Consider the following 57,671-nt stretch of genomic DNA (forward strand, 5'->3'; position numbering starts at 1 on the left):
CCTCTGTATTACGAAACTCCTCTGAGTTACGAACAAAGCTCCTCTGTATTACGAAACTCCTCTGTATTACGAAGGAAACTCCTCTGTATTACGAAACTCCTCTGAGTTACGAACAAAGCTCCTCTGTATTACGAAACTCCTCTGTATTACGAAGGAAACTCCTCTGTATTACGAAAATAAAGCCGGACAATTGTCTGGTTTAAAAATTTTCTTAGGAAATTTTACGCCTCTCCGTTACGAACAAAACTCCTCTGTATTACGAAACCCCTCTGCGTTACGAAAATAACGCCTCTGCGTTACGGACGTTTGTCCTCTCAATTACGAAACACCTCTCGGTTACGAATGAAACTCCTCTGTATTACGAAAACTGTATCGTAATAGGGTCAAAACCATAGATTTGGATTCAAAACCTCCTCTGTATTACGCTTAAACCTCCTCTGCATTACGATTGACCATCAATCGATGCAAATGATATTGTCGAATCTGGGCGACGATGGTCTGCCTGCCTCTAGTTAAATCGATTTACCCGAGCTTACCCGACAATTGTCCGCTTAGCCAGCGGATCGGTACGTCATCATTTTGGGAACGCCAACCCAAACGATCGCGAGAAGCTCTATTATTGCTAAACCGGCTGATGCCATCCTCTGGGGGCGCAGCGTGTTCCATAACGGTTCCGATGAAATACAAGATGGTGAAATAAGATGAAGTTTAGAAATTGTTATACGTAAAGAAAAAACCCCCGCATAAGGCGGGGGCGAGAGCGTAAAGTCGCCAAACTTTACGCTGGGCTGAACCGGCCAAGGTTCAGCATCATGAACATGAACATTCCGAAGTACATACGATCACTTTCAATCTGCGCCAACAGATGGAAAGCGAGCGGATTGTCTTAAGTCTCGATCGCAATGAATCGGGACTTACAAACGCTCCCGCAAGCCGCAGTCCTTTTTTCGCGAAAAAAACGCGAATATAAAGGTCTACTTTCGTTTTGCATTTTTTGTGTCTGCCCTATATTATAACGCCCCGTTCCCAAGGAGTAAATACATATAGCTGGTCAGATTAAACATCCATGAATTAGGAAGGAGGATAGGATGCAGGATGAGTAAGCAGACCCAGCCCAAGAACTCCCATACATACAGCTATATGACACTCCAAAATAACAATCCAGGGGCTACATTCCCGGTTGCGGTCGATTATTCCTTCCTGCAGGAGTTATTCGGTATCGAGCGGTCTTATGGCACCGATCAAGCGATGTTGTTCCGTCGCAACAGCCATCCGCTTCGCAAGTTCCACGTAACCGAGATGTCTCTGCGCCTAATGATGACGATCTTCCGCCGCTTCAATACGGAAGGATCGCTCGTTGGCGTATCTATCCACCGACTTTACCAATTGATGAATGAGGAATATGAGGATGCTGGCTCCAAGGAGCAATTCTATGCCGAGGTGCGCAAATTCATTGATCTGAAGCTGATCTCGACGACCCGCAGCGGCATTATCTCGCAGTGGCGCCTCGAAGCGTTCAAGCGTGGGACAGGCCGTTTCGTGCTGTTCCATCCTGTCGTGTTCACGAAAGCATTCACGGATCTGCCGCTGTCCGCGCAGAAGCTCTACCTGTACATCATGAGCCGTAACGGCCAAAAGACGAATACGCCGTTCAAAGAATTCCTCGGCGAGGATTCCTGGCTGTATACGTTCACGCATAAGTCTCGCCCTGCGCAAGTGCGCGAGCTCCTTCATTCGCTGGAGGCGCTTAAGCCGGTCGCTGAGGCTTCTTTGCTGAACGAAGCAGACGTTGCCAAGGATGATTTGGGCCGGTGGTATTTGCGCTGCGTGCCGAACGCTGCCTACGTGATCCGCCACCAGACAGGCCATCACTATCGTTCCATTCCAAAAGCGAAGGTGCCTTATTCCAGAACGGTAGGGCGTCTTCGCATGTTGCTGCATACGTTCCGGATCGGGGAGATCGAATTCATGGAGCATGGCCAGCTGTTCCTTCGCCTTGCGCAGCTGCTTCACAACAACGGCTTCAAGACGCTGCGATTTGCCGTAGGCCGCCTGCGCGAGCTGTTCCAAAGCGGCCAAATCTTCGCGTCGGACCCGGTAGCCGTCCTGGAGGCCGAGCTTGCCGATCGCGGGTTCGTCCAATTCATCGAGGTCGCGAAAGCAACCGGCGTCTATCCGTTCATTCTGGGCGAAGAGGCGGATGTATTCGGACAAGCCCGGCCGGTCCAGTTCTACCGGGCCATCCGGGAGCGGTTCTCGCTCCGGCGTTTCGCGGCCGTCTGCCGCAGGGCTCTGCCTTTGCTGCGAAGCGGCGAAGCGGAAGGAGCGGCGCGGGAAGGGGAAGACTTCTACTTGGAAGATTATCTCCTTGCGCGCTTCGCACAATAATTTCATCGTCATGGACAAGCCCCCTGCAGTCGAAGGGGGTTATTTGCCGTTGTTCGGCACGTTATCGTGGCTGCAGGTATGACTGCGAATCTCGACAATTGTCGGCACTGCCATCCATCTGTTCAGGTTATCTACGTATGACAACCGTCGGGGCGTCCGATAATCGGTTATAATTCTAGACATTCACGTCAGCTAACAACTGCTGGATAAGCGATTCGTTATATTTGCAGACAAGGATTGTGAACAGGGGATAACAACTGTGGGCAACAGTAACGTTCGACAGCCGAAACCTGCGCGCTGGATAATCGAGCCAGCCTTGTTCTGTTTTATTGACGCTAGTTTCATTTGTTCTGAAATTTTGACGCAAAAGGCCAGTGAAGTCTGTAAAAATAGTTTAAAGGTCTCCTCAAACCCTTAACCGACGCGGGTCGCAAGGGAAAAATAGCAAGCCTAGAAGATTTATGTTTAAAAAGATACTTTATATTTAAAAGATAAATATCATCATCGGGAATTCTTCCTTCTTTCTTATAGATACCGAAAAGAGGCTCCTTCCGAAAGAAGGAACCTGATAACACTGCGGGCGGCTTCATGGCCTTATTTACATCCGAATCGAATGATCCGCGGGAAGGGAAGTCGACGAGGAAGAGTTGTTGGCAAGCTTACCGGTCCAGATGCATACGCCTGCGCCCACATAAGCAAGGCCCCAGAAGAAGGCGAAATATTTGTTATCGGCGATCGGAAGGAACATGCTGAGGATCATAACGAAGTGGAGAATGGCAACCCAGCGTGGGAACACTTTGGCGCGGAAAGTAATAATGGCGTACAGCAGCGTACCGCCGGTAAGTCCGAGCATGCTGACCATTCGGGAGATCATGGTCACGAGGCTGTCTGTAGCGACTTCCTGCATGCCGGGGAAGAAAGCGGTGAATACAAGCGCTGTCGTTATGATGTTGCCTAGGATGATGCCGATGGTGCTGATGAAGCCGAGCATGCCGGTCTCCTTGGACTGGACGGCGAATAGCGCGATGCTGCCCACCGACATAAGAATGCAGGCGATGTAGCCGAAGGTCAGCTCTTGCACGCTGTCCGTTCCCCAGATGATGGATGTCGGCGTCATGCCGATCCTCGCGATTCCTGCTACCAGACAGATCATGCCTAACCATCTTACCAATTGATTCATTTGCATTGTGAATGCCTCCTGTTATTGGGGTGTGTTGCGCTGTTGGTCTTATCATAGCGCCATGTCAATCATTAGCGGCAGAGCAGGTATTCCCCGCCGGGTCGGGAAGTTTCATTCCCGAGAACCGGGAACCGCGAAGTGGGCGACCCGGGAAAAATGCAATTCCCATATTCACCCTCCATGCGCGCGTTATATAATGAAGCCATGAGAACCATTACCTTCTACCGGCTGCTGGTCATCGTCTTCTTCGCCGTGACCGGAGTCCTTTATTCCAACGGCATCGCCGTCTATTACGACGCGCTAGCAACACGATGCATTCCAACGGGCTGCGGGAATTCGGTCCCTGCCCTCATCCTGGACCCGGGCGGTCTGTCCGTGGAGATGACCGCGCTTTATCTCGTGCTTATTGATGTGCTATTTACCGCGGTATTCTACGTATCCGCAGGGGCTATGCTCTGGAAGGGAGCACGGGAGCCGATGGGGCTGCTCGCCGCGCTGGCGATGGTCGCATTCGGGACGACTTTCCCGTCGCTTGCTATCGTCAGCGCGGAAGGTTCGGAACTTGCGCGGATTTGGTTCTATGCGGTCTCTACGATCGGTTGGACTTCGATTACGCTATTCTGCCTGCTGTTCCCCAACGGCCGGTTCGTCCCGGCCTGGACCAAGTCGGCGATGGTCATTATCGCAATATGGAACGGCGCGAACTTCATCGTGCAAGGGAGCCTGTGGGAGAAGCTGCATCTGCCCGTAATGGTCCAGGTCGTCTGGTTCCTCTCGACGACGGCGCTCCTGATCTATTCCCAGGTTTACCGGTTCAAGAAAGTATCCAGCCCGGCGGAGCGGCAGCAGACCAAGTGGGTCGTGTACGGCGTAACGGTCAGCTTTATCGGGTTCGGCCTGCTCAGCATCCTGTTCGGCTCTCCGGTCAACGACGGCCGGGCGATGACGTTCATCTGGCTCAACGCGGTGCTTAATCTCAGCTTGGCCGCGCTGCCGGTTACGCTTGCGCTTGCCGTGCTGAGGCGGCGGCTGTGGGAGATCAATCCGCTCGTGAACCGTACGATCGTCTACGGCGCGCTTACGCTTTGCATCGTGCTCGTATATGCCGCGACCGTCCTTTATCTGGGACGGCTGCTCGGCAATTGGAACCCCTATATCGTTTCCTTCCTCGTTACGGCAGTGGTAGCGGTACTATTCGCGCCGCTCAAAGAATGGCTGCAGCGCCAAGTGAACCGCCTCTTCAAGGGACGGCATGACGACCCGTATGCCGTGCTGCTGGAGCTGGGCGGGCAACTGATGGAGCCGCTTGCGCCCGACGCGATGCTTGAGGTGATCGCCGGGAAAGTGAAGGAAGTGCTGCGGCTACCTTATGCGGCCATCGCCGCTGGCGTGGAAGGACAGGAAGCGATCATAGCCGAAGCCGGAGAACGCAAGGACAGCCTAGAGCTGCACGCCTTCCCGATCATTCATCGCGGACGGACGCTCGGGACGCTGTATGCTGCCAGCCGTTCAACGGGCGAGCTGTTCTCCTCCGAGGATATGATGTTCCTCGAGGTGCTGCTCGGCCATGCGGGCCCGCTCGTCAACAACGCGGATATGCTGCAGGCGATGCGCAAGCTTGCGGAGGATCTGCAAGAGTCGCGCGAGAAGCTGGTCGCCGCCAGGGAAGAGGAGCGGCGGCAGCTGCGCAACAATCTGCACGATGATCTTGCGCCGCGACTGGCCGCGCTTGCGCTGAAGACATCGATCGCCCGCAAATTCGTCGAGCGGGATCCGGCCTCGGCGATCGCGATGCTCGATGAGCTGGGCCAGGTCATCCGCACCACAGTCGGCGATATTCGCGTGTTGGTGCATGACCTGAGGCCGCCCGCGCTGGATGAGCTTGGACTGGTCGGTGCGATCCGGGCTCGAATGAGCGAGCTTGGCAAGTCGACGCACCAGATGGCCGGCGACGAGCAAGTACGGCCGCTGCGTTTCGAGTTGGAGGTGCCGGAACAATTGCCGAATCTAAGCGCGGCGGTGGAGGTCGCGATCTACCGGATCGTCACCGAATCGCTCGTGAATACGGTGAAGCACGCGCAGGCATCGGTGTGCCGCGTGCGGCTTGCGGTATCAGAGCGCAGACGGCTTGTCGTCGAGATCGTCGACGACGGGGTCAGCGGCGGGACGGTCGCGATCTGGAGCGGGATGTCTAGTGGTATCGGCCTCAGATCGATGCGGGAGCGCGCGGCCGAAGTCGGCGGTGAGTGCAGCTTCGAGCGGACCGCTGATGGCGGCATGAAGGTTGAGGCCGTATTGCCGCTCATTGAGCGTGGCGCAAGCGTTGAGCAGAAGGAGTTGAAGCTGGGATGAGAATTGTCATCGCCGAAGACCATCCGATGTTCCGGGCAGGCGTACGGAGCCTGCTGGCCACCGTCGAGGAAATGGACGTTATCGGGGAAGCGGCCAACGGCGAGGAGGCGATCGCGCAGGCGGAGGCGCTGCAGCCCGATCTGATCCTGATGGATATCCGTATGCCGGGCATGAACGGGATCGAAGCGACGCAGCTGATCAAGGAGCGGTGGCCGGGCATCCATATTCTGATGCTGACGATGTACCGCGACGATGAATCCGTCTTTACCGCGATGCGTGTCGGAGCCAAAGGATATGTGCTGAAGGATGCCGACGAGGAAGAGCTGCTGCAGGCGATCCGGATGGTCGGCACGGGCTGCGCCGTGTTCAGCACGGCGATCGCCGAACGGATGATGGATTATTTTGCAAGGCCGGATACGTTCCATGCAGGGGGCAGTGGCGATGCGCTTGGAAGCGATCCGCTATTCGCCGAGCTGACCAGGCGCGAATCCGATATTCTGATGGGCATAGCGGGCGGCGATACGAACGGCCAGATTGCCCAGCGTCTCGGCATCAGCGCCAAGACGGTGGCGAACCATGTATCCAACATCCTGAACAAGCTGCAGGTGCAGGGCCGCCATGAAGCGAGAAAGCTCGTGGAGCAGTCGCGGATGTCGCCCAGGAAGCCATAACGGCATATAGTTACGCAGCAAAGGCGGCCATGGATGGGCCGCCTTTGTTGTTGCTATGCGATTATTTTCGCGGGACGCGCTAGTCTAGTCAGCCGCCGGCAGATCGACCTTAAGCTCCAGCTCCGGCAGGTATTGATCTTCTTTCACTTCTTCGGCGAAGTCATCCTGAATGACGAACGGCTTCACGAGCAAATACTTGCTGTGTCCCGGCGTTGTGGCGAACCGGCGATCATAGGTCAGCTTGTTATCTTGGATGATGCCATCCCCGTTCAGCGCGGGCAGCCGGCGGCCTTGGTCATCGAATACGGCGATCCCGACACGGATCAGGCGGCGCTCTTCTTTGGTCGTCAACGCGTCCGCGTCGTTCAAGGCGATCGTCGTCGCCAGACGGGTCGTTACCGGCGTGACGCTCACTTCATCGAGCGAGAACGTGTAATCGTCATTGGCGGCCGCAAGGTTAGGCGCCAATCGGATGGCCTCACTCGTTGTCTTGCGGAACGGGATATCCACTGCGAATTCATGGTCGATGCCATTGAGCGTTACCTTAACCGTGGCGTCAAAGGTTTCAGGCGCTTCGCTGTTACTGCCTGCCGCCATCACTTGCTCGATGACAAGCGTGTTCGGATGCGTCTCTCCCGCGCTGCCGTAGAAGACGCCGCCGCTGGCAATCGAGCCCGCATCGTCCTGCGTCTTGCCGTCTGCCGTTATCGTCAGCTGCTCGATGGCGTCGCTGAGCTTCATCGTCTTCTTGCCGCTCGTATAGCGGCCGTTCTCCAGATTCGGCGCATCCACGGTCAGCAGGAAGGCAGCACGGGTGCCGTCGTAGACCGTCTCGCTCACCTCGAGCTTCACGTCTTCGTAAGACACATGCCGGTCCACATCCGATGTGAGGCCGAGCGTGCCTGCCGTCCGCAGTCCGATATCGCCTTGAATCGTGCTGAATATGCTGCCGATCACGGGGATGTTCTTCAGCGAGTCGGCCATCGCCGGCGACACGAAAGCGGAGGCGAATACGCCGATACCAAGCAGGCCAGCCGCTGCCGCGGTGGTTGTTATCCGTCGCAACCGGGAAGGTTTCGTCCGGCGAGTCCGCTTGGGTTGCTGCGCGATCTGCGCGTACGTCTCATCCAGGCGTGCCCTTACGAGCGGGGACATCTCCATTGTGGTTTTGTCTACCTTCTTCAATTCCTTCTCGATCTCAGATGCTGCCATAGTTCATCTTCCCCTCTCGAAATGTGGTTGCGGATAAGGTACGCTGCAAAATTTCCCGGGCCCGCATAAGGCGCATCTTAACCGCGCTTTCCGAAATATCAAGGGCCTCGGCCACCTGACGCAGCGGCAAATCTTCAAAGTAGTGCAGAATAACGGCAATTCGCTGCGGCTCCTCCAATCGCTCAACCGCTTCTCTCAAATCTACCTTTCCGTACTCATCGGGGTGTGCGGTCACCGGCGGAACTTCTGCATAGGCATCCGTTCGCGAGCGGACCGCAATCAGGTTATGGCACTCGTTGATCAGAATCCGGAAGATCCACGTCTTGAAAAACTTCGGTTCCCGTAAGGAAGTTACCGATTTGAACGCCTTCAGAATCGTTTCCTGCAAGGCGTCGGCAATATCTTCTTCTTTGCCCACGATGGATTTGGCCATGTAATAGAGCGAGCTCTCCAGTTCCTTCACCAGTGAGATAAAGGCATCCGAATCGCCGGCTATTGCTTGTGACGCGAGCTTCGATAGGTTCATCGTTGTTCTGTGCTCCTTTCCTTGTGCTGTGTTGCTATTAGTTAGACTGGTCAGGAGGGCGGCCGGTCACATGGTAGTGAAAAAAGGTAGTGGAAGGGGGCAATGGATTCTCAGTCTTGTTGTGATCTGACCTGAAAATATGTCCATAACAGCCAAAAATGGATCCCCTCTCTCTGTTTTATAATGAGAGCACATTCATTACAGGGGGAAAAATATGCGAACTTACAAGAATCCGCTACCTATTCAGCTTAGTGATCATGCATGGGCTATTCCGGATCTGCCGTCCGGATTTAACCCGGACCCTTATGTCATCAAGCATAACGGCGAATATTACGCCTATACAACCGCGGTGGACGGCGTCTGCGTGCTGCATTCGAAGGATCTCGTGCAGTGGACGCATCTCGGCTACGCCTTCTCGATCCCGGGACACGATCATTATTGGGCGCCGGCGGTTATTTATGACAATGGCCGATTCTATCTGTACGTGTCATCGAAGCTGCGGACGGAAGAGGATGTGCATTACGAATTCCTGAAGGTCGCGGACGCGGAGAAACCGGAAGGCCCGTATACCTATCGGACAACGCTGTTCGAAACGTTCTCGATTGATGCGCATGTCGTGCGGGATGCGGACGGCTCGCTTATCCTGTTCTACTCGACGAACGAGACGCTCGGGACGGACGGCCATCGCCCGGGAACGGTCATTCTGGCCGACCGGCTTATCGATCCGCTTACGCTCGAAGGGAAGCCCCGCCTGATCGTCCAGCCTACGCTCGATGAGGAGATTTATGAAGAGAACCGGTTCGGCGACGGAAGAGACTGGCATACCATTGAAGGCGCGTTCTATCTGAAGCGCCGGAATAAGCATTATGTGATGTACAGCGGGAACGCTTTTACCCGTCCGACTTATTATATCGGTTATGCGACGGCAGAGGCACGCGAAGATGCTCCGGTGACGGATCTGGCGTGGTCAAAATATCCGGATGCGAATACGTATGTGCCGCTGCTTCGCCAGAGCGGGCATGTCGAAGGCGTCGGCCACAACAGCGTCGTCCGCGCGCTCAACAATGTGGAGGATTGGGTCGTTTATCATGGACGCGATGTGTTACGAGGGGAAGATGGCAAAGGTGAGCTGCGCCAGCTGCGGATCGATCCACTCTGGTGGAATGGCGACCGGATGTGGGTGCCCGGTCCGACGCATGAAACGGCGGCAGCCCCTGCGGTGCCGGTCTTCCTAGAGCGCTTCGACAGGGCGGATGCTGAGACCCTTGGTGCAGAATGGGATGTGCGCAGCGGAGAATGGACCGTTCGCGGGGAAGAAGCGGTGCAGCTATCGACGATCGGCGTAGGCGAGGCTTTCGTGCCGGGGCTCTATTCATGTGCGGTATACGAGGCGAATCTATGCTGGTCGCGGCATCATATGGGTGGCGTGTACGGCGTTCTCGTGAATTACGGGAATGAGCAGAACTACAGCGAGGTTGTGCTGGATGTCGGACGGCGCGAGGTTATCTTCGCGGACATCGTGCATGGCGTCCGCCAGCAGGAGCGGGCCGCGCAGGTAGCGCAAGGTTTCCGGTTCGACGTCTATCATCAGCTGATCGTCCGCAGCCTCGGCGCTCGCGTGCAGATTGAACTGGACGGCGTCCTTATGCTCACCGCGGACAGCGTACATAGCGAGGGGACGTTCGGGCTATTGACCCGCTATACCGCAGCGCGCTTCGACGGAATTGCCGTCACCGAGCATGCGGCGATCGATACGGCGCAGGCATGGACGGCTTACATGCCTTGGGTACGGGCTGAGCAAGGGGCTTGGCGGATCGAGGAAGGCATGCTCTGCGGGAGGCCTGCATCAGGGGCAGCTATTGACCTGCATTTGCGCAAACCGATCTACGCCGAGGACCAATTCTGCCGCCTCGATCTCCGTTCCATTGGCAACAAGACGGGCCGCATAGAGCTTGAGCTGCAAGGCTTGGATGCAGCCAAGCTGCAGCTGCCGGAGGAGGGCAATACCGTATCGACGCTGACGATCCGGTACGCCTCCAACCTGTTGGAAGTCTGGCTCAACCAGGATCCGATCATCCGCTCCGAGCAGTCCGGCTCATGGACAGGCCTGCGACTCACCGCAGACCGCCCTGTACAGGTCGAAGCCATCGAATGGACGGGTCTTGTATAGAAATAGTAATCAGGCCGTGCTGGTGATCAGCACGGCCTATTCGAATTGGCGTGAGCGAAGCTCGCGCTATTTAACCATAAGCGTGTCCACGGAAGTGGACGTCAAGCGAGAGTCAGCTCGCAGCCAGCATTGGTGCTCTATCATCCCAAGTCTCCGCCCCGAGGCACCAAAGCCGCGAACGAAGCTCGAACGAGAGCTTTGTCGTGGGGAGGGGATTGCACCAGGCAATCCACTCACCACGATAAAAGCGGGCCAACACCGAAAGGACACATCGAAGACGGCCGCGTCACGTATCTAGCCCCTTACGGGTATCCAGTAGGGCCGTGGCCCTCTGGTTCCCCTCCAATGGAGGGGGAAGGGGGAGGTTAAACACAGGGTTCTAAAAGGGGCGAAGCCCCTATCTCCACCAACGGGGGTCACAAGGGGCGCGGAGCCCCTTATTTCCTGACCAGTGTCCAACGCTGCGCATCATTCCCAAGATCCTGGTAAATTTGCACGTTCGCGCCGTTTGCGGTGCTGCCCCCGGCAATATCAAGCGCCTTGCCGCTGTTCGGATTGATCAGCTTGAAGGCGCTGCCGCTGGGCACGATGGCAAAGCGCTGCGCGGGCGTACCGTTATAGTTCTGCCAGATATGGACGTTGGTGCCGTTGGCGGTTCCGGAGCCATCCACATCAAGCGCCTTGCCGCTGTTCGTATTGACGAGCGTGTAGGCGCCGTCCCCGAGACTCGTGATCCGCCATTCCTGCGCGGTAGAGTTGTTATCTTGATAGAGCTGTACATTGGTGCCGTCCGCCGTACCGCCGCCAGCGACGTCGAGCGCTTTGCCGCTGATTGGATTAATCAGCTTGTAGACGGAGCCGGTGAGCGCAGCTGGCGCCGCCGGGGTCAGATCGAAGAAGTCGAGCTCGGCATATCCTTCGCCCTTGGAGAAGCGGACGGTATTCCAGCCTGCATTCAGCGTCGTCCGTCTCGTCGACGTGCCCCAGTTCTCCCAGCCTTTGTTGGTGACGTGCAGCGGCGACGAGACGCCGTTAATGGCCAGCGTCAAGGTCGACCAGCCGCCGCCGGCCGTGCCGTTGGCAGTACGAGCGGACAGGATGTACTCGCCAGCTGCCGCAGCATAGACGGAATAATCCACGTAGGAGCTGGCCGTATCGATATGGCCGGCTTTGCTGCCTCCCGAGGCGGTCGTGCTTGCCGAAGCGTAAGCGCCACCTCCGAAGGTGCCTTCTTCGCCCTCGTAGCGCACCCGCTGCGATTCGCCGGAAGGGATGGAGATCGGCGTATTGGCCGGCGCCGGACTTCCGAGATTCGGCGTATTATCACTGTTCCAGGTGAAGCGCTGCGCTCGGATTTCCCGGTTCCAGCCGGCATTGTTGTATTTGGCGACATGGTAGACGATCCAATTCTCCGTGCCGTCCGGCGATGTCGTGAAGGAATGATGGCCAGGGCCATAGAGGCTGTTCGCGGATTGGAAGATCGGTTGGCTGCGCTTCGTCCACGAGGAAGCGTTCAGCAGATTGCTGCTCGCGCTGGCCGTTATGAGCCCGAGGCAGTAATCGTTCGTCCAGCTGCCGCTAGCCGAATAGACGAGGCTGATGACACCGCCCCGTACAATAACTTGCGGGCCTTCGTTGACGTTCGGCGAGTGGTTGGTCTCCCAGGCATGAACCGGCCTTGCGATCTCCGTCCGGGCGGAATCGATCGTCCATGGGTTTCTCATATGGGCGATGTACAGGTTCTGCCTGACATTCGTATCGCCTTCCCAGCCGGACCAGATGAAATATAGCTGGCCGCCGGTCTGCAGCACCGTACCGTCGATTGCCCACTTGTTGGTCGGATCGGTAATTTGACCTTTGTTGACCCAGGTACCTTGCATCGGGTCGGCCGAGGTGTTCTCCAGCACGTACATCCGATGATTCACGTTATCTCCGTTATCCTTGGCGTAATAGATGTACCAAGCCCCGTTAATATAGTGGATCTCCGGCGCCCAGATCCCGCAGCAGCCGGTCTCGATGACGCGGGAGGTACCGGCGTCAATGCCGGTGAGAGAGGCGCTCTTCCAGATCGTCACATTGCCGCCGGTCGTCTTCGTGAAGTAGTAGTTGCCGTCCGTATGCCGGTATACCCAAGGGTCTGCCCCATCTTGAACGAGCACGTTGTAGAAGTTGCTCTGATGCGTGGCTGCGAAAGCCGAGCCATGCGGAATGACGAGCATGAGGAGGAGAAGCAGGGCGCTTCCGCGGATCCCCAGCCGTTTGACCTTATCGAACATGAATCATCTTCCTTCCGTCGTAAATTAATAAGCGCTTACAATTCTAGCTATTTGAAATACCGCACGCTTCATAACAGCGGTGCCCATCACCTCCTTTTGCGAAATAGTTAAGCTTGACACAATGGCTTGGTCTAAGATGCACGAAGATTATAGCAAGGGGTTCGCCGCCGCTGATATACGATAATCGGACATTTGATCTAATATTCGGACATTTAAGCCATTTTAGGGTAACTATACAGTTAATTAAACAACTAAGTTGTTGACGTAATTGGAATGCTGCACTAGAATAACAACTAATCAGTACATATAACAACCCATTTATCAATTAAATTGTTAACTAATAGGGAAAAGGACGTGTATGATCCATGACAACCGAGGTAGCAGCTGGGCAGCAGGTTAGACCCGAATATCCGCGGCCGGATTGGCAACGGACGGATTGGTGCAATTTGAACGGAAGCTGGGCATTCCGCTTCGATCCGCAAGACGAAGGACGCGAAGCCTCCTGGCAGCAGGAATCCGAGAACGCTTACAACCGTGCCATCACCGTTCCATTCTCTTGGGCGAGTCCATTGTCCGGCATCGGGGAAGACACGAAGGGGATCGGATGGTATCGTCGCTCCGTCGATTGGCAGCCCGACGATCGCAAGTCCCGCATTTTCTTGCGTTTCGGAGCCGTCGATTATGCGTGCGAAGCATGGGTGAACGGGCGCTCCGTCGGTACGCATGAAGGCGGATACGGCACCTTCGAGTTCGAAGTGACGGAAGCTTGGCGCGCGGAGGGCGGCAATACGATCGTGGTGCGCGCGCAAGACGAGGATCATGATTACCAAGCCCGCGGCAAACAGGGCTATGGCGAGATTCGCGGCATATGGCAGCCGGTATGGCTGGAGGCAAGACCGCAGACGTATGTGCAGGCTGCCAAATTCAACACCGCCATCGACGGCAAGGTGGAACTGAAGGCGCGTATTGCAGCGCATGAAGCGGGAACAAGTACGTTCACCTGCCATTTTGACGGGGGAAAAGTAACGCATACGGTCGAGCTTGCGCTTGCCGCTGGGTTGAATGAGATTGAGACGTCCTTCATCATCCCGAGCCCGCAGCTGTGGTCGCCGGAATCTCCCTTCTTGTATGAAGGCGAATTGCGGCTGGGCAGCCCAAGCGGCGAGGATGTCGTCCAGACGTACTTCGGCATTCGCGAGATCGGCACGGCGAAGTTCGGTGACCGCGGCTACCGCTGGATTACGCTCAACGGCAAGCCGATCTATCTGAACGGCACGCTCGACCAGTCCTATCATGCGACCGGGTATTTCACTTATCCGACCGACGAAGAGATGCGCGACGAGATATACCTCATGAAACGCCTTGGCCTGAACTTCGTCCGGATCCATATCAAGCCGGAAGAGCCGCGCAAGCTCTATTGGGCGGATAAACTGGGCATTCTCGTCATGGAGGATATGCCTTGCTTCTGGGGCAACCCGGATGAGACGGCACGCAGTGCCTATGAGCGTGAGGCGCTCGAAGTCATCGAGCGGGACTGGAATCATCCATCGATTTTCTCCTGGGTTATGTTCAATGAGACGTGGGGACTCAAGACGAACAGCTTGGGCGGCGGTCTGACCGGCGACCAGCTGCAGGCTACGAGTTACCTGCCGAATACGCAAGAGTGGGTAAGAGAGGTGTACCGCTGGGCGAAGCGGATCGATCCGACGCGGATCGTCGAGGACAACTCGCCTTGCAACTGGGACCATGTCGAGACCGACCTTAACACCTGGCATTTCTATATCAACGGTTACGAACAGCTGCGCAATCATATGGAAGAGGTCGTGGCGAAGACGGTTCCCGGCTCGGACTTCAACTATATCGGCGGCAATGTCCAATCCGATGCGCCGCTCATGAACAGCGAGTGCGGCAACGTATGGGGGATCGAAGGCGGCGCGGGAGACAGCGACCTCGCCTGGCACTACCGGTACATGATGAACGAGTTCCGCAGGCACGATAAGCTGTGCGGCTTCGTCTTCACCGAATTCCGCGACGTGACGAACGAATTCAACGGCTACTACCGTCTGGACGGCACGGACAAAATGTTCGGCTACGAGTCGTTCGTGCCGGGCATGACGCTCTCCGACCTGCATACGCCGGACTTCGTCGCCATCGATGCGCCGCCTTGCCAGACGATCTGCGCCGGCGAGACGGCAACGGTATCGCTGCTGCGCTCTAGCTTCTCGGACCGCTATCACGGCCGAACGCTCCAATTACGGTGGGAGCTGTGGCATGACAGCCTTGGTACGCGTACCACCGCTGGATCAGGCGTTCTCGACGTGGCCTGGGACGGTTATGGCGTTGCGCCGCTCACCGAACTTCAGCTGACGATGCCGAATCAGGATGCGGTGGCTGTCCTCGCGCTTCTCTTGGTTGATGCTGAGGGAACGATCGTGACGCGGAATTTCACGACCTTCGACGTCCGCGGCGGCGCGTCGCTCGCATTCGGCACGGAGAACGGGCATTTCCTTGCTGTCCCACCAGCTCAATTCGGTCAGCATTCCTTCGCCCATCAATGGCAGGCAATCAACGGCGCCAAGACGACGGGAGCGGGAGCAGGAAGCTTCGTCTATGACATCGCGCTGCCAAGTCAGGAGGAGCAGTCATGGATCGGGGAGCTGGAGATCATGTTCGAAGCGGGCTCGAATCGGACGCTGGCCCGCCATATTGAAGGCGCCAAGCTGGTCCATCACGGCATCAGCATGATGCACGGCGCCAACGCGCAGGTGGAGACGAACCCGAATACGTACTACATGACCGACGAAGAGCGGCATGAGTCACGGATCCATGTCCTGGTCGACGGCGAGCGGATCGGCTCCTTCCTGCTGCCGGACGATCCGTCCGACAGCCGCGGCGTGCTATCTTGGCATTATCAGGCGGCGGCCAATCGACTCGACGAGGCCGGTTCTTACGGTTATCTCTGCCGGGCGGTTATACCTGGCCGTCTGTCCGCCAAGCTGGACCGGAATCGCGCGTTCAAGCTGGAGCTGCAGGCGGAGAACGGCGGGTTATCGCTCTATGGCCGCAATGCCGGCCGGTATCCGATCGATCTGCTGATTCGTTGCCGCTAATATTGCTCTTATTCTTATAACGATTCTTTCGAAGCCTCTCCTTGCTGCATGACTCCACAGACGTCGGCAAGGGGAGGTTTCGTTGATTTCAAGAAGGGGTGCCCTATGGAGCATAACGAGAGCTGCTTTGTTGTTAGTATCGACCGATTCAAGCCGCATACGTTCGAATCGACAGAAGGCGACGGTCTATTCATCGCTCACTCGCACGACTATGACGAACTGACGCTCATCTTAAGAGGGGAAGGCTATTACAGCTCGCCAACGCAGAATTTGAAGGTTAGCGCCGGGAGCCTCATCCGGATCCCGCCCGGCCTGCATCACGGCTTCGTATGCACCGATCCGTGGCAGGGCATATCCGTTCATTTCCGCCATGACAAGCTTCCGGTGTCCTGCCAATATCTGTTCCATGCCGAACAGGAAACCGACTGCATCTACGATACGAAGCTTAATGAGAACGATATGCGCTGGGCGGAGATGAGCCTGCTTCAACTGGATCAGGAGTGGCGCTGCGGCGCGCGCACCATTGATTCCGCCAACTTGATGCGGACGGCCATGGAGACGGCGCTATTATTGTTCCAACGCAGCCGGGAGAGCAAGAAGCCGGCAGCTTGGCCGGCCAACGACCACACCATCGTTCAAGAGGTACTTAAGGAAATTCACGCCGCTTATTACAGTCCGATCACGGTTCATGAGCTGGCGGCACGGCATTTTCTATCCGAGAGCAATCTGCGCAAGAAGTTCACCGAAGCCATCGGCGTATCGCCCAAGCAATACATTATCAATCTCCGGATCAAGGAAGCGAAGCGGCTGCTGCGGCAGACGGACAAAGCGATCGAGGCCATCTCGTCCGAAGTCGGATTCACTTCTTCCAGCCGATTCTATGACTACTTCGTCAAATCGGCCGGCGTGACTCCCTTGGAATGGCGCAAGCAAATCCGCAATAGCGCGTAATCAAACCGTCTGCTTAAGACGGTTTTTTCGCATCTACGGGTTCAAATTTTCTTCGGACGATCGCCCGTTTCAACTTGAGTAGCGTTCAAATTAACCGGCCGCCCGCCCGTTTTAATTTGAACATAAATAACGGTATAATCGAATCTGATTAAGACCAAACATTCGTGGGTGATAGGAGGAAACGTGATGTCCAATACCGTCGACCGGCGAAGGGTCATTCTGGATTTAGCGGTCACGTTAGACGGTTTCATTGAGGGGAAGAATGGAGAAGTGGATTGGTGCATCATGGACCCTGACATGGGGTTCATGGATTTCTTAGACGGGATCGATACGATTCTGTACGGTCGTACCAGCTACGAGATGTGGGGACAATACAGCCCCAAGCCGGAAGATTCCGATGCCGACCATGAGCTATGGAACCAGGTTCATAGCAAAGCGAAATACGTCTTCTCCCGGACGCCAAGAACGTCTGACCATAGGGCCACCTGGATCCATGATCATATCGCGGAAGAAGTCGAGCGGTTGAGGAATCAGCCGGGCCAAGATATATGGCTCTACGGCGGGGCAAGCCTCATTACAACGTTCGTCAATCTGGGGCTGGTCAATGAATTCCGTCTATCGGTACATCCCGTTATTCTGGGCGAAGGCAAGCCGATGTTCATCGATATTGGGCAGCGGGTGAATCTCACGACGGTCCAGACAAGAACGTTCGCTTCCGGCGTCGTGCAACTGATCTATCATTGCAATAGTAATTAAATTTGTTGCTTACCTCAATGCCAAGACCCCCCGCTATGGTGTAAACTGGAATCGATATCGATAAGTAACAGGAGGACGAGCATGATGCTGACAATGGAACAGACGATTGAGATGTTGAATTCGGATAAGGCAAGCGCGCTGCTATCCCGTTTATATGGAGAAGACCAGCTTTCCTGGCAGCGGGACCGCTATCAAGCGCTCGTGAAGTCTTATGGTGAGCATTTTGCCGATGGAGAGCTGGGCTTGTTCTCTTCCCCGGGGCGGAGCGAGATCGGGGGCAATCATACCGATCATAACCATGGCAAAGTTCTCGCGGGAAGCATCAACCTGGATACGATCGCGGCAGCCGTCAAAGTAGACGAGCCTGTCATTACCTTCGTATCGGAAGGCTATCCGGGACGATTCACCCTGAATATTACGAACCTGGAGCCGCAACCGGGCGAGCCGGCGTCGTTGTCGCTTGTGCGCGGTATACTTGCCGGGTTCCGCAAATCCGGCTACGCCGTGGGCGGATTCAACGCCTATATCGCAACGAACGTATTATCGGCTTCGGGTCTTAGCTCGTCGGCTTCGTTCGAAATGCTCATCTGCAGCATACTGAACAGCTTCTATAATGAGGGATCATTAGATACGGTTACGATGGCCAAGATCGGACAGTATGCCGAGAACGTCTATTGGAACAAGCCTTCCGGGCTGCTGGATCAGATGGCCTGCGCGCATGGCGGCCTGATCGCGATCGATTTTGCCAACCCGCAAACGCCTGTCATTACGCCGGTTCCGTATGCATTCGAGAAAAGCGGCTATTCGCTGGTCATCGTCAATACCGGCGGCAACCATGCCGATCTGACCGAAGAGTACGGCGCCGTGCCGAATGAGATGCGGGCTGTCGCACGTATACTCGGCGCCGAAGTTCTTCGCGATGCGAAGCCCGCCGACCTATACGGCAAGCTGGGCGAAATCCGTGCGCAATGCGGCGACCGCGCCGTGCTTCGCACGCTGCATTTCTTCGCGGAGAACGATCGGGTCGATGCTCAGGTAGAGGCGTTAACCAATGGCAACCGCGAGCAATTCCTCCAGCTGATTACCGAATCCGGTAACTCCTCCTGGAAGCTGCTGCAGAACTGCTACCTGAATACCGACGTTCAGCATCAGGAAATTACGATCGCGCTAGGGGTAACCGAGACGTTCCTGAAATCGCTCGGCGCAGGGGCATGCCGCGTCCATGGCGGCGGTTTCGCCGGCGTTATCCTCACGATCATCCCGAATGAGGCTGTCCAGAGCTATGTGCAGTTCATTCAAGATACGATCGGAACGTCGACGTATATTATCAACATCCGGCCATACGGTTCCATCTGCTTGAACGACGTCCTGTAAGTCAACGGCGCACAACAAGCACCATCCATAACGAATTGATCGAGGCCTATGCGCGTAATCGCGCATAGGCTTCTTGGCGTTTCCGACCGTCGAAACCGCTCTGCTTCCACCCTTTTTCGCCATTCATATAAAGCGCTTTCAAGATTGTTGGAGACGTAGCTTTCTTCGATAATAGGAAATGTAAGGAAGAAATCAGACAGCAATCGCCTTAAGCAGGGTGTCTGGCAGCAGTAACCGCGAGAGAAAAAACGCAAGCAAGAAGAAGAGTCTTAAAGGAGCGAAACGATGACTAACCTTGCCACATTCGTAAATCCGATAGCAGCCCGTGCGGCCGATCCTTGGGTGGTTAAGCATAGCGACGGCCATTACTATTTCATGTCCACTCAGCGGGATATCCTTACGCTCACGCAATCGGCCACGTTAAGCGGGATCGGGGAAGGACGCCGCAAGACCATCTGGGCGCCGGAGCCGGGCGGTCGCTACAGCCACAACTTGTGGGCACCGGAGATCCATTACGTGCAGGGCAAATGGTACATCTACTTCACCGCCAATGACGGCGGAGGGGACGATTCCCGCCAAGTATGCGTGCTCGAGAACGAGTCGGCCGATCCGATGGAAGGGCAGTGGACGTGGAAGGGGGCGCTTGCGACGCCGGTGCCCGGATTGGACGGCACGGTGCTGCAATTGCATGGCCAGCTCTACTTCTTGTATGCCGGCTATGGCAACTTCCCGGATTACGGCTCTGCCGTCTACATCATGCGCATGACCGACCCATGGACGGTGGAAGGCGATCATGTGCTGTTGACTGCGCCGACGCTGGATTGGGAGAAGCAGGGCGGCATGGCGATCAATGAAGGCCCGGTTACGCTGCGCCGCAATGGCCGGATCTTCCTCGTCTACTCGGCCAGCACGACCTGGTCCGAAGATTATGCGCTCGGCATGCTGACGATGGATGAGGAGGCGGATCCGATGTCGCCATCATCCTGGACGAAGGAGCTGGAGCCCGTCTTCCGCAAAAGCGTGGAGAACGGCGTCTACGCGACCGGCCACAACAGCTTCACCGTATCGCCGGACGGCACCGAAGACTGGATCGTCTTCCATGCGCTGCCGGCGCCAGGGGCGGAGACGAGCTTGCGCGCGACGCGTATTCAGAAGTTCGGCTGGAGGGAAGACGGTACGCCGGATTTCGGCATTCCTTATGGCGATGATTCGACGCTCGTGGTTCCTTCCGGCGAGTGATTCGGAGCTTGGCCGTCATGCATTTCCATTATGAACAGGGGGATTCCTATGGGACCAATGAAGAAGCATCTCTTGAACATGTTGGTCGTCTCGGCGCTGCTGGGCTCGACGCTCGCGGCATGCAGCAATAACGGCAATACCGAGCCGGAAGGCGGCGCGAATGCGGAGAACAACCTGTCCGAGACCAATACGAATACGGAGCCGGAGAAAACATCTTTTACCGACATCAGCACCAATATCCGCGGCAATACGGCACCGACCCAGGAGCAGCTGGACGAGGTAAACAATACCCTCAACGATACGTACTTGGGCGACCTGTACGAGGAAGTCATTCCTAGCGATTACTCCGCTTACCCGTATAAAGAGAAGGTTACGCTCGATGTGTGGCTGCCGGCTGACTCCAACATTCCGGACTATAACAATCAAGTCGTACAGCAGCAGGTGGAGAAGCTGACCGGCATCGACGTCAACTTCATCACACCGCCGGTAGGTCAGGAAGCCGATGCCTTCACCCTGATGATCTCCTCCGGCGAGCTGCCGGACATCATTATGGAGCCTGAACGTTATCCGGGCGGCTTGGAAGCGGGCTTGAACGACGGCGCTTACATTGATCTGACCGACCTGATGGAGAAGAATGCGCCGAATTATACGGCATGGCGGAATTCGAACGAGATGCGAAGGAAAACGACGGTGACGGACAGCGGCAAGCTGCTCGGCTTCTACGGCATCGCACCGTATTCCGAGTGGATGTGGTTCGGGATGCTGATCAAGAAGGAAGCGCTAGAGAAGACGGGCATGGAGGTTCCGCAGACGATCGAGGAATGGCATGCGTTCCTGCTCAAATGTAAGGAAGTCGGCTATGCCGAGCCGCTGAACTACGGTTCGACGTACGGCCAGATCTTCACCGGCATCATTAACGGCGCTTATGGCGTATGGGATTGGACGTTCATGGATGAGAACGGCCAAGTGCAGTGGGGGCCAGCGCAGCCGAAGGCCAAGGAATACCTGGCGACGATGCAGCAATGGAACAAGGAAGGGCTGCTTAACCGGGACTGGGCGACGGCCGACTTCAACCAGCGGATGGCAAGCGCGATCTCCGATAAAACGGCCGTCATGATGGACTCGCCGGACACGATGTGGAGCTACTGGAAGCAGCAGAACAATATCGATTTCGTCGGCGCGCTGAACCCGATTCTCAATGCGGGGGACCAACCGGCCACGACGTACAAAAACTTCATGCGCACCGGCAGATCGGCAGCCATTACGACGCAAGCCGAGAATGTCGAAGCGGCGATGGCGTTCCTCGATTTTGCCTACAGCAAAAAAGGGTGGGAGATCATCAACTACGGCGAATACGGCAAGATTCACCTGATCGACGAGAACGGCAAGCCTTACTTCCATGAAGACAGCTACATCTACAAAGACCCGGACGGCCAGCCGGTCGCGACGACGCTCGTGAAATACCGGATGCACTCCTGGCCGGCAATCCGCGACGAGCACAACGCCAACCCGCTTATCGTGGCGAAGGGCAGCTACTCCGGCGAGATCCGCAAGCAATGGACCGAAGGCATGGATACGAGCGTGGCGATGCCGCCGATCACGTTCACGCAGGAAGAAGCGTCCCGCGAAGCGGAACTCGGCAATCAGCTGTCGACGCTTCGAGGCGAGTATTTTGCCAAAATCATTAAAGGCGAGCTGTCGGTCGACGCGTACGATAAGTTCCTGAGCGAAGCGAAGAAGATGGGGCTCGAAGAATTCCTGAAACTTCACCAGGCGGCATTGGATCGGTATAACCAACGGTAGTGGACAGGGCGAGGGAGGGCAGGCAGCCCGAATAACCGCACTCGGCACGGTGCTTGAGCAAGCGTGCGGTGGAGGGGCTATTCGCGGCATGCTTGTTCCCTCGCCTAGAAATGAGGTGATTGGAATATGGAGGTCATCCGGAAGGACAACAACATCGAGGGTGCGATCGCGGCGACCAAGCCGCTGCGCAAACGAACGGTGATCAAGAAGGATTTCAAGAAGAACTGGTTCGCTTATCTGCTGGCGGTTCCCGTGCTGGCCTGGTTCATTATTTTCTGCTACGGGCCGATGTGGGGCGTCCTGATCGCCTTCAAGGACTATAAGCCGCTGCTCGGGTTCGCGGATAGCCACTGGGTCGGTTTGAAGCATTTTATCGACTTCTTCCAGGGGCCCTACTTCTGGCGGGTCGTGAAGAACACGCTGCTGCTGAACGTATGGGGCATCGTCTTCGGCTTTACGGCGCCGATCATCCTGGCACTGTTGCTTAACGAGATTCGGGACGGACGTTTCAAGAAAACCGTGCAGACGATCACGTATATGCCGCACTTCATCTCGCTCGTCGTCGTATGCGGGATGATACATATTTTCACGGCGGACGAGGGCGTCGTCACCCAGATTCTGCAGCTCATTACGGGCAAGGAATACACGTCGCTGCTCGGCTATTCCGACTTCTTCCGGCCGATCTATACGTTCTCCGGGATCTGGCAGAGCATCGGCTGGGAGAGCATCATCTATCTCGCCGCGATGAGCTCGATCGACCCCGCGCTCTATGAAGCGGCGGAGATGGACGGCATCGGCCGGATCAAGAAAATGTGGCATATCACGCTGCCGCAGATCAGTCCCGTCATCGTCATCTTGTTCATCTTCGCGATCGGCGGCCTGATGTCGTCCGGTTACGAGAAGGTCATTCTGCTCTACAACCCGCTGACGTACGATACGGCGGACGTTATCGCCTCCTACGTCTACCGCAGAGGCTTAAGGGAAGCGAGTCTCAGCTACTCGACAGCCGTGGGTTTGCTGAGCGCCATCATTAACTTCGGGCTGCTGTGGGCGACGAATCGAATGGCCAGACGTCACTCCGACGTCAGCTTGTGGTAGGAAGGGGCAGGAGGAAACGATGAAGAAACACCATTCGCTTAGCGACAAAACGTTCAATGCCGCGATCTATGCCATTCTCACGGTGCTCACGTTATGCTGCCTCTACCCGATCCTGCATATCGTGTTCGCTTCTTTCAGCGATCCGGCCCGCTTAGTGGCGCATAAGGGCGTGCTGTGGCGGCCGCTCGGCTTTACGGTCGATGGCTATAAGCTGATTTTCAAAGATAACAGTCTCTTGATCGGTTACCGGAACGCCATTCTCTATGTTGGCTTAGGGACGCTGGTCAACATGATCATGACTGTCATGGGGGCGTTCGTCCTCTCACGGCGGGATCTCTATTGGAAGAATCACATCATGATCGTCATTACGATTACGATGTTCTTCGGCGGCGGCCTTATTCCGTGGTTCCTCCTGATGAAGGATATCGGCTTGTACAACAACTTGTGGGCGATGATTCTGCCGACGGCGCTCAGCACCTGGAATATGATTATCTTGCGCACCGGCTTCCAGGCGATCCCGGTCGAATTGGAAGAAGCGGCGACGATCGACGGCGCCAGCCAGATCAACATCTTGCTCAATGTCGTCATCCCGCTGTCCAAAGCGACCTTGGCCGTCATCTTCCTCTATTACCTCGTCGGCAACTGGAACTCTTGGTTCAATGCGATGGTGCTGCTCAAGGACCGGGACCTATTCCCGCTGCAGCTCTTGCTGAAGGAAATCCTCGTCGCGAACGACTCGACCGCTACGACGATGGGCAGCTCGGGCGGGGTTGTCATCGACAGCGCCTCCAGCGCGACCGCCTACCGCGAGCTGGTCAAATATTGCATGATCGTCGTATCGACGATTCCGATTCTGATGGTCTATCCGTTCCTGCAAAAATATTTCGTGAAAGGCGTCTACGTCGGTTCCATCAAAGGCTAAAGCCTTGGTCGAATACGCCTGACAAAAGCAAAGGAGTTCAACCATGACACAACCAACATCCGTACCGCGTCCCGAGTATCCGCGTCCGCAGTGGGTACGTCCGGAGTGGATCAACCTGAATGGACCTTGGCAGTTCGAGATCGACCATGGCAAGAGCGGTAAGGAGAGCGGCTATGCCGAGGCGGGCCGCGAGCTATCCGGCACGATTACCGTTCCTTTCGCACCCGAGAGCAAGTTGTCCGGCGTGGAATACAAAGACTTCATGGCTGCCGTCTGGTATCGACGCGAAGTGACCTTGCCGGAGTCGTGGCAAGGCGGACGCGTGCTGCTTCACTTCGGCGCCGTCGATTATGAGACCGAGGTGTGGGTGAACGGTGTTTCTGTCGGCAAGCACCGCGGCGGCTACTCTTCGTTCAGCTTCGACATGACGTCGGCTGCAACGCCTGGCGTCAACATCATTACCGTCTATGCCGAGGACGACGTGCGCTCGGGCCGTCAGCCGCGGGGCAAGCAGAGCGAGAGGCTGTATTCCCATGGCTGCGACTATACCCGCACGACCGGTATCTGGCAGACCGTGTGGCTCGAGCATGTGCCGGCGACTTATCTGTCTTCGATGAAGCTGATCGCCGATCCGGACAATGCATCCGCGCATCTGACGGTGAAGCTGGGCGGGAATCCGGCGTCGCAGGCGAAGCTCGCTGTTACGGCTTCGTATGAAGGCAAGCCGGTTGGCGCGGCGGAGATCGTCGTATCCGGTTCTACGGCACAGCTGGCTTTGCCGCTGTCCGAGGTGCATCTGTGGGAGCCGGGCAACGCGCGGTTGTACGACCTGACACTTACCTTGCAGGTACCGGGAGAGGCCGGCGACGAAGTGCAATCGTATTTCGGCCTGCGTACCGTAAGGCTCGACGGCATGGCGTTCCGGATTAACGAGAAGTCCGTATTCCAGCGGCTCGTGCTGGACCAAGGTTTTTATCCCGATGGGGTGTACACGGCGCCGACCGACGACGATCTGCGGCGGGATATCGAATTGTCGATGGCGATGGGCTTCAACGGGGCGAGGCTGCATGAGAAAATCTTCGAGCCGCGTTTCCTCTACTGGGCGGATAAGCTCGGTTATCTCGTGTGGGGCGAGCATGCCAACTGGGGGCTCGATATAACGACGGCTGCCAGCATCGCGCATTTCCTGCCGGAGTGGATGGAAGCGGTGGAGCGGGATTTCAATCATCCTGCGCTCATCGGATGGTGTCCGTTCAACGAGACGTGGGACCGCGACGGCGCCAAGCAAGACAATGACGTGCTGCGGATTATCTACGAGGAGACGAAGCGCATCGACCCGACGCGTCCGGTCATCGATACGAGCGGCAACTTCCACGTCGTGACGGATATCTTCGATCTCCACGACTATGACCAGAACCCGGAGACGTTCCGCGCCCGATACGAACCGATGAAGACCGGCGGCGAAGCGTTCAACACGTTCCCGAACCGGCAACAGTATGGAGGGCAGCCTTATTTTATAGCGAATATGGCGGGATCTGGTGGAATCCGGAGCAGAAGGACGACAAATCGTGGGGGTACGGCGACCGTCCGACCTCCGAGGAAGCGTTCCTCGCGCGCTATGAGGGCTTGACCAACGTGCTGCTCGATCACCCGATGATGTTCGGCTTCTGCTATACGCAGCTGTACGACGTGGAGCAGGAAGTGAACGGGCTGTACACGTACGACCGGCGGGCGAAGTTCGATGCGGAGGTTATCAAGAAGATTAACGCGCGTAAGGCGGCAATTGAAGATTAATTGAGGTTAGCCGGACATCCGTTGAGGTGTCCGGCTTATATTCGTTATACCGCTTGGATTAGTTCTGGCGTCGCTTCATGGCGTCCGAATGCTGCTTAATATAAATTTGCGGGTTGTTGAATCTTAGAATTTGGATAAGCTGCTCGCCCATATAGGCCGTGGACTCTTCGAATCCGTTCTCGATCCATTCCAGGATCAAGCCGATAATGCCGTGGATGCGATAGGTGCCGAACAACTTGGTATCGATCTGCGCGTCCAGCCCCGTCACGACGAAGTCGAACTCTTGACGGAACAGCCGGTCCATCCGTCTGGTCAGCTTCTCGCGGAAGTTATAGCCGGTGCGCGGATTCAGCATGGTCGTATAGAAGGTCCGGTACTCGATGAAATGATCGAATAATACGATCGAAGCTCCCGGCAGCTCGTTGAAATCGACGACCGATAAGCCGGCATAAGGCTTCCGGTAAGCCTCGGTCATCTTCTCGAACACCTCTTGAATCCATTCGTCCAGCAGGTCTTCCTTCTGCTCGTAATGCGTGTAGAAGGTTCCTCTCGTGCAATCGGCGAGGCCCACGAGCTCGGTAATGCTAATTTGTTGAATGCTCTTCTCTTGCAGCAAGGATAGTAGAGAGGATTTCAATATTTCTTTGGTCTTTCTGACTCTGCGATCTGGATATTGAACCGTCATACCTAATCTCCTTTGACACTTTTAACGGACAGATTCCGAACATTTGTAAAGTATTATACAGTCTCCTCATTATTGCATATTCAAATCCGGGATGGCTAATCTTACAATGATTTACGACAATATACCTATCGAAAGCAGGGATAATAGATGGCAAGATTGCAAGGGAAAGTAGCGATTGTTACCGGAGCGGGCTCGGGCATGGGCCGCGCGACGGCGATTCTGTATGCGCAAGAAGGCGCCAAAGTTGTCCTCGCGGAATTCAACGAAGCGGCGATGAACGATACGCTGGCACAGATTCAAGCGGCAGGCGGCACGGCCGTTGCGATCAAGACGGACGTATCCAAAGAGGCAGACGTCGACGCCATGATTCAGAAAGCGCTTAACGAGTATGGTCAGTTCGACGTCCTAGCGAATATCGCAGGTATTTTCGACGCGATGGCTTCCGTAGAGAACACGTCGAACGAACTGTTCGAGCGCGTAATGGGCGTCAATCTGAACGGACAGTTCTATGCTTGCCGTTCCGCGATTAAGGTGTTCAATGAGCAAGCAACCGGCGGCACAATTGTGAACGTCGCTTCCGTCGCAGGTTACCTTGGCGCGCGCGGCGGCGCGGCGTATACGATGTCCAAGCATGCGGTTATCGGCCTGACTAAAAATATCGCAGCCTTCTACGGCCGCGACAACGGGAAAATCCGTGCGAACGTCATCGCGCCAGGCTCCATCGCGACCGGCATGACGGCCAATCTGGGCACGCTTGATCCGCTTGGCGCCCTCACGTTCGGCGACCTTGGGCCGTTCAATGGCGGCGAAGCGGAAGATATCGCGAATACGGCGCTATTCCTGGCATCGGACGAGTCGAAGTTTATCAATGGCGACGTCATCACCGTTGACGGCGCATGGACATCGCGATAAGCGTGCCTTAACACAGCAAGAAGCGTTTGGGTTTATAGCCCAAGCGCTTTTTTTGCATGTTCAGCACGATATTCTTGGATTGCCCGCGTCGGGGTCTTCTGTTAAGATGATCTAGACTTATTAAATTGATTTAATAAGTCCGGCCACTTTCTTGAAGAAAGGCGATGATCGCCATGGCGAATACAACGATAACGTCCAAAGAGATGAAGGATTCCTTATTATACCGCATCCGCGCGGGGCTCATCATGATGGGCAGCGCGACCAAGGCGGAGCTCAGCCAGCGGCTGGGGATCAGCTTCCCGACGATCAGCAAATTCATTGCCCAGATGGAGCAGGACGGCGAAATCCGTTACACGGGCGACGATGATTCCAGCGGCGGCCGGAGGGCAAGACGGTATCAGTACGATCCTGAATATATGCTGGGCCTTGCTATCTTCATCGAGAAGAACGAGACCAATTATTCCATCTTTAACTGCATCGGCGAGGTCAAAGAGCAGGGCGCCAAGCCTAGCGTCTTGCAGCAAGACAGGGAACTGTTGGCAGATCTGATCGAGACTATGATCGAGAAATACCCGCGGCTGCGGTCGATCGCGATCGGGGTACCCGGCGCCGTCAACAACGGGAAGATCATCTTCATCCCGCCTTATCAGCAGTATCTGGATTATGATCTGAAGGAAGAATTCGAAGCGCGGTTCCATATCCCGGTCGCGGTGGAGAACGATATGAATGCCTCGGTGCTCGGCTATGCGTCGAACTTCGAGATCGAGAACGAATCGCTCGTCTATCTATATTTCGGGCAGAATGGACCGGGTTCCGGCATTATGATCAACGGCGATGTCTTGCGAGGCAGCACGTTCTTCTCGGGCGAGATTTCGTTCGTTCCCCAGTACGATCAGCACAATTTCATACAAGCGCTGCAGATGGGAGAGCCGGATCGCCGGATTGTAGTCGCCGATGACCGGCAGATTGACGCCGTGGCCCGGCTAATTGCCACACTGACGGCTATCATTAACCCGAAGGCCGTCATCTTCTGCGATGATGAAGTCGACGAAGCTATTTTGGCCAGAATCGCGGATCGAAGCTCGCTCTATATCCCGCAAGAGCATTTGCCCATGCTGCTGAAGAGCAATTGGCGAGAGGATTACTTGAGCGGCTTGCAGCAGTTGGCACTGAATCTGATGATTACGGAGAGTTGTTAGGGAGGCAGCGAAATGGTAACGATGTTTTTGGCCATTATTTATCTGGCCTTTATTAGCTTGGGCATCCCGGATTCTCTGCTTGGATCGGCATGGCCGGTCATGGGCCCGGATATTGGGGCCTCATTCGGCTTCGCAGGCGTTCTCTCCATGGTTATGGCGGGGGGAACGATCGTATCGAGTCTGGCTAGCGGGAGTCTGGTTGCGCGTCTGGGGACGGGACGCATTACGCTGATCAGCTGCTGCCTGACTGCGGCCGCGCTGCTCGGATTTTCGGTGGCGCCGTCCGTGGTCTGGATCGTCTTCTTGGCGATTCCGCTGGGGCTTGGCGGCGGGGCCATCGATGCGGCGCTCAATCACTATGTCGCCGAGAATTACAAGGCTCATCATATGAACTGGCTGCACTGTTTCTGGGGCGTTGGGGCAACGATGGGACCGATCATTATGTCTTTTTACATGGCGGAACACAATTCGTGGCGAGATGGGTATTCCACGGTTTCAATGATCCAGTTCGCGCTCTCGTTCGTTTTGCTGCTTACGCTGCCTTTATGGAAACGGATCGCTGCGTTGAGGGAGGCCGAGCGTCTCCACCCACCCCTTCAGCAGGAACAGACCGAAACTGTCGATATTCAACGACCTGATACCGGCAGCGCCAAATCCAACGTACTCCGGATCAGAGGCGTTAAACCTACGCTGATCGCTTTCCTGTTCTATTGCGGGGTCGAATCCACGGTAGGTCTATGGGGAGCGAGCTATCTGGTCGGCGCGAGGGAAATGACGGCCGAGGCCGCCGCGGGATGGATCTCGTTATACTACGGCGGAATAACGGCGGGACGACTGATCACCGGTTTCATTACGCTGAAGGTACACAATCGCATGCTGATCCGGTGCGGTCAGATAACGGCCGTTGTTGGCGGGCTCATGCTATTGCTTCCGCTTCCGTCGCTTTATTTGGCAGGGCTTATTCTGATCGGGCTCGGGCTTGCTCCGATTTACCCGGGTCTTCTTCATGAGACCCCGGCGCGTTTCGGACGCGACAACTCCGCCAAGCTTATGGGCTACCAGATGGCCGTCGCTTATACGGGATCGACCTTCTTGCCGCCGATCTTCGGGTTGCTGGCCACGAAGTTCAACATATCCCTTTTTCCGTTGATCGTCCTTGGTTTTACGATTCTCATGATGATGAGCGCTGAGAAAGTCAATCATATGCTAAGCCGTCATTCGCGGAAATCCGATGGCATCAGTTTGTAAGAACAACGTTCATTCGCTTAAGAAAGGAAGATTCCATGCACACGTTAACCGAAAAAGAAAAAATGTTAAGAGGCGAACTGTATCAAGCCGGTGATCCGGTGTTGGTCCAAGAGCGTCTGAACGCCCGCCGGCTCACCCGTTTGTTCAATCAGTCGCTGGAGACGGAACATGAATCGAGACTCACGCTTCTGCGGGAGTTGTTCGGTTCAACAGGTCAAAATTATTACGTGGAGCCGACCTTCCGTTGCGATTACGGGTATAACATCTATGTCGGCGAGAACTTCTATGCGAACTTCGACTGCGTGTTTCTGGACGTCTGCGAGATCCGGATCGGGGACAACTGTTTCCTGGCCCCAGGCGTGCATATCTATACGGCGACCCACCCGCTGAACGCGCAGGAGAGAATATCCGGAGCCGAATTCGGCAAGCCGGTTACGATCGGGAATAACGTATGGATCGGCGGCCGGGCGATCATCAACCCGGGCGTGACGATCGGCGATAATGCGGTGATCGCTTCCGGCGCTGTCGTGACCAAAGACGTACCGGCGAATACGGTCGTGGGCGGATCGCCGGCGAAGGTGATTAAGGAAATCGATAACCGTCATTAGGAAAAACAAAGCCATCGGCCGTTTGGATTGAAGTCCAAAGCTGATGGTTTTATTTTTCTCCTCCCACCTTGCGAAAGTGCAATGCCATCTTGAAAGGTTAGTATAGAGGGCGGCGGCTGCGCAGCGATACAATGAAATTGCCGGAAATGAAAACGCTTTATATTTATAGGAAAGGAGCGTATCGCCAAACCACAAAGCCAAGCTTTTTCATTCAGAGGCATAGTTCAACGGAGGTGGAATGATGAAGAAGAAAACACTGCTCACCATGATCATGACGGCCATACTTTCGATCGTGCTCGTTACGAATGCGAACGGCGCATCGGTATTCTGGGAACCGCTTACCTACTTTAACCCCGCGACCTGGCAGAAAGCGGACGGCTATTCGAACGGCGGCATGTTCAACTGCACGTGGCGCGCGAATAACGTCAGCTTCACAAGCGACGGCAAACTAAAGCTAGGCCTCACGAGCTCGGCCTACAATGTGTTCGACTGCGGCGAGTACCGATCGACGCACAAGTATGGCTATGGTCTCTATGAAGTGAGCATGAAACCGGCTAAGAATACCGGCATCGTCTCGTCGTTCTTCACATACACGGGTCCGTCGGACGGCACGCCGTGGGATGAGATCGATATCGAGTTTCTCGGCAAGGATACGACCAAGGTGCAATTCAATTATTTTACCAATGGCGTAGGCGGACATGAGAAGGTCGTTGATCTGGGCTTCGATGCGTCTAAAGGGTTCCACACGTATGCGTTCGATTGGCAGCCGGGCTCTATTAAGTGGTATGTCGATGGCGTGCTGAAGCATACGGCAACGGCCAATATACCGAGCAACCCCGGCAAGATTATGATGAACATATGGAACGGAACAGGCGTGGACAGCTGGCTCGGTGCTTATAATGGCGCCAATCCGCTGTATGCCGAATACGATTGGGTGAAGTATACGAGCAACTAATCGTTTGAGCGATCTGACATGGCATGAGGAAGGGAAGGCGGTCCGTCCAGGACTGCCTTTTTGGCGTATTCGACAGCCGGCTAGAGGAAGATGGCACTATTGCAAGAATTGTATTCAATATGCAACATCCTTCAGAAATGCAATAGATGTTGCAATCTTAGTATAGGCGCTTATCCGCAGGTTCTTTTACTATAAGCTGTGTAAACCTACTTTGGAATTGGGGGAAAGAGCGTTGACTAGACGTAACAAAACGCGGTTATCCGCAATGCTGCTGACCGGTATCGTATCGCTGAGCGCGATTGCAAGCGGTTGCGGCAATAATGAGCCTGAGCAAACGAATACGAAACCGGCGGATACGGCTGCCGGAAGTGCCGAAACGGGGAGCGGTCTCAAGGACGGCAAATATGATCCGCCAATTACGATCACCTATCTTCGCCCTTGGGGACCTGACGTGAAGTTCAAGACCGGAGAGACCCAGGACGATAACGTTCACGTGAAGTGGGCGCATGATAAACTGGGCATCGATCTGAAGAACCAATGGATCTCGCCATCGACCAACAATGCGTTCGAGACGAAGCTCCGTCTGTCGCTGGCGACGAACGAGAAGATGCCGGATATTATCTCGTACCGGGGGGACTTCAATCTCGTCCGCGAGCTGATCGACTCCGGGAAATTCATCGATGCCGGCGAACTGTTCGATCAATATGCCGGCGACGTATGGAAGGACGCGATGAACGAGGATCCGACAGTCTGGTATCCGTACATGGCGGACGGCAAGCGGATCGGCATTCCAATTCTGGATTACGCGTACAATGGCGATCCGGTCATGTGGATTCGCGAAGATTGGATGCAGAAACTGGGCTTGACCGCGCCGAAGACGCTCGACGATCTGGAGAAAGTCATGGAAGCGTTCACGAACAAGGATCCGGACGGCAACGGCAAGAACGATACGTATGGCCTTGCGATCGGCTTCAAAAATTGGATCAACACCTGGATGTCCGACGCTGGCTGGATCTTCGGCGCGTTCGGCACGATGTCGAACCAATGGAATTTGACCGAGGACGGCAAGCTGGAATACGGTTCCGTTACCCCTGGCGCCAAGCAGGCGCTGGCCACGCTGCAAAGCTGGATGGGCAAAGGCTACCTGCCGACGGAAGCGGGCCTGTACGACGAGACGAAGGCGGCGGAAGACTTCACGGCCGGCAAGGCAGGCATTGTCGTCGGACCGCATTGGATGCCGGCTTGGCCGCTTGAGGACGTGAAGAAGAACAACAAGGACGCGCAGTACAAAGCCTATCCGATTCCTATGGGACCGGATGGTCAAGCAGGGCGGCACGGGACATCCAACGCGAATGGCGTTGTCCTGATTAATAAGGACATGGAGCATCCTGAAGCGTTCTTCGCGTATCAGAACTATTTGTTCGAGCAGTTTGCGAACCCGCCGGTAGGAGGCGAATTCGAGAACGGTCTTGCCGAGGGCTATGACTGGGTGATGGTAGACGGCAAGCCGACGACCGACGCAGCGCATACCGGCGGCTATGCGCCGGAGAAGTACACGATTACGTTCGATGGAGCGCGCATCCCGAGCCTTAACATGGAGACGCTCGCGAAGCTGGCGGGCGGAGAGGAAGCGAAGACGCCGTTCGAGAAGAAGCTGAAGCTCAGCACGCCGCAATCGATGCTCGATGCCGCGAAGATCGTGCTGGAGCAGAAGGATATCGTGATGCAGCAGATGTTTACCGGCGCGCCGACGGCGACGATGCAGATGAATAACGACATTCTGGCAAAGATGGAGAAGGATACATTCTCCCAGATTATTTATGGCAAAGCGTCGATTGATTCGTTCGATTCGTTCGTCGAGAAGTGGAAGTCGTCCGGCGGCGAGCAGATTACGCAAGAAGTGAATGAATGGTACCAGTCCGTAAGCGGCGGGCAGAAGTAAAACAAACGGCTGTGCAGATCATCTGCACGGCCGTTTGTTGTTGTTCATTGCTTATTGCTGCAAGCGGTCACGGTACTCCTGAGGCGTAAGATCGTAGAACTTCTTGAACACGCGGATGAAATAGGCGGTGTTGTTGTAGCCGACCATCTCGGCGACCTCCAATACTTTGGCTGCGGTCGTACGCAGATAGAATGCCGCCTTCTCCATCCGAAGCCGGTACACGTATTCGGTCAGCGCTTCGCCCGTCTCGGCTTTGTACACCTTGGACAGATAGACGGGGTGGAGATGGACATAATCGGCGATAGCCGGCAGAGAGACGTCCTGAGCCAAGTGACGGTCCACGAAGCTGCGCACGCCGCGAACGATGGCGCTGTGGCTGTCCTTCAATTCCTGCTCCGTATCGCTGCGAATTTGGCCTAACGTCCGGATCGCCCAATCGTGCAGTTGGGACGCCGTCGTATAGGAGGGCGCCTGAAAATAACGGAGCGTATCCTCGGCGAGCACCGTCTGCAGCTGCTTGCCGTTCTTATGAATAATATAGGCGAAGGCGCCAGCGAGTACATGATAAGCTTCGGTCAGCTGTTCCGATACATCCTTGTCGGATTGGAGCTCCTCGAAAATGGTGCGTATCTTGCGCTCTATGTCATCGAAGCGACCTGCCTCCAATAGGCTGAGCAGCGTTGGCGGCTCGTACAGCGACCATATGGTATGGACGTCGTCCTGCCTAATATCCGCTTCCTGTGCGGTCGTAACGAATAAACCCTGGCCTTGGCCCATCTTCTTGCGCATGGACATGACGGCATGGGCATAGGTTTCGCGAATTTGAGCGGGAAACATCCCCCAGCCGCCGACGAGAATCGAAATCCCGCCTTTGAGATAATTCTGGACATGGAGCTGGATCTGGGCGGCATAACGTTCCAGAAGCGTCCGGGAAGGGGCAATGCCCGCACGAGGCATTCTGCTGGCCATCTCCTTCACCTTGACCAGAATGACGATGTAATCATGGTCGTCCCGCGTAGGCCAAATATAAAAGTTGTCCTGCATCACTTCGTTGACGATATTGCAGATTGCATACTCCATCAGCGACAGATCCTGCCCCGGAAGCTCGGCGAAACGCTCTTCCATCCGAATTAGCAGCATACCCGTCTCATCTCCGGCGGCATAGGGGAGCTCGAGTAGTTGCAGCTTGTCCACAAGCGCCTCTTCGAGATAGGTTTTGCCTGTCAGCAGCTCGCTTAACAGGGACGAACGGAGTAACGGCAAATTTTCGCTGAGCGCATACAGCGCCTTATGATACGAGGCGGCTTCCTCCCATTTGGCCTTAATCTGGCCGACGACGCGCGATACGGAATCGATTAAATCCTCGTCGCTGACCGGCTTGAGCAAATAATCGAACGTTTGCTGAGTAATCGCCTGCTTGGCGTATTCGAAGTCTGCATAGCCCGATAGGAGAATCGTTCTAATATGCGGCCATCGGCTCTGGATCGCGGCAATGAGCTCGAGGCCGGACATGCCGGGCATGCGAATGTCCGTAATGACGATATCGATCGCGTTATTCTCCAACACATCTAGCGCCATCGCGCCGGACAATGCTTCATGGACAGTGCCAACCCCGCAATCCGCCCAAGGAATTGTCTCGGCCAGCGTCTCGACGACCGATCGTTCATCATCCACCAACAAGAGTTGCAGCATCGTATAGTCCTCCTGCTTATTAAGATTTGTCGAATAGAAGCATTAATTAGTTTCACGTCTCCAGGTCAACGTCACTCTGATGCCGCCGGACTCGGCATGCGAATAGCGAAGTCCCGCGTCTTCGCCGAAGAGGAAGGTCATGCGCTGATGGACGTTCCAGGTACCGCAGCCCATATCTCCATCGAGCGGCTTAGTCAGGTTGCGCTGCAACCGCTCCAGCGCATCGTCCGACATGCCCACTCCGCTATCTTCCACCGTAATGGTGTATACGCCGTCTATAAGCTGTCCGCGGACGCTGATCTCGCCGTCTTCTGCCTGGGGCTCGAGTCCGTGAATGATGGCGTTCTCGATTATCGGCTGCAGCGTCAGTCTCGGGACCGTGACCGATAGCAGCTCATCGGGCATATCGATGGTGAAGCGCATCCGTTCCAGCCGCAGCGATTGGATCTTCAAGTAGTTGGTCACCATGCGGACTTCTTCGCGGACGGTAGCCAGGTCGTTCTCGGATCTCGTGATGTACCTGTAGTATTCCCCGAGGTTCAAGGACATGGCAACCACGGCCTCTTCGTTCTTCATGCGCGCCATGTTCTTGATATAGAACAGGCAATTGTACAGGAAGTGAGGATTAATCTGCGATTGCAGCTGCTTAAGCGTCGCTTCGCGCCGGCGGAGCTGCTCTTCGTAGACGTTCTCGATCAGCTCTTGGATTCGCTGCGCCATAATATTGAACCGCCCGAACAGCACGCTGAATTCCCCGCGCTCCGAGTGGTCGAGTCTCACGGAGAAGTCTCCGGCGGACAAGCGCTTGGTGCCTCGCACCAGCTGCAGGAGCGGGAGCTGGACGCTGCGGTACAAGGCGAACACGACGGCGAAGCTCATGACAAGCAGGAAGGTGATCGACATGTAGAACAGATTCCGGCTGCTTGTAATGGGGCTTAGAATTTGCTGCATCGGCACGAAATCGACATAATACCAGCCCAGAGCGTTCGATTGGATGTAGGAAACGTAATATTCCGTATCGTTCAACTTGGTACGGAACCCGCCGGTCTGCGCGAGTGTGGGCGCTTTCAATTGCTCCGACAATTGGCCGACGAGCGACTCGTTCGCCGAGCTATTGCGGATCGTCCCATGCTCCGGACTGAATAAGAACGGATCTCCGCTGTTATTGACTTTGTTCTGATCGAGCAGCGCCGTCAGATGATTGGTCGGGAAACTGATTTTCGTAATGAGACGCGCGGACTTGGGATTGCTCATGGCCGAGACCGGCTCGGTCGCATGCCAGGTGAAGCTGTCCCCGTCATAGCTCCATGCCTGCGGGAACGGGGCTTCGAACTCCGTCTCGTCGTATTCGAGCCTGGAGTAATAATCGGTCGAGAGTACTTCCCGCACGCGGGGAAAATAGAGCGTTATCTCAGAATGCCACTTGCTCGCGGCATTGTATAGATTCATTTTCTCCAGAATGGCCACGCTCAGCTTCACGCGTTCATACGGCATGCCGGCATAATCGGGACGCTGATATTCCTGGATGCTCGAGTCTTGTCCGATCGATACGCCGTACAGCGCCAGCTGATAAATTGTCGCTTCGACCTGCGAGGCGAAGAAAGAGAGCCGATTGGTCGTGCTGCGCTGAATCTCGCTTTCGATAACGTTCACGCTTTCCCGGTTGGAATAGGTGTAGAGGGAGATGACCGGGATGAGCAGCAGCAGGATCAGGAGCGTAATTTTGGTGAAAACATTGAAGCGCGACAGCAAATCGGCCCCTCCTTCATCTAGTTAAAATATCAATACTGTTGTTGCAATATTAGGATATAGAACCCACATCGCCGTTGCTATAATCGTTATATTACAAGGTCTGGCGGGCCTAGCAAAGTAAAATATTTGTCAGAACATGGAGGGTGCAAACGTGAAAGATATGGCAATAAGAGCAGGAAGCCCGAGGGTGCAGGGGGTTGCTGCCAAGGGGAAATGGAACATGAAACGGAACTGGCCGCTGCATATGATGCTCGTCCCGGCCGTGCTGCTGACCCTTATTTTTCAATATCTTCCGATGGGCGGACTTGTCATTGCCTTCCAGGATTTCAAACCTTGGCTGGGCTTAACCGGCTCCAAGTGGGTGGGCCTGGATAACTTCCGATTCCTGTTCAAATATCCGGGCGTGGACCAGGTCATCTGGAATACGCTGATCATCGCGTTCTTCAAAATTGCGGCAGGGCTTATAGCGCCGTTCTTGTTCGCGGTGCTGCTGAACGAGGTGCGTTCCATGGCGTTCAAACGGGTCACCCAAACGCTCGTCTACCTGCCGCATTTTCTATCGTGGGTCATTCTGGGCGGCATTCTGCTCGACATTCTGTCTCCGGATGGGGGCATGGTCAACCGGCTTGTCGTAGCGCTGGGCGGACAGCCGATCTTCTTCCTCGGCGACGGGGACTGGTTCCGCATTACGCTAATCGTCAGCGATGTATGGAAAGAGTTCGGGTTCGGCACCATCGTGTTCCTCGCTTCCCTGGCCGGCATTAATCCGGCGCTCTACGAAGCGGCCGAGGTGGACGGCGCGAACCGGCTGAAGCAGACGCTGCACATTACGCTGCCTGCGCTGATGCCGATTGCGATCGTGCTGCTTACGCTCTCGATCGGGAACATTCTGAACGCCGGGTTCGATCAGGTGTTCAATCTGTATAACCCGCTGGTGTACGAGAAGGGCGACATCATCGATACCTTCGTCTACCGCCTGGGCATCCTGAACGGCAAGATGAGCTTCGCCACGACGGTCGGCTTGTTCAAATCCGTAGTAGGAACGGTGTTGATCGTAGCTTCATACTGGCTAGCTTATCGGCTCGCCAACTATCGCGTGTTTTAAGAGGAGGATTTACGCTTGTACCACAAAACAGTAGGCTACAAAATTTTCAGCATCTGGAACTATCTTTTCTTGGGCATGTTGTCGCTCCTGTGCATTCTGCCGATCATTCACATCTTGGCCGTCTCCTTCAGCAGCATGGCACCGGCTTCGTCCAATCTGGTCGGTTTCTGGCCGATGGGATTCACGACGGATGCGTATGAGAAAACGTTCGGCAATACGAACTTCTTGAATTCCTTGTGGGTGTCGGCCCAGCGGACGGTCATCGCCACCGTGGTCGGCATGGCGCTCGTCATGTTGACGGCATTCCCGCTCGCGAAGGAGGAGAACAGCTTCAAAGGGCGTTCGATCTACACCTGGTTCTTCGTCTTCACGATCTTGTTCAGCGGGGGACTGATCCCAAGCTATATTCTGGTGCAGAAGCTGGGGCTGATGAACACGATCTGGGCGCTCATCCTGCCGGGAGCCGTATCCGTCTGGAACATTATTCTGATGATGAATTTCTTCCGGGGACTGCCCAAAGAACTCGAAGAGGCCGCTTTTCTCGATGGCGCGGGTCAATTGAAAACGCTCATCCTCGTCTTCATTCCGCTGTCCATGCCGGCTATCGCGACGTTGTCCTTGTTCACGATGGTTTACCAGTGGAACGCTTGGTTCGACGGCATGATCTATATGTCGGACGTTCGCAATTATCCGCTTGCCTCGCTGCTTCAGACGATTATCGTGCAGCAGGATTTTACGAAGATTAACGTCGATCCGAAGTTGCTCGAGAATATCTCGCAGCGGACGGTGCGGGCGGCGCAGATCTTCATCGGCGCATTGCCGATTCTACTCGTGTACCCTTTCCTGCAGCGCTTCTTCGTGAAGGGGATGGTCATCGGAGCCGTGAAGGAGTAGGCATGCAAGTCAGGACGAGGGCCGGCAGCAGCGGCCCTCCCTCGCGAATAAGCAGGACCGCAAGAACAAGAGTTAGGTCAGAAAGCACGAGATGAGGGGGATATGATGAGTAGAAAATGGATATCGGTTACGCTGATCAGCGGGTTGTTCCTGAGTGCGCTTAGTCCAACCGCATACGGAAAAGAATTGGAGCAGCCCAAGGCTGTTGCCGGATTCGCGGATCTGAGCGGCCACTGGGCACAGCCCGCAGCCGAGGAGTTGGAGGCCTGGGGCCTTATGAAAGGATTTGCGGACGGCAGCTTCCAGCCGAAGCGGCTTATCAGCAGAGCGGAATTCGTTACGGTGCTGGATCGGGCGTTCGGATTCAAGGGCAAGGCGGCGAATCAGTTCGAGGACGTGCGGGAAGGAAGCTGGTATTACGATTCCGTCCGGAGTGCGAGCGGTTCGGGCATCGTGAACGGGATCGATGACGAGCATTTCGCCCCGGAGGCGGATATTACGCGTGAAGAAGCGGCTGTCATGCTTGATCGCGCCTTCCGGCTATCGAAAGGCGATAAATCCGAAGCGGTGCTGCAAACTTACAGCGATGCGGGAGCGATTGGCGGATATGCAAAGAAAGCGCTCACTTATCTCGTAGGAAGCGGAGCCATGAAAGGCGCAAACGGTATGCTCCTTCCGAAGAAGCCGATCACTCGTGCGGAAGCGGCGGTGCTGCTGACGGGCATGATAGCCGATATCGTGACTGCGCCGTCTGTCTACGAGGCTGGTCAGATCGAAGGGAATGTCATCGTCCGGTCGGAAGGCGTAACGGTGAAGAATACGGTCATCGATGGCAGCCTTCTGTTGACGGAAGGCATTGGAGAAGGCGAGATTACCTTGAATAGCGTCATGGTCAGGGGAAATACGATCATTAAGGGCGGCGGCAGCCATTCCATCGAGTTTCATCATTCGCAGCTTGACCGCGTGGTCATCGACAAGTCCGGCGATCCGGTCCGTGTTGCGTTCCTTGATGGGACGAAGGCGAATGACGTAACCGTGATGCAGGCAGCGCAGATCGAATTATCCAAGGATAGCGTGATCGGTAAGCTTGCGATCGGCGATCAAGCGGAACGATCGCAGCTGACAAGCGAAGGGACGATCGACCACCTGACGATCGAGGCAAATGGCGTAACGGTTAACGGTAAGTCCGTTCTAGCCGGCTTAACGAGCTCGATGCGACCGGAGGAGAACGAAGCTGGGCAGCCGGTGGTGACGACAACGCCTAACCCGGGCTCGCCGAGTTCAGAGTTGCCTGTACCGCCTACGACGATTCCGGATAAGGATTGGAAGCTGATCTGGAACGATGAATTCGACGCTGCCGCGGTTGACGCATCGAAGTGGACGGTCGTGGATACTGACGTCGTGTATAACAACGAATTGGAATATTATTCGCCGAACAATGCGAGCATCGTGAAGGACGGCAGCCGCAGTGTACTCCAGCTGGAGGCGAAGAAGGAAGCCTATCGCGGCAGTAATTATACGTCCGCCAAGTTAATCACGCAGGGCAAAGGCGATTGGACATACGGGAAGGTTGTCGTGCGCGCGAAGCTTCCGGTCGATCAGGGGATGTGGCCGGCGATCTGGATGCTGCCGACAGATGAAGCGCATTACGGCGGCTGGCCAGCCGCCGGCGAGATCGACATTATGGAGTTGATCGGCGGGGAGAAGAACAAGAGCCGCGTCTACGGTACTTTGCACTACGACAGCGTTCAGCCGGATGGATCGCACGGCTCCGATCAAGGCAGTTATGATCTCCAGAGCGGGCAATCCTTCGCGGATAGCTATCATGATTTTCAAGTCGAATGGCTCCCGGGCGTCATTCGCTTCTATGTGGACGGCCAGCTTTATCATGAAGTAAGCGATTGGAAGACGAAGGGTCCGGGACAGCCTGAATATTATACGTATCCGGCTCCGTTCGACCGGCCGTTCTACTTGATTCTGAATCTAGCCGTCGGCGGCGATTGGCCGGGCTCGCCGAGTGAAGCATTCGTATCGGATGAGATGAAGGTCGATTTCGTCCGCGTCTATTCGTATGAGAATTTAAGCAGCTGGCCGGATGTGACGGGCAACCCGCCTGAGCCCCCCGCTCAACGCGAACCGCAGGCGGACGGCAATCAGCTGTATAATGATGATTTTACCGGCGATGTGGATGCGGGCGGTGTGCCTCAAGATTGGCAGTACCTGCTCAATGCCAATGGCGCCGGCAGCGTGTCCGTCATTAACGATGAGGTGAAGGGGAAAGCGGCCAAAGTCTCGATCACGCAGCCTGGGGAGCAGCTGTACTCGGTGCAGTTGACGCAGCTCCCGATGTACATTCAGAAGGGCAAGAAGTATCAGGTGACCTTCGATGCAAAGGCCGATGCGAGCCGGTCCATCATGTCCAAGGTGAACCAATATCAGAAGAGCTGGAAGAATTATTCCGGCGAACGCTATTTCACGCTCACGACAGACTGGCAGCCGTACGCATATACGTTCGACATGCGTGAGAGCACGGATAACAATGCGCGATTCGAATTTAATCTAGGCTTGGATGCGGAAACGGTCTATATCGCGAACGTGAAATTGACCGAGATCGGCGATGCCGAGCCGCTGCCGGATGAGTTGGTCGTACGTGCGGCGTTGCCGGACGGCAATCTGGTCTATAACGGCACGTTCGACCAAGGCCAAGACCGTCTGGCCTTCTGGACGAGCACGATCACTCCTGAGGCAAAAGCGCAGATCGGCGTCAACAACTTCCTGAAGTTCCCGATCATGGAACGCCAGCTTGTCGTCGGGTCCGAAGACGGCGGAACAGATGCCAATGCGATAGCTGTATCGCAGCCGGAGTTACCGCTTGAGCCGAATACGACCTATGGGCTTTATTTCGATGCTCGATCCGATCGACCGCGGAGCATGGAGATTGGGCTTGAACGCACCGATGGAGGCAGCGTGCAATTCCCGAAAGGAACGAGCGTTCAGCTTGGCACGGAGCCGCAAACCTATGCCAAGGATATCGTAATCGGCGAAGGGGCGGCGGCCGTGGAATCCGAACTTCGATTGCTCTTCGGCGGAAGCGCCGGAACGGTATATATGGACAATGTGCGTCTTGTGAAGCGGGGACAACCGATCCATGTGAATGGCTATGCGCACGCCTCGGCCACGCAAGCTTGGGAGATGCAAGGGCTGCAGCTGGAGGATTCCGGAGAGGGCGGCAAGAACGTCGGCTATATGGATGAGGGCGATTTGCTTCAATATAAGGTCAGCGTGGAACGGAATGCCGATTATGTCCTTTCTGCGCGCGTGGCGAGCGGCGAAGAAGATTCGCCGATCAGAGTAAGCGTACGGGACGAGGAAGGAACGACCATTGCCGCTTCGGCCTACATGCTGGGGAATACGGGCGGTTGGCAAACCTACCGCACCGTCTATTTTGATCCTGTCCGGTTGGAGAGCGGACACAGTTATTATATTGATATGGAAGGATACGACTATAATACGCTATGGGTCGATATGGCGGAGAGTCTCGTTCGCAACGGGACCTTCGATACCGACATGAACGAATGGAGCTTGATAACGTCAAGCGGTGCCTCAGCGGAGGCTACGGAAGCGGGCGAGCTATCCGTGCGGCTGCCAGGGACAGGAACGCAGTGGTGGGATGAGCAGCTGCAGCAATACGATCTGCTTATTAAGCAGGGTCGAACTTACCGGTTGGAATTCGATGCTTCGTCTTCGGTACCGAGATCCATGCAGGCAGTCGTATCGAAGAGCAGCGGCGATTACGCCAAATATTTGAACGAAGAGGCAGCACTGACCGAAGACTCCGCGCATTACAGTTATACGTTCACGATGGAGCATGACTCGGACATGGCGTCTGTCATCGCCTTCGGATTCGGCCAGCCAGCGTCGGCCGAAGGCTCGCATTCGGTAACTCTCGATAACGTGAGGCTGTACGAGGTGAATCGCGCTGCGGATAACGGCGGTCAGCCGGTTCATATCAATCTGCTGCACAACGGCGATTTTGCGCAAGGGACTGACGGCTGGTTCTCCTATTCGGCCGGCGACCCCTCACAGCTCGCCATTGCTGCCGAGGGTGGGAAGTTACGCGCCTCGATCGGGACGGTTGGGGATAATGCCTGGGATCGGCAAGTCATTAACGAAGGATTCGCTATAGAGGAGGGCTCCCGCTATACGATTACCTTCAAGGCCCAAGCGAGTACCGCGCGCAAGATGGGGATCGGCATCGGCTGGGTCGACGTCGCGGCCAATTATGAATGGCACGGTTATTTCGGCCAGCAGATCGATCTAACGACCGAGGAGCAGACCTTTACGTTCACGTTCGATGCGGCAGCGGATGGTTATTCGAATTCGCGCATTTCCTTCGACATGGGGAATATTCTGGGCGGAAATGCTGGCCAGACCGATATTACGATCTCTGAGGTCAGTTTGGTGAATATCGGACCGGCGAGTTAACCCGAATCGGCAATTGGGGAACTTGCAGTAGTGAAGGATGGCTTAGGCAAGAGGCAAGCTTGACGTTCCTCTCCGATAACGGCTATTATCGATGGATAAAGTCTTGTATCCGAGGTGAACGTAAGGCCTATGAAGTACTCGAAAGCAACGAACTATGCCCTTCATACGATGCTCTTCCTGGCGATCGAGCCGCAGAAGAAGCCGATCGGCGTGCAGCAGCTGGCACAGCAGCAAGAGGTATCGCCTACTTATCTATCCAAGATTTTAACGAAGCTCGTGAAAGCGGGGATGATCGAGTCCGCCTCCGGCGCTAATGGCGGCTATCGGCTGCGGCGGAATTGGGAGGCAATCTCCTTCCTCGATATCATCCATGCGATCGAAGGGACGGCTTCGCTGTTCGACTGCAGCCTCGATCACGGTCCGGAATGCCGGATTCAGCAGGTGGTGCTGGCAGCCGAAACGAAAATGGAAGAGCATCTGCGCAGCCAGACGCTGGGGGAACTCGCGGAACAGATGAAGAATTGCAGTCATGACGCGACCGCGCAGTAAATCGGCCGTTCCATACATGCTAACAAGAGAGGAGTGCTCCGGACGGAGTACTCCTCTTCGCCATTAATTCTCATCGTCGCTAACGTTGCGGGATGGTAGAATGGAAGGGATATGAACGCTTCATCCTTTACTAGAGGAAGGAAGGGACGCCTGTTGGAAGAGGTGCTATTCAAATACATGTCCAGATGGACCACGCTTACCGTGGAAGAGCAGCAGGCGGTCATCGAGGATCTCGTCATCAAGGAATATCCCAAAGGCACGGTCCTGCTGCGCCAAGGCGATGTGCCGACGCATTGCTACTTCATCCTGCAAGGATGCGTCAGGCAGTTCGCGGTGCATGAAGACGGCAGGGAGGTTACCTCGCAATTTTACACGGAAGAGCAGGCCATCGCCGTCTTCAATCTGCACCGATCCGACCAGGCCTCGGCCTACACCTTCACCTGTCTGGAAGATACGGTGCTCGTCGTTGGCGAGCTGGCCATCGAGGAAGAGATGTACAATAAACATACGCAGCTGGCGAATATGACCCGCCGCATGATCGAAGCAAATTTCGGGCAGATGCAAGAAGCGTTCGCGGCCTTCATGGCTTCGACGCCGGAGGAGCGTTTCCGCGCGATACTGCATGAACGTCCGTCTCTAATCGAACGAGTCCCGCAGCACCAGCTGGCGAGCTATCTGGGCATTACGCCGGAATCGTTAAGCCGGATCAAGAAGCGGGTCCAGCATGGCACATGAGAATCGGGACGGGCAGCGCGCAGCGATCGTTGGCGGCAAGCGCGAGGTTGCGCGCTTGCCGTAGTGGCAATGCTAGGAGGATTGGAAGATGCAAGAAGCGGGTGTAGCGGCAATCAGGAGTGAAGTCGAATGATGAATGTGATGATCGTAATGCTGCAGATCCTGCTCAGGCTGCTTGTCGCCGGCGCAGGGGTCTTGCTTATATACCGCCAAGTCATAAGCCGGAAGATCTACAAGGCACACCAGATCCGTTCGGAGAAGGGGATTGACGAGGAGCTTGTGCTGGATATCGGCGGGATCAAGCAATATTTGTACATAAGAGGCGAGGACAGCGGCAACCCGGTCGTGCTATTCCTGCATGGCGGACCCGGCGGGCCGATGACGCCGATGCTGTATAAGTACCAATACGAATGGGAGTCGTATTGTACCGTCGTCAATTGGGATCAGCGCAATGCGGGGCGGACCTATCTGCTCAATAAAAACCATGCCGATGAAGTATTGGCGACGCTCACGGTGGACCGGATGGTAGAGGACATTCACGAGATCGTGCTATACCTCAAGAAGCGATTCCGACAAGAATCTATCATTATAATGGGTCATTCGTGGGGGACGATCATCGGCAGCTTGTTCGTGCAGCGTTATCCCGCATTGACCAGCGGCTATATCGGCGTGGCCCAGGTTGTCCAACTGGACGAGGGCGTCGAACGGATGGCGGCGGAAATTCGGAAGCGGGCGGAAGCGCAAGGGTCAACCAAAGATGCGGCGGCCGTCGATCGGCTTGCCGCCTCGCTGCGGCAAAGCTTCGTCAAGACGGAGAAGATCGCCGCGGATCTGTACCGGATTGCCAAGCGCTATTATGCGTACAAGCCGGATCCGTGGATGTTCATCAAAACCGGTCTTCGCTCCCCGTATTTCTCCTTGAACCAGCTTGCTTATTTCTCGAAAAGGGAAGCGCTTCAAGCGCCGCTGGCCGAGTATGTCTCACGCTTCGATCTTAGGGAACGGGGCGTCGGCTTCGAGGTGCCGGTCGTGATGATGATCGGTGAGTACGATCTTCACTTTCGATACATGCTTGACGACTACTACGAGATGATCCAGGCTCCCTCCAAGCAGCGGCATACCATTGACGATGCCGGTCACGACACGATGCTCGAACAGCCGGAGGCATTCAGCCGCGCGCTGAAGGGGATTGTCGGGCAGTTGGCCGGATAACGGACAGATCGTAATGTTTGTTGGACCATATCCCACAACGAAGAGCGCCCTGCATACGCAGCGGCGCTCTTACGCTTGCTGAATTAATGTCCGCCTTCCACGGCGTCGACATGCTTCAGATGATTACGGTTGAAGTAGAGATAAATGACGGCCAGGACGACGAAGGCGCCGCCGACGATGAACGGCATATGCGGATTGAACCATTCCGCGAGCTTACCGGCCAGATAAGGCGCGAGCGCTCCGCCGATGAAGCGCAGGAAGCTGTAAGCCGCGGAAGCGGTAGGGCGCTCGACCGGGGCGGCGTTCATGACCGCGGTCGTGATCAGCGTGTTATTGTTGCCCAGGAATGCGCCGGCGACGATAACGGCGACGATCAGCACGGTTTTGTCCGTCGTCCAGTTGGCCATGACGAACAGCGTTACGGCGAAGAGCAGCAGCTGGACCATCATCGAAGGCAGCGTGCCGAAGCGCTTCTGCAGCTTAGGCGCCATGAAGACCGAGGTGAAGGCAAGCATTAACCCCCAGCCGAGGAAGACGTAACCAAGCTGATGCTCATCGAGTCCCAGCTTGCCGAGCACGAGCGCGGCGTAGACCAGCAGCGTGAAGAAGCCGAAGTTGTAGAGCGCGGCAGCGATGCCGAATGTCCGAAGCGCTTTGAATCGGAGCGCGCGGAACGGATCGGCGAGCGAAGCTCTCTTCTTGCGGACAGCGGGCGCCGGCTTCGGCATCAGAATCGAGATCATGAGGAACGCCAGCACCATCAACCCGGCAACGCCGAAGAACGGGCCGCGCCAAGAGATGGCGCCGAGCTCGCCGCCCAGCAGCGGTCCGACCGAGATGCCAAGACCGACGGCGACCTCGAACAAAATGATCGAGCGGGCTACGCCCGTCCTCGAAAGCGACACGATGGCGGATAGCGCGGTTGCGACGAACAGCGCATTGCCCAGCCCCCAGCCGCCGCGCAGCCAGACGAGGCTCCAGATGCCATTGGACATACCGCTAAGCGCCGAGAAGACGGCGATTATAATGATGCCCGTGAGCAACGTCCATTTGACGCCCAGCCGCGATGAGATGACGCCCGTAATCAGCATCGCCACGGCCATAACCGCGTTATAGCTGGTGAACAGCAGCGTGACGTCGCTGTGGGAAGCATGGAGCTTCTCCGCAATTGCGGGCAGGATCGGGTCGACGAGCCCTAGACCCATGAAGGCGATGATACTGGCGAAGACGACGGCCAATACCGCTTTGGACTGGTTGAACATGCTGACCGGTTGCGTTTGCGGCTTTATCGCGGCGGCAGCCTGTTTTTGACTTGCTGCAGAAGATTGCATGTCGGGAAGACTCCTTTTGGGTTTGTATTGGAGACATAGCGGGACTTGCGGGCCATGCTCCATGCCTTGTATTGGGGGACTACGTTGTTTATTATAGAGAGGTTAATTGATGGTGTATAATACATGTTAATCTATATATTCATAGCTATAAGTCTATATATGAGGTGAGGGCATGGAGCTGCTCCAATTGCATTACTTCCGGGTCGCGGCCAAATATGAGCATATGACTAAGGCCGCCGAAGAGCTGAAGATCGCGCAGCCTTCCTTGAGCAAAACGATCTCCAGGCTCGAGGAGCATGTCGGGGTTCCGCTATTCGACCGGCAAGGGCGTAATATTAGGCTGAGTTCATTCGGCAAAGTATTCCTCGAACGAGTCGAGCGCGCCTTCCGGGAACTAGAGGAAGGGAAGCGGGAAGTCAGGGATATGGCAGGGCTGAACCGGGGCAGCGTCTCGCTAGCAGCCTCCATCTCCAACGTCATCCCCGAACTTCTGGCGGCTTTCCTGGAGCTGTATCCGAGCGTGCATATTCGTCAGGTGCTGGAGCCAAGAGCGGGCATCAAGCGAATGATTGAGGACGGGCAGATCGATCTCTGTCTTACGACGGCTCCGCTGGAAGGGGAAGACTTCGAATGGCGTCCGCTCATTACGATGGATCTGTTCGTCTGCGTGCCGGACAATCACCGGCTGGCTGGGCGGGACAGCGTCTCGTTGATCGAGCTGAAGGACGAGTCGTTCATCGGCCTTCGGACAGGCTACTTTTTTCGCGATATGACGGATAATCTGTGCATGAAGGCAGGCTTCACGCCGAATACGATGATTGAGGTGGATGAATCGGAGGCGAGTCTCCTGCTGCTAAGGCGCGGGCTCGGCATCACGTTCCTCTCCGAACTGGGCTGGAGCAAGCGGGCGCATCTTGTGCCGAACAAACTGCGGATCGAGGATCCCGACTGTACGGTTACGATCGGCTTGGCCTGGTCGAAGCGGCATTACCTGTCGTTCGCGGCTCAGCGCTTCCAACAGTTCGTGATCGAATTTTATGCGCAGCTGGAGAAGTGAAGCGATCTCTGTCGGTTTTACTTGCAGAGGATTTAAACATAACTTTAGCCAAGTTAACATTTCTTTCATATCCGATTCCCTATACAATGATGTAAGGTTACAGCATCTTTGTATACGACTGGCAGTTAACTTGGGGGAATCAACATGAGCAAATGCCCGTTCTCGTTCGGGTTGTCGAGAGAGAGAAAGAAAGCGCCTGCATATTTGGACAAGCTTCATGAGATCGAAGTCACGATGCGGCTGGACGATCCCGAGCTTGCGAAGCAACTGGGCATGATCGAGCTTACGGAGGAAGAAGTACGGATCGGCAAGCGGTTGCAGCCTCTCATTCAAGCGAATATCGGACAAATCGTGGATAGTTTCTATGGCGCGGTCCTGAAGGTCGAGTCGCTGAAACAATTAATTCAGACGCACAGCACGGTAGAGCGTTTGAAGCAAACGCTGGAGCAGCATCTGATCGAGATGTTCGATGGGCGAATCGACGAACAATTCCTGGCCAAACGGATGCGGGTATCCTTGGTTCATTCAAGGATCGGCCTGGATTCCAAGTGGTACTTAGGGGCGTTCCAGAACTTATTGAACACATTGCTTACCATCGTGAACGAGCAGGTCGAGCGCCGGGACGAAAGCTTGCGCATCAGCCGGGTCGTAACCAAGATTCTGAATTTCGAACAGCAGATCGTGTTGGATGCTTATGAGAAAGAGAATTTGCGCCAAAAGGAAATCGAGTACCAGAAGAAAGAGCAGCTCGTCCATCAAATGATCGCTACCAGCACCGAGGTTGCGGCGTTGGCGGAGGAAACGAGCGCAGCCGTAGCCGAATTGATCGCCAGCAGCCATGACGTGAGCGGGATGGTTCAGCGCAGCGCGGTGAATAGCCGCGAAACCCGCATGATCGCCGAAGAAGGGGAGCAGCGCATGCAGCAACTGGTCGGCAGCATTGAATCGATCGATAGCAGCACCGGCGAGATGGCAAGGGTGGTGACGCGGCTAGGCGATTCGGCGAGCCAGATTACGAAAGTGGTCCATATCGTCAAGGATATTGCCGAACAGACGAATTTGCTGGCGCTCAATTCAGCGATCGAAGCCGCAAGGGCAGGCGAGCATGGAAGAGGTTTCACGGTGGTATCGAGCGAGGTCAAGAAGCTTGCGGAACAGACCAAGCAGTCTCTGGAGCAGATTCAAGGACTGATCGATCAGACGAACCAGTATTCCGCGCACGTGGAAGATGCCATCCACTCGGTGCAGACGCTGGTGACGAACGGATTGACAGCGTCTGCGACTACGCGGGAAGCCTTCAATCATATCATGCTGTCCCTAGGGGCTAATATGGATGAGGCGGTGCTCGTCGAGAAGGAAATACGCGGCCTCGTTCACGTTATTCAGGAGATCGGCCAAGCGACCGGCAAGGTAGCTGTCTCGACGGAAACGCTTAGCGATACGGCGAGTTCGGTGCGCTGAGCTTCACCAGGTCGTCCGCGTAGTTAGCGTCATAGTGCAGGAAGGAAAAATTGCTGAGCGCCTGAAGGGCTTTCCTAATAATGGGAAGCCCTTCATTCGTTGGTATGGAACCGCTGCGAGAGCGGTGAAATAACTTGATGCCTAATTTAGCGCAGCCAATCCCTAAGCACTGTTAATTCCGGACAGTCAAGGATTGCGATAAGCGCCAAACGCGCGATCGCTTGCGCGCCTTCCTCCGAGAAATGCGTATCGTCCGTCAAGCCGTCCGGGTAGTTCGGATGCTCGCCCGGAGCCAGGTGCGTGAACATGCCGATACTGTCTTGCACGCCGGTCTCTTCGAGCAGCTGTTGCGACAGCGCGAACAGATCGAGCAGCGGAACGCCGGACTCGGCTGCCAATTCACGCATCCATCTTGGATAGGGACCGACCGCTTCAGGATCGAGCTTGCCATCTGCGTCGAATCTCCGGCGGCTTACGGAGGTGAGCAGCACCGGCGATGCGCCCGCGCTCCGGGCGGCTTCAATGAACGCGAGCAGGTTCCGTTTGTAATCCTCCTCGTTGCAGTATCGGGTAGGATCCTCGATCTTTTGGTCGTTATGGCCGAACTGAATGAACAGAAAATCCCCGGGTTGGATGGCTCGCTTAATAGCCTCCAGCCGACCTTCTGTTATGTACGATTTCGTGCTTCTGCCGTTGACGGCCCAATTGCGGACGCGCGCGGCCGGCATGAAGTAAAGGGGAAGGAATTCGCCCCAACCGGCCATCGGTTTCTCGCCGCCGCTTTTCTGGGCGCAGGTGGAATCTCCTGCGAGATAGATCGTCGTCATCTTCGGTTATCCTCCTTGTAATCGCTTTAATTTACATCAACGTAGGTACTAAATCATTTGTCAAAAACTCAGGGTAGCCTATATAATGGGTCAAGGTCCTTATAATGGTGGTAAAGGAGTTCGCGATGAAAAGAGGAACCACGTTCTTACGGATATTCGCCTCCATCCTTATCCTCGGCATTAGCCTTGTAGCCAGCTTCGGCACGTATATCTACATGTCGACGATGCACTCGGTCATCGACCGGGAAGCCGGCAGCAAGCAAAGCTTCATCTCCCAGACGAGGAATAGTCTGGAGCAAAAGATCAAAACAATTGAATACGCTTTCAGTACCTATAGTACCACAAGTTCGTTCCGCGATGTCATCCAACATCCGATTACGGAGCAGGATTTCGACGCTTACCGCAACGTGAACACGCAGCTCAATTATATCGCTTCGATGGGGCTGGAAGGCGCTCAATATACGCTGATCAGCCTGGTGGAGAACTGGGAGATTGCGGGTGGCAAGCTGTCGCAGTTATCCGCCTTGAAGAAGTCGGAGCTTGTGGATTCCTATATTACCGGACAGCAGCGCGGCCTGTTCTGGCTGCCTACCGACAGCGGGCTTCGCTTCGTCTATACGCTGCCGGCATTCTCGAACAAGAAGGAAGCCCTTGCGCTGGCCGATCTGTCGCTTAGCAACCTCGATCGGATGCTGCGCACCGACGATAGCTCGACGATCTTCATCTTGAACAGCGACGGCGAGGTACTGTACGAGAATGAGCCGCTTGCGCTGCCGCGGGAACAGCTGGGAGACTTGGCGTTGCAGGTAGCCGATGGCAACCGCGAACGGAGCGGGATCTATGAGCTGACCGGCAAGGAAGCGGCGAACGCGGACATCGTCTATGCCAGATCCGATTACAACAATTGGATCTACGCGACGCTGCTGAAGCCGGAGGAGACGACCGAGGCGCTTCGCGCGACCCGGTTCGGCTTGATCCTGATGGGACTCGTCATTACGGCCCTCATTACGGTCATTGCTTATTTTATCGCGTATTATTTTGCCAACTCGATCAAGCGCATTCAGCGCCGGCTGCCGAGCACGGCATCGGCCGCGTCGAACGTCAAGAGCAACGACATCGACTGGATCGTGGAATCCATCGACGCGATCATCGACGAGAAGAAGAGCCTCGAAGGCCTCATGGAGTCCGAACTGCCGAAGCTGGAATCGTATCTGGTCCAGAATCTGTTCCGCGGACGCGTCGCGCCGGTGGATCTCGAGCATCAGCTGCAGCGTTTCGGGTATCGGCTCGATCCCGGCTGCAAGTATACGGTCATGCTGATCCAACTGGACAGCTACGGGGGCCGTGATGCAGCGGACAAGGACATGCTGCTGCTCGGACTGAACCGGATGATCGAAGAGACCGTGCCCGCCGAGCATCGCTTGCAGCCGATCGTCCTGAACGAGAACACGCAGGCGACGATTCTGACGCTGCGGGAACGGTCGGAGGAAGACAGCCAGCGCTGGCTGATGGCGACGGCGAAGGCCGCGGTACGCCATGCCAGGGACTACCTCAAAGTATCGATCAGCGTCGGGTTCAGCAGTCTGTACGAGGACTTGGCCACCGGCAGCAAGGAAGCGTGCGAGATGGGCAAGCAGGCGTTGCATCAGCGGCTCAATCTCGGCAAGGAATCGATCATTTTCTACGAGGACGTGTCCGGTCTCATCTCCGGTCCCGTCGTGCTCCATTACCCGACGCAGCTGGAGAATGCGCTGTTCGACGCGATCCGGCTCGGCGACGAGTTGGGCGTCACCGGCGCGCTGTACCCGTTCCTGGCCGAGATGATGAAGACGAGCAAGAACTCGACCGACTTCGAGATGACGCTCATCCGCCTGGTCAATAACCTGATTCAGCTCGAGCAGCTGCTCGGCATTCAGGTGCTGCTCACGCCGGACAACAGCTCGCTTTTCCACCGGCTGCTGCAGATCCGCAATCCGGAGGAGATCGAGCGGATTCTGATCGAGGAAGCGATTCATCCGATGGTCCGTTGCATGAAGGAGAAGACGAACCGCCAATTCCGGTCGCTGTCCGACCAGATCGCCGCCATCGTGCGCAGCGAATATGACCAGGAGCTGTCGCTCGAGCTCATAGCCGATCGGCTGCACTACAATCCGAACTATCTGAGCAGCATCTTCCGCAAGGAGTTCGGCATCACGTTCAGCGAATATTTGATGAACTACCGGTTGGAGATGGCCAAGAAGTGGCTGACCGAGACGGACTTGCCCGTCAAGGATATCGCCGAGCGGCTGCAGTATCAGAACCCGCAGAATTTCATTCGTTCGTTCCGCAAAAAAGAAAATATGACGCCTGGCGTTTACCGGAAAGAAAGGCAAAGCTCTTAGCCGCCCAAGCATAATTGTGAATGCCGGCGGCAGGAGCCAGGCTCAAGTCTGCATCCGTCAACCGCGCAAGGAAGCCGCAGCCCGATAAGGACTAGCGGCTTTTTGAAATTCAAGAGATCTTCACGCTGATCCGGCTATCCTTTCACGGCTCCGATCAGGGCGCCTTTGACGAAATGCTTCTGCACGAACGGATAGGCGATCAGCATCGGAATCGTCGCGACGACGATAACGGCCATCTTGATCGTCTGCGCCGGCGGGATGACGTCGACCGAAGTGCTCTCCGCCTGCATGCCGCTGGAGACGATGACGATCTGTCTGAGCAGCACTTGGATCGGCCATTTGGTCGAGTCGGTAATGTAGAGGATCGCGTTCATATACGTGTTCCAATAGGTAACGGCGTAGAACAGCGAGATCGTGGCGATCGACGGGATGGCGAGCGGCAGCATGATTTTGAAGAAGACGCCGAAGTCGTTCGAGCCGTCGATCTTGGCGGATTCCTCGAGCCCCTCGGGAAGCGCCTGGAAGAAGTTGCGCATGATGATCAGATTGAATGCATTGACGGCTACCGGCACGATCATCGACCAATAGGAATCGATGAGGCCGAAATATTTGACGACGAGGAAGGTCGGGATCATGCCGCCGGAGAACAGCATCGAGAAGACGACGACGAAGTTAATGAAGTCGCGGCCGTACAGATATTTGCGGGACAGGCCGTAGGCCATGAGAGCGGTCAGCGCCATGCTGACGACCGTGCCGACGACCGTGACGCCGATCGATACGCCGAGACCTTTGAATATGGTAGGCGTCGATAAGATGTAGCGGTAAGCGTCCAGCGAGAAGGTCGTCGGGAACAGGATGAACTTCTTGGCGACCACCTCCTCCGTCGTCGCGAACGAGCTGACGAAGACGTTGAGGAACGGGACGAGACAGATCAGTGCAAGCAGCGCCAGTACCGTATGGTTGACCGCTTGAAACAGCCGGCTGCCTAGCGATTCTTTTTTGAACGATGATGACGACATGCGGTTGTCCTCCTTAGTGGGTGCGAGATAATTCGACTGTAGCAAGGGGGAGCGATTCCGTATATAATCCGCAGCCGAGGAGTTGTCTGGTAGCGTCACCCGGGCCGATTACAGGGGCATGGAGGGCGATAATCATCAGCTTATCCCGTGCTCACAAGCCCAGATACGCACCGTGAAAACCGCATAACGACGGGGTTTGCGGTTGGAGATGGGCAAATGATTATGTACGGAATGCCCAAAAACGCCTACGCTTGAGTCATCAAGGCAGCGCTTACAAGGAGGCAATCGCATGAAAGAATCGACGGCGGCAGCGGTCCCGCTCTCAATCGCTCCCGTTCGCAAGAAGAGAGCTGCGTACCATTGGAAGGGGATCCGCCGGAACAAACTTCTCTATCTTATGATCCTGCCCGGCTTCCTCTATTTTATCGCTTTTAAGTATTTGCCGATGGGGGGCTTGGTCATCGCGTTCCAGGATTACCAGCCTTACCTTGGCGTCGCGGACAGTCCATGGGTAGGCTTCAAACATTTTATCCGCCTGTTCACGGAGCCGACCTTCATGATGCTGCTGCGCAATACGCTCGTCCTGTTCGCGATGAACATCATCTTCTTCTTCCCGCTGCCGATCATCCTGGCGCTTATGCTTAACGAGGTCAGGCACCGGTTCTTCAAGAGCGCCGTGCAGACGATCATCTACATTCCCCATTTTTTGTCCTGGGTTATTATCGTCTCGATCTGTTACGTCTTCTTAACGGTGGACGGGGGCGTGCTGAACGAACTGTTGGCCAGCGTCGGACTGCCGAAGGTCAGCTTCCTGACCTCGCCGGAGTGGCTGCGAGCGATGTACATCGGCCAGATCATCTGGAAGGAGCTCGGCTGGTCAACGATTATCTTCATCTCGGCCATCACGGTCGTCGACACGCAGCTATACGAAGCGGCGGAGATGGACGGCGCAGGGCGTCTGCGCAAAATGTGGCATGTGACGCTGCCCGCGATCCGTCCGGTCATCATCACGCTGCTCATCCTGAAGATCGGCAGTACGCTGGACCTCGGCTTCGAGCATATGTACCTGCTGCTCAACTCCCTCAACCGGGAGGTTGCGGAGATCTTCGATACGTACATCTATACGGCGGGCCTCAAGAACGGCCAGCTCAGCTACAGTACGACGGTCGGTTTGTTCAAAGGTCTGGTCGGCCTCATCCTGGTCGTGGCTGCGAACAAGCTTGCCAGGAAGATGGGCGAAGACGGCGTGTATTAATCGTTCGTGCCGATGCCTCGTTGCACGTGCGACAAGTTGGAATTCTAACCGTGACCGCAAGCGGCGCGGACGGAAGATAGAGCATGACCATCTCAATTACTGAAACCAAAGGGGAATGGGACCATGGACAAAAGAAAAATGAAGCAAGCAGCGCTGCTGCTCCTCGGCAGTACTTTGCTGCTTAGCGCCTGCAGCAGCGGCGGCAACGGTAATGGCAATGCGAATACAGGCAACGAGGGCAGCTCCTCCGCCGCTCCCAATACATCCGGCACAGAGGAGAAGAATGCGGAGCCGGCCAAGATCTCCTGGCTCAACATTCTGCACACCGCTTCGCCGCCGACCGATACGGTGCTGGACAAAATCGAAGAGCTGACTAACACGGAGCTGAGCTTCTCCTGGGTTCCGGATGCGTCCAAGGAAGAGCGGATCAATACGTCGCTCGCGTCCAACTCGCTGGCGGATATCGTTACGCTTACCATTCTGGACAATTCGTCCGTGCGCAGCGCGCTGAAATCCGGCATGTTCTGGGATGTCGGCCCGTTCCTCGACGAATTCCCGAACCTGAAGACGATCTCGCAGGATGTCCGGGATTCGGCTTCCATTGAAGGCAAGCTGTATGGCGTTCCGTTCCAGAAGGCAATGGCCCGCAACGGCGTCATCATCCGCAAGGATTGGCTCGATAAGCTGGGGCTGCCGGTTCCCAAGACGACCGATGAGCTGATGAACGTCGCCAAGGCGTTCACCGAGCAGGATCCGGACGGCAACGGCCAGAAGGACACGACCGGCTTCATGGACCGCAGCGATCTCGTTTATGGCGTATTCAAGACGGTCGGCTCCTACTTCGGCGTGCCGAACATCTGGAAGGTCGAAGACGGCAAGGCGATACCGGAATTCACCACCGACAATTACATCGCTACGATGGACTACATGAAGCAGCTGTACGATAACGGCTTGATCAACCAGGATTTCGCCGTGACGGCGAAGACCGACCAGCAGCAGAAGTTCGCGCAAGGCAAGGCGGGCATCTACGTCGGCGCCCTGTTCGACAGCAAGAACCTCTTGAACATGTCCAAAGGCGTGCAGGACAACATGGAGCTGGTGATGGTGAACGATATTACAGCTCCAGGCCAAGAGCGCGGCATCTGGGCCGGCAACAACGGCATCGGCGGCCTTCTCTCCTTCCCGAGAACGGACGTGAAGGATGAGGCGGAGCTGAAGACGGTGCTGAACTTCGTGGATCAACTGATGGGCGAAGAAATCTACAGCCTGATGACGTATGGCATCGAGGGCGTGCACTATACCGCCGATGCGGACAAAGCGGTCACGATTACGGACACGACGCTGTGGCAGCAGGAAGTTCAGCCGTTCGCATCCTCCCGTCCGAGCGAAGTCGGCTACACGATTCACGATGCCGATCCGCTGAAGAAAGAGGCGGACCGCCTGATCGCGGACAATGCCAATTACGCGATCCTTAATCCGTTCTATTCGCTCGAATCGGCGACCTGGTCGTCGCAAGGCTCCGAGCTGCAGAAAATCATGACGGACGCGACGTACAAGTATATCCTGGGCAAAGCGACCCTCGACGAGTTCAAGGCGTCGATCGACAAGTGGATGAAGTCCGGCGGCAGCGCAGTCATCAGCGAATATGAAGCTGCTTATAAGGCGGTAAAAGGGTAAGCGATAACAGTCAGGATAAAGCGTTAACGATGAATCAGCACAGCGGTCCTGTCCGTCCGGAAGCGACGTAAGCAGGACCGTACTTTTTATCCAAGGAGGTTTATCATGCCGCAATTAAGTGTAGCGATCCGTACGGCTGATACGATCATGTCGAGGACGCCTCTCCTGTCCGAAAGCAAAGGGTATAACGGCAAGTGGTCCTATGATTATGGCGTCGTGCTTCGGGGATTCCGCCAATTGTGGAAGTTTACGGGCGAGCAGCGGTTCTTCGATTACATTAAAAACAATATGGATGTATTCATCGGCAATGACGGCAGTATTAGCGGCTATCGCGCGGACGAATACAACATCGATCATATCAACAACGGCAAGCTGCTGTTCGACCTCTATCGGGAGACCGGCGAGGAGAAATACAAGCTTGCGGCATCAGCGCTCCGGGAGCAGCTGCACTCGCATCCCCGCACGTCGGAAGGCGCCTTCTGGCATAAGCAGATCTATCCGTATCAAATCTGGCTGGACGGCTTATATATGGGTGCGCCGTTCTACCTCGAATATCTGCTCACGTTCGAAGACGGCGAGGGGCTTGACGACGTGACGAAGCAGTTCATCCTGTGCGAACGGCATACGAAGGATGAGGCGACGGGATTGCTCTATCATGCGTGGGATGAGAAGCGCGTCCAGCCATGGTGCGATCCGCTTACCGGGCATTCGCCGTCCTTCTGGGGACGTTCGATGGGCTGGTTCGTCATGGCGCTGGCAGACGTCCTCGAGCTGCTGCCGGTCGATCATCAGGATCGCGCGGAGATGGAGCGCATTCTGCGCGATACGCTTGGAGCGTTGCGAACCGTCCAGGACCGGGAGACGGGCG

Annotated in this window: 42 protein-coding genes (1 of these 42 running past the window's edge); 32 read left to right on the forward strand and 10 right to left on the reverse strand. The window is 55.8% G+C overall.

The features are described 5' to 3' along the window. Positions 1–1,095 precede the first annotated feature (1,095 nt). Positions 1,096–2,388: a hypothetical protein gene (locus FHS18_RS04255; RefSeq protein ID WP_183597398.1), complete on the forward strand. Its 1,293-nt coding sequence runs from the start codon at positions 1,096–1,098 to the stop codon at positions 2,386–2,388. 598 nt (positions 2,389–2,986) lie between these two features. Here FHS18_RS04255 and FHS18_RS04260 read toward each other — a convergent pair. Beyond that, positions 2,987–3,574 (reverse strand): hypothetical protein, encoded by a 588-nt coding sequence (locus FHS18_RS04260; RefSeq protein ID WP_183597400.1) that lies wholly within the window; start codon positions 3,572–3,574, stop codon positions 2,987–2,989. Positions 3,575–3,772: 198 nt separating this feature from the next. On the opposite strand from FHS18_RS04260, the gene FHS18_RS04265 reads away from it, so the two are divergent. Both FHS18_RS04265 and FHS18_RS04270 read left to right on the forward strand, forming a co-directional pair. Then, a complete protein-coding gene (locus FHS18_RS04265) occupies positions 3,773–5,920 on the forward strand; it encodes a histidine kinase (RefSeq protein WP_183597402.1) in 2,148 nt (715 codons plus the stop codon). Beyond that, entirely contained in the window at positions 5,917–6,591 is a 675-nt protein-coding gene (locus FHS18_RS04270) for a response regulator (RefSeq protein WP_183597404.1), read from the forward strand. The genes FHS18_RS04265 and FHS18_RS04270 overlap by 4 nt, the downstream gene beginning before the upstream one ends. A gap of 84 nt (positions 6,592–6,675) precedes the next feature. Here FHS18_RS04270 and FHS18_RS04275 read toward each other — a convergent pair whose 3' ends face one another. Together FHS18_RS04275 and FHS18_RS04280 are read right to left on the reverse strand one after the other, a co-directional pair. Continuing rightward, on the reverse strand, positions 6,676–7,803 hold the full coding sequence (locus tag FHS18_RS04275; protein ID WP_183597406.1) for a DUF4179 domain-containing protein: 1,128 nt from the start codon (positions 7,801–7,803) through the stop codon (positions 6,676–6,678). After that, positions 7,790–8,329: a sigma-70 family RNA polymerase sigma factor gene (locus FHS18_RS04280; RefSeq protein ID WP_183597408.1), complete on the reverse strand. Its 540-nt coding sequence runs from the start codon at positions 8,327–8,329 to the stop codon at positions 7,790–7,792. The genes FHS18_RS04275 and FHS18_RS04280 overlap by 14 nt, the downstream gene beginning before the upstream one ends. A gap of 214 nt (positions 8,330–8,543) precedes the next feature. Here FHS18_RS04280 and FHS18_RS04285 point away from each other — a divergent pair, with 214 nt between their 5' ends. Further along, positions 8,544–10,499, forward strand: coding sequence for a glycoside hydrolase family 43 protein (locus FHS18_RS04285; RefSeq protein WP_183597410.1), 1,956 nt, complete (start codon positions 8,544–8,546; stop codon positions 10,497–10,499). A gap of 437 nt (positions 10,500–10,936) precedes the next feature. Here FHS18_RS04285 and FHS18_RS04290 read toward each other — a convergent pair whose 3' ends face one another. Next, positions 10,937–12,775: a family 43 glycosylhydrolase gene (locus FHS18_RS04290; RefSeq protein ID WP_183597412.1), complete on the reverse strand. Its 1,839-nt coding sequence runs from the start codon at positions 12,773–12,775 to the stop codon at positions 10,937–10,939. Between the two features lie 365 nt (positions 12,776–13,140). On the opposite strand from FHS18_RS04290, the gene FHS18_RS04295 reads away from it, so the two are divergent. From FHS18_RS04295 to FHS18_RS34235, 10 genes are all read left to right on the forward strand, one after another. Further along, on the forward strand, positions 13,141–15,885 hold the full coding sequence (locus FHS18_RS04295) for a glycoside hydrolase family 2 protein (protein WP_183597414.1): 2,745 nt from the start codon (positions 13,141–13,143) through the stop codon (positions 15,883–15,885). A gap of 105 nt (positions 15,886–15,990) precedes the next feature. Then, positions 15,991–16,836 carry an AraC family transcriptional regulator gene (locus FHS18_RS04300; RefSeq protein WP_183597416.1) on the forward strand — a complete coding sequence of 282 codons (846 nt, stop codon included), beginning with the start codon at positions 15,991–15,993 and terminating at the stop codon, positions 16,834–16,836. Between the two features lie 186 nt (positions 16,837–17,022). Next, a complete protein-coding gene (locus FHS18_RS04305) occupies positions 17,023–17,592 on the forward strand; it encodes a dihydrofolate reductase family protein (protein ID WP_183597418.1) in 570 nt (189 codons plus the stop codon). Between the two features lie 84 nt (positions 17,593–17,676). Beyond that, entirely contained in the window at positions 17,677–18,966 is a 1,290-nt protein-coding gene (locus tag FHS18_RS04310) for a galactokinase (protein WP_246427491.1), read from the forward strand. A 285-nt stretch (positions 18,967–19,251) separates the two neighbouring features. Continuing rightward, positions 19,252–20,205 carry a glycoside hydrolase family 43 protein gene (locus FHS18_RS04315; RefSeq protein WP_183597420.1) on the forward strand — a complete coding sequence of 318 codons (954 nt, stop codon included), beginning with the start codon at positions 19,252–19,254 and terminating at the stop codon, positions 20,203–20,205. A 48-nt stretch (positions 20,206–20,253) separates the two neighbouring features. After that, complete coding sequence (locus FHS18_RS04320; protein WP_183597422.1) at positions 20,254–22,008, forward strand: extracellular solute-binding protein; 1,755 nt, start codon at positions 20,254–20,256, stop codon at positions 22,006–22,008. A gap of 126 nt (positions 22,009–22,134) precedes the next feature. Then, complete coding sequence (locus tag FHS18_RS04325) at positions 22,135–23,106, forward strand: ABC transporter permease (protein ID WP_183597424.1); 972 nt, start codon at positions 22,135–22,137, stop codon at positions 23,104–23,106. Positions 23,107–23,125: 19 nt separating this feature from the next. After that, positions 23,126–24,028 carry a carbohydrate ABC transporter permease gene (locus tag FHS18_RS04330; protein ID WP_183597426.1) on the forward strand — a complete coding sequence of 301 codons (903 nt, stop codon included), beginning with the start codon at positions 23,126–23,128 and terminating at the stop codon, positions 24,026–24,028. 43 nt (positions 24,029–24,071) lie between these two features. Further along, positions 24,072–25,658: a glycoside hydrolase family 2 protein gene (locus FHS18_RS04335; RefSeq protein ID WP_246427459.1), complete on the forward strand. Its 1,587-nt coding sequence runs from the start codon at positions 24,072–24,074 to the stop codon at positions 25,656–25,658. Further along, positions 25,655–25,822, forward strand: a complete 168-nt coding sequence (locus tag FHS18_RS34235; RefSeq protein ID WP_246427460.1) for a hypothetical protein — start codon at positions 25,655–25,657, stop codon at positions 25,820–25,822. The genes FHS18_RS04335 and FHS18_RS34235 overlap by 4 nt, the downstream gene beginning before the upstream one ends. Before the next feature lie 58 nt (positions 25,823–25,880). On the opposite strand, the gene FHS18_RS04340 is transcribed toward FHS18_RS34235, so the two are convergent. Continuing rightward, positions 25,881–26,507, reverse strand: coding sequence for a TetR/AcrR family transcriptional regulator (locus tag FHS18_RS04340; RefSeq protein WP_183597427.1), 627 nt, complete (start codon positions 26,505–26,507; stop codon positions 25,881–25,883). A 147-nt stretch (positions 26,508–26,654) separates the two neighbouring features. Between FHS18_RS04340 and FHS18_RS04345 the strand changes: the two genes are divergently transcribed. From FHS18_RS04345 to FHS18_RS04370, 6 genes are all read left to right on the forward strand, one after another. Further along, on the forward strand, positions 26,655–27,419 hold the full coding sequence (locus FHS18_RS04345) for an SDR family NAD(P)-dependent oxidoreductase (RefSeq protein ID WP_183597429.1): 765 nt from the start codon (positions 26,655–26,657) through the stop codon (positions 27,417–27,419). Between the two features lie 173 nt (positions 27,420–27,592). After that, positions 27,593–28,618 (forward strand): ROK family transcriptional regulator, encoded by a 1,026-nt coding sequence (locus tag FHS18_RS04350; protein ID WP_183597432.1) that lies wholly within the window; start codon positions 27,593–27,595, stop codon positions 28,616–28,618. A 12-nt stretch (positions 28,619–28,630) separates the two neighbouring features. Continuing rightward, positions 28,631–29,866, forward strand: a complete 1,236-nt coding sequence (locus FHS18_RS04355; RefSeq protein ID WP_183597434.1) for an MFS transporter — start codon at positions 28,631–28,633, stop codon at positions 29,864–29,866. A gap of 35 nt (positions 29,867–29,901) precedes the next feature. Then, entirely contained in the window at positions 29,902–30,474 is a 573-nt protein-coding gene (locus FHS18_RS04360) for a maltose acetyltransferase domain-containing protein (RefSeq protein WP_183597436.1), read from the forward strand. A 241-nt stretch (positions 30,475–30,715) separates the two neighbouring features. Continuing rightward, positions 30,716–31,429 (forward strand): beta-glucanase, encoded by a 714-nt coding sequence (gene bglS, locus FHS18_RS04365; RefSeq protein ID WP_183597438.1) that lies wholly within the window; start codon positions 30,716–30,718, stop codon positions 31,427–31,429. Between the two features lie 265 nt (positions 31,430–31,694). Next, on the forward strand, positions 31,695–33,371 hold the full coding sequence (locus FHS18_RS04370) for an extracellular solute-binding protein (protein WP_183598638.1): 1,677 nt from the start codon (positions 31,695–31,697) through the stop codon (positions 33,369–33,371). Positions 33,372–33,422: 51 nt separating this feature from the next. On the opposite strand, the gene FHS18_RS04375 is transcribed toward FHS18_RS04370, so the two are convergent. Both FHS18_RS04375 and FHS18_RS04380 read right to left on the reverse strand, forming a co-directional pair. Further along, positions 33,423–35,063, reverse strand: a complete 1,641-nt coding sequence (locus tag FHS18_RS04375) for a response regulator (RefSeq protein ID WP_183597440.1) — start codon at positions 35,061–35,063, stop codon at positions 33,423–33,425. A 42-nt stretch (positions 35,064–35,105) separates the two neighbouring features. Continuing rightward, complete coding sequence (locus FHS18_RS04380; protein WP_183597442.1) at positions 35,106–36,815, reverse strand: sensor histidine kinase; 1,710 nt, start codon at positions 36,813–36,815, stop codon at positions 35,106–35,108. A 220-nt stretch (positions 36,816–37,035) separates the two neighbouring features. Between FHS18_RS04380 and FHS18_RS04385 the strand changes: the two genes are divergently transcribed. From FHS18_RS04385 to FHS18_RS04410, 6 genes are all read left to right on the forward strand, one after another. Continuing rightward, on the forward strand, positions 37,036–37,920 hold the full coding sequence (locus FHS18_RS04385) for an ABC transporter permease (RefSeq protein WP_246427462.1): 885 nt from the start codon (positions 37,036–37,038) through the stop codon (positions 37,918–37,920). Positions 37,921–37,935: 15 nt separating this feature from the next. Then, a complete protein-coding gene (locus FHS18_RS04390; protein ID WP_183597444.1) occupies positions 37,936–38,814 on the forward strand; it encodes a carbohydrate ABC transporter permease in 879 nt (292 codons plus the stop codon). A 102-nt stretch (positions 38,815–38,916) separates the two neighbouring features. Then, positions 38,917–43,299, forward strand: coding sequence for a carbohydrate binding domain-containing protein (locus FHS18_RS04395; RefSeq protein ID WP_246427463.1), 4,383 nt, complete (start codon positions 38,917–38,919; stop codon positions 43,297–43,299). 129 nt (positions 43,300–43,428) lie between these two features. After that, the gene (locus FHS18_RS04400) at positions 43,429–43,848 is read left to right on the forward strand and encodes an RrF2 family transcriptional regulator (RefSeq protein ID WP_183597446.1); all 420 of its coding nucleotides are present in this window, start codon (positions 43,429–43,431) and stop codon (positions 43,846–43,848) included. Positions 43,849–44,001: 153 nt separating this feature from the next. Continuing rightward, complete coding sequence (locus FHS18_RS04405; RefSeq protein WP_183597448.1) at positions 44,002–44,583, forward strand: Crp/Fnr family transcriptional regulator; 582 nt, start codon at positions 44,002–44,004, stop codon at positions 44,581–44,583. A gap of 129 nt (positions 44,584–44,712) precedes the next feature. After that, complete coding sequence (locus FHS18_RS04410) at positions 44,713–45,795, forward strand: alpha/beta fold hydrolase (protein ID WP_183597450.1); 1,083 nt, start codon at positions 44,713–44,715, stop codon at positions 45,793–45,795. An 83-nt stretch (positions 45,796–45,878) separates the two neighbouring features. On the opposite strand, the gene FHS18_RS04415 is transcribed toward FHS18_RS04410, so the two are convergent. Then, on the reverse strand, positions 45,879–47,126 hold the full coding sequence (locus tag FHS18_RS04415) for an MFS transporter (RefSeq protein WP_183597452.1): 1,248 nt from the start codon (positions 47,124–47,126) through the stop codon (positions 45,879–45,881). 172 nt (positions 47,127–47,298) lie between these two features. On the opposite strand from FHS18_RS04415, the gene FHS18_RS04420 reads away from it, so the two are divergent. Then, a complete protein-coding gene (locus tag FHS18_RS04420) occupies positions 47,299–48,183 on the forward strand; it encodes a LysR family transcriptional regulator (RefSeq protein ID WP_183597454.1) in 885 nt (294 codons plus the stop codon). A 144-nt stretch (positions 48,184–48,327) separates the two neighbouring features. After that, positions 48,328–49,644, forward strand: coding sequence for a globin-coupled sensor protein (locus FHS18_RS04425; protein ID WP_183597456.1), 1,317 nt, complete (start codon positions 48,328–48,330; stop codon positions 49,642–49,644). Positions 49,645–49,790: 146 nt separating this feature from the next. On the opposite strand, the gene FHS18_RS04430 is transcribed toward FHS18_RS04425, so the two are convergent. Next, positions 49,791–50,471, reverse strand: coding sequence for a rhamnogalacturonan acetylesterase (locus FHS18_RS04430; protein ID WP_183597458.1), 681 nt, complete (start codon positions 50,469–50,471; stop codon positions 49,791–49,793). 125 nt (positions 50,472–50,596) lie between these two features. On the opposite strand from FHS18_RS04430, the gene FHS18_RS04435 reads away from it, so the two are divergent. After that, positions 50,597–52,852, forward strand: a complete 2,256-nt coding sequence (locus tag FHS18_RS04435) for an AraC family transcriptional regulator (protein WP_183597460.1) — start codon at positions 50,597–50,599, stop codon at positions 52,850–52,852. 134 nt (positions 52,853–52,986) lie between these two features. On the opposite strand, the gene FHS18_RS04440 is transcribed toward FHS18_RS04435, so the two are convergent. Then, positions 52,987–53,871, reverse strand: coding sequence for a carbohydrate ABC transporter permease (locus tag FHS18_RS04440; protein WP_183597462.1), 885 nt, complete (start codon positions 53,869–53,871; stop codon positions 52,987–52,989). 397 nt (positions 53,872–54,268) lie between these two features. On the opposite strand from FHS18_RS04440, the gene FHS18_RS04445 reads away from it, so the two are divergent. The 3 genes from FHS18_RS04445 to FHS18_RS04455 form a co-directional block, all read left to right on the forward strand. Further along, positions 54,269–55,126, forward strand: coding sequence for an ABC transporter permease (locus tag FHS18_RS04445; RefSeq protein ID WP_246427492.1), 858 nt, complete (start codon positions 54,269–54,271; stop codon positions 55,124–55,126). 123 nt (positions 55,127–55,249) lie between these two features. Then, positions 55,250–56,803, forward strand: coding sequence for an extracellular solute-binding protein (locus tag FHS18_RS04450; protein ID WP_183597466.1), 1,554 nt, complete (start codon positions 55,250–55,252; stop codon positions 56,801–56,803). 105 nt (positions 56,804–56,908) lie between these two features. After that, a protein-coding gene (locus tag FHS18_RS04455) for a glycoside hydrolase family 88/105 protein (protein WP_183597468.1) crosses the window boundary here: on the forward strand, positions 56,909–57,671 show its 5' portion. The gene runs 386 nt beyond the window's last position; 763 of the gene's 1,149 nt are visible here — the first part of the coding sequence; it begins with the start codon at positions 56,909–56,911; the stop codon falls past the right edge of the window.

This window comes from Paenibacillus phyllosphaerae, assembly GCF_014192105.1.
GTDB lineage: Bacteria > Bacillota > Bacilli > Paenibacillales > Paenibacillaceae > Paenibacillus_Z > Paenibacillus_Z phyllosphaerae.

Coding starts and splice junctions, on each gene's coding strand:
- FHS18_RS04255 (WP_183597398.1), top strand. CDS start 1,096: ATGAGTAAGCAGACCCAGCCCAAGAACTCCCATACATACAGCTATATG.
- FHS18_RS04260 (WP_183597400.1), bottom strand. CDS start 3,574: ATGCAAATGAATCAATTGGTAAGATGGTTAGGCATGATCTGTCTGGTA.
- FHS18_RS04265 (WP_183597402.1), top strand. CDS start 3,773: ATGAGAACCATTACCTTCTACCGGCTGCTGGTCATCGTCTTCTTCGCC.
- FHS18_RS04270 (WP_183597404.1), top strand. CDS start 5,917: ATGAGAATTGTCATCGCCGAAGACCATCCGATGTTCCGGGCAGGCGTA.
- FHS18_RS04275 (WP_183597406.1), bottom strand. CDS start 7,803: ATGGCAGCATCTGAGATCGAGAAGGAATTGAAGAAGGTAGACAAAACC.
- FHS18_RS04280 (WP_183597408.1), bottom strand. CDS start 8,329: ATGAACCTATCGAAGCTCGCGTCACAAGCAATAGCCGGCGATTCGGAT.
- FHS18_RS04285 (WP_183597410.1), top strand. CDS start 8,544: ATGCGAACTTACAAGAATCCGCTACCTATTCAGCTTAGTGATCATGCA.
- FHS18_RS04290 (WP_183597412.1), bottom strand. CDS start 12,775: ATGTTCGATAAGGTCAAACGGCTGGGGATCCGCGGAAGCGCCCTGCTT.
- FHS18_RS04295 (WP_183597414.1), top strand. CDS start 13,141: ATGACAACCGAGGTAGCAGCTGGGCAGCAGGTTAGACCCGAATATCCG.
- FHS18_RS04300 (WP_183597416.1), top strand. CDS start 15,991: ATGGAGCATAACGAGAGCTGCTTTGTTGTTAGTATCGACCGATTCAAG.
- FHS18_RS04305 (WP_183597418.1), top strand. CDS start 17,023: ATGTCCAATACCGTCGACCGGCGAAGGGTCATTCTGGATTTAGCGGTC.
- FHS18_RS04310 (WP_246427491.1), top strand. CDS start 17,677: ATGCTGACAATGGAACAGACGATTGAGATGTTGAATTCGGATAAGGCA.
- FHS18_RS04315 (WP_183597420.1), top strand. CDS start 19,252: ATGACTAACCTTGCCACATTCGTAAATCCGATAGCAGCCCGTGCGGCC.
- FHS18_RS04320 (WP_183597422.1), top strand. CDS start 20,254: ATGGGACCAATGAAGAAGCATCTCTTGAACATGTTGGTCGTCTCGGCG.
- FHS18_RS04325 (WP_183597424.1), top strand. CDS start 22,135: ATGGAGGTCATCCGGAAGGACAACAACATCGAGGGTGCGATCGCGGCG.
- FHS18_RS04330 (WP_183597426.1), top strand. CDS start 23,126: ATGAAGAAACACCATTCGCTTAGCGACAAAACGTTCAATGCCGCGATC.
- FHS18_RS04335 (WP_246427459.1), top strand. CDS start 24,072: ATGACACAACCAACATCCGTACCGCGTCCCGAGTATCCGCGTCCGCAG.
- FHS18_RS04340 (WP_183597427.1), bottom strand. CDS start 26,507: ATGACGGTTCAATATCCAGATCGCAGAGTCAGAAAGACCAAAGAAATA.
- FHS18_RS04345 (WP_183597429.1), top strand. CDS start 26,655: ATGGCAAGATTGCAAGGGAAAGTAGCGATTGTTACCGGAGCGGGCTCG.
- FHS18_RS04350 (WP_183597432.1), top strand. CDS start 27,593: ATGGCGAATACAACGATAACGTCCAAAGAGATGAAGGATTCCTTATTA.
- FHS18_RS04355 (WP_183597434.1), top strand. CDS start 28,631: ATGGTAACGATGTTTTTGGCCATTATTTATCTGGCCTTTATTAGCTTG.
- FHS18_RS04360 (WP_183597436.1), top strand. CDS start 29,902: ATGCACACGTTAACCGAAAAAGAAAAAATGTTAAGAGGCGAACTGTAT.
- bglS (WP_183597438.1), top strand. CDS start 30,716: ATGAAGAAGAAAACACTGCTCACCATGATCATGACGGCCATACTTTCG.
- FHS18_RS04370 (WP_183598638.1), top strand. CDS start 31,695: ATGCTGCTGACCGGTATCGTATCGCTGAGCGCGATTGCAAGCGGTTGC.
- FHS18_RS04375 (WP_183597440.1), bottom strand. CDS start 35,063: ATGCTGCAACTCTTGTTGGTGGATGATGAACGATCGGTCGTCGAGACG.
- FHS18_RS04385 (WP_246427462.1), top strand. CDS start 37,036: ATGAAACGGAACTGGCCGCTGCATATGATGCTCGTCCCGGCCGTGCTG.
- FHS18_RS04395 (WP_246427463.1), top strand. CDS start 38,917: ATGATGAGTAGAAAATGGATATCGGTTACGCTGATCAGCGGGTTGTTC.
- FHS18_RS04400 (WP_183597446.1), top strand. CDS start 43,429: ATGAAGTACTCGAAAGCAACGAACTATGCCCTTCATACGATGCTCTTC.
- FHS18_RS04410 (WP_183597450.1), top strand. CDS start 44,713: ATGATGAATGTGATGATCGTAATGCTGCAGATCCTGCTCAGGCTGCTT.
- FHS18_RS04415 (WP_183597452.1), bottom strand. CDS start 47,126: ATGCAATCTTCTGCAGCAAGTCAAAAACAGGCTGCCGCCGCGATAAAG.
- FHS18_RS04420 (WP_183597454.1), top strand. CDS start 47,299: ATGGAGCTGCTCCAATTGCATTACTTCCGGGTCGCGGCCAAATATGAG.
- FHS18_RS04425 (WP_183597456.1), top strand. CDS start 48,328: ATGAGCAAATGCCCGTTCTCGTTCGGGTTGTCGAGAGAGAGAAAGAAA.
- FHS18_RS04430 (WP_183597458.1), bottom strand. CDS start 50,471: ATGACGACGATCTATCTCGCAGGAGATTCCACCTGCGCCCAGAAAAGC.
- FHS18_RS04435 (WP_183597460.1), top strand. CDS start 50,597: ATGAAAAGAGGAACCACGTTCTTACGGATATTCGCCTCCATCCTTATC.
- FHS18_RS04440 (WP_183597462.1), bottom strand. CDS start 53,871: ATGTCGTCATCATCGTTCAAAAAAGAATCGCTAGGCAGCCGGCTGTTT.
- FHS18_RS04445 (WP_246427492.1), top strand. CDS start 54,269: ATGATCCTGCCCGGCTTCCTCTATTTTATCGCTTTTAAGTATTTGCCG.
- FHS18_RS04450 (WP_183597466.1), top strand. CDS start 55,250: ATGGACAAAAGAAAAATGAAGCAAGCAGCGCTGCTGCTCCTCGGCAGT.